This window comes from Stenotrophomonas maltophilia group sp. LNF247 (assembly GCF_054083135.1).
Map to the genome: position 1 here is coordinate 56,426 of NZ_JBSRQL010000004.1, position 56,966 is coordinate 113,391.

Consider the following 56,966-nt stretch of genomic DNA (forward strand, 5'->3'; position numbering starts at 1 on the left):
CGATTTTCTCCTGATGCAGGGCATCCCAGCCTTCATCCATGACACAGACGATGGCCGGAACCCGCGGATGCGTGCCATAGTGCCAGCGTGCCGGCAGGTTCTCCTTCTTCCAGCATTCGTAGTGCGCGTGGCGTCCGAGCAGGGCGCGTTCGGCTTCCGCTTCGCGGCCGGCGACCGGCGCAAAACCCACCGACTGGCCCTGGCTGATATTGCGTGCAATGGCCGGGTCGGCCATCGACTCGGTGGAGATCACCTGGCCGACCGGCACGCTGGCCATGCCATGGTCAGAGACCACGATCACGTTGGTGGTCGCGGCGAGGCCGCGCTGCTGCAGCCCATCGAGCACCTGGCCGACGATCTGGTCGGCGTGCACGATGGCGTCGGCATACTGCTTCGACTCGGGGCCGTAGTTGTGGCCGGCCTTGTCCACGTGTTCCATGTACAGCGTGGTGAGGCGCGGTGCATCAGCATCGGTCTGCGCCAGCCAGTCGAGCACGATGCCGGCCCGCTGTTCCAGCGGTTGCTTGCCGTCGTACACGCGCCACTTGCTGGGGCGCACGCCGCGGATTTCAGACTCACTGCCCGGCCACGCCGTGGTGGCCGAACGTACGCCAGCGTTCTCGGCACTGACCCAGATCGGTTCGCCACCCCACCAGCCGCTGGTGGTGACCGCGTCGCGGTTGCTCAGTTCGAAACGGCCCAGGGTTGCATCGTCCATGCTGTTGTTGACGATGCCGTGGTGGTCCGGACGCAGGCCGGTGACGATGGTGTAGTGGTTGGGGAAGGTCAGCGACGGATAGGACGGCGTCATCCAGCGTGCACGCACGCCGCCGTCGATCAGTCGCTGCAGGTTCGGGGTCAGGCCGCGGTCCAGCGCGTCGGCACGCAGGCCATCGATGGAGATCAGCAGCAGCTTGGGCGGCGCAGCCGCAGCGACGGGTGTGGGAACGGAGGCGGAAGGGGCGGGCGCGGTGGTGCAGGCGGCCAATGGCAGCAGCAGCGCCAGCGCGCAGGTCAGGCGTACGGAAGTCATCCGCGCATGATAGTGCGAGGTAATGACGCGCCCAAGACACGGCGCACTATTGCGCGCCGTGTCCGCGCATTTTTCCTTATCCCCGCGCCTGTCGGCGCGCCCCCTTCAACAAAAAGGGGGCTTTTCTCCAGACAGTTTACAGACGCTTCCATCCACGCATGGCGTGGATCTACCGCGTCGACCAAGGTCGACACCTACCCACCGCCGCGGGAATCTGTCGAAGGTGGGGCGGTGTGGGTTGGCAGGACCGTTGGCGCCATGGATGGCGCCATCGAGCCCCCATGGGTGAGGGCGCTTTGCTTGCGAAGCACTGCTTCGCAAGCGCCCGAACGCCCAGCCGCCAGCGGCTGGACCGGACCGCGGAGCGGGGTTTACGGCGTGTCCTGCCCACCCATACCGCCCCACCCAACGCGTAGAAAATCGGAGCTGTATTGGCTCTTGACCTTGCCGTTGCCTCTGCGGGTGCCGGGCGCAGCCCGGCCAGCCCTCTCAGGCGAACAGCGGGGCCTGGCGTTGTTCCAGCCGCAGCAGCGCCGCCTTGGTTTCCAGGCCGCCGCCGAAACCGGTCAGTGCGCCGTTGCTGCCGATCACGCGGTGGCAGGGCAGGATGATCGGCAGCGGGTTGCGCCCGTTGGCTGCACCGACCGCACGGGTCGCGCTGGGTTGGCCCAGGTGCTGCGCCAGCTGCAGGTAGCTCCAGGTCTGGCCGAACGGAATCAACGCCAGCGCCTGCCACACACGCAGCTGGAACGGCGTGCCGCGTGGTGCCAGCACAAGGTCGAAGCTGCTGCGTTCGCCGTGCAGGAACTGCAGCAGTTGCTCGCGCGCTTCCGGCAGCGCATCCGGTGCGTAGTGCCAGTCATCGCGCCCGCGTGCCGGATGGCGGTTCTCGGGGAAAAGCACATGTGACAGGCCACGTTCGTCACCGGCGATGGTCAACACGCCGATCGGGCTGTCGAAACGGTCGAACAACAGGGTCATGTCGGTTCTCCAACGAACGTGCCGGACAGGTTCCACAGGTGCAGCACCGCGTAGGCGCGCCACGGCCGCCACGGTTGCGAGCGCGCTTCGGTTGCACGTTCGCTCAGGCGCTGGCCCTGCGCGTGGCCGAGCACCTGCTGCAGTACAAGATCGCCGGCCGGGAACGCATCGGGCTGGCCGAGCCCGCGCAGGGCGATGTACTGCGCCGTCCACGGGCCGATGCCGGGCAGCGCAACGCAGCGCGCAACGAATTCCTCCAATGCCTGCCCGGGCGCGAAGTCGAGCTGGCCGCTGGCGCAGGCGGCCGCCAGCGCACGCACGGTGGCGGCGCGGCTGCGCGGCAGGCCGATCGATTCCAGGGGCGCTTCGGCCAGCACCTCGGGCGCCGGGAACTGGCGATCGAATTCCGATGGCATGCCCGGCAGGTGCGCGCCATAGGCGTCGACCAGGCGCCGCGCGAAGGTGGTGGCTGCGGCCACACTGACCTGCTGTCCGAGCACGGCGCGTACGCCCACCTCGAAGCCATCCCAGCCGCCGGGTACGCGCAGCCCGGGGCGTTCGGCGATACCGCGCGCCAGCAAGGGTTCTTCGCTCAGCGCGGCGTGCACCTGCTGCAGGTCCGCGTCCAGATCGAATACGCGGCGCACGCGGCGCACGATGTCCGGAATCAGACGCGGATCGACCGCGCCCAGCTGCAGGCGCAACTCCGGGCGCTTCGGGTCGGCGGTGACCCGCAGCAGGGTGGGGCGTTCGGGCGTGCCCAGCACACGCTGGTAGCTGTCTTCGCCGATCAGTTCGATGCCAGGCAGGCTGCGTTTGCGCAGGAAGGCCAGCATGCGCGGGAAGTCCAGCGGCGGGCGATACACCAGGCGCAGCACCAGGCCGCCGTCATCGGCGGCCAGCGGCTGGTGCTGGCGACGCAGCGCCGTCGGTGCCATGCCGCAACCCTGCAGGAAAGCGGTGTTGAAGCGGCGCAGGCTGTTGTAGCCGGCGGCCAGCGCAACGTCGGTCACCGGCAGCGTGGTCTCGGTCAGCAGTTGCTTGGCCAGCAGCAGGCGATGGGTGGCGTGGATCTGCGCCGGCGTCGCGCCCAGATGTTCAACGAACAGGCGCTGCAGCTGGCGCGCGCTCAGGCCGATCTTCTGCGCGAGGTCCGCGACGGGCTGCTCCTGAAGGAAGCCGCCATGGATCAGGGCGAGTGCGCGTTGCACGGTCTGCCCGGCCAATGCCTGCTGGGCCTGCGGTGCCAGTTCAGGACGGCAGCGCAGGCACGGGCGGTAGCCGGCAGCTGCGGCCGCAGCGGCGGTGGGGTAGTAGGTGATGTTGCGCGGCTTCGGTGCCGGTGCCGGGCACACCGGGCGGCAGTAGATGCCGGTACTGCGCACGGCGGTGAAGAACACGCCGTCGAAGCGCGCGTCGCGGGCCAGGCGGGCACGGTCGCAGGCGGCGGTGTCGAGGGCGAGGGCGGTATCCATGGCGCCAGTCTAGGCATGTGCGGCTGGAGATACTCGCCACATTCGGACATGGATGCTGAAGAGGGTTGGGCAGGGCTGCGCCCTGCACCCGCAGAGGCAACAGCAACAGCAGGCTTCCTGCGGGAGTGCGGGGTGGGGCCGGTGGCAGGGGGCGCTGCAAGTACGTCCCTGTAGCTCGGTCGCGCCATCCATGGCGCTCACGCCCCTGCCACCGGACCCACCCCGCCTTCGACAGTTTCCCGCGGCCTGCCGGAACGGCATCCCGCTCTGGGTGTCGACCTTGGTCGACACGGTAGATCCACGCCATGCGTGGATGGAGTGGTGCAAGACGCTGTAATGAAAAGGTTGGAGCCAGAGGGTCAGAAGGGGTTCAGTGCCACGCGCTGAACGGGTGCCCCGGACGGGTAGACTGTGGCTCCTGCTCACGTGAAGACTGGTTGCCCGATGTCCGCCAAACGCCGCTGGTTGCCCCTGTTGTGCCTGGCCCTGGCGGGCTGCAGCCAGCTGGAAAATCCGGGCAATGTGACTGCTGCCGACAAGGCGGCGCGGGCACCGGCCAGCGATGGCGAGAACATGGTGTCGATCAATGCGGCCGATGCACCGCCACCGCCAGCGCCGCCGCGCAGCCAGGCGGATCGGCCGTGGCCGCAGGCGCAGCTTGAGAATGGCCGTGCCTGGGTCAGCTGCAGCACGGAATATGCTGGCGATGCCGGCGACGGTGTCGAGCTGGAAGGCCTGCAGCGCGAGCAGATCACCCAGGCGCTGGCGCCGTGCGCCGAGCGCGGCCTGATGCGCGTGCGTTACGCCGGCAAGATCAATCCGGGCTTCGCCGAGATGATGTGGCGGTTGGCGGTGGTCGCCGACCAGCAGAAGATCCACAAGCGCATCCTCGATCTGGATTCCAGCGGCGGCCAGGTGGAATCGGCGATCGTTGCCGGTGACAGCATCGGTGAATCCGGCTGGACCATCTGGGTGCGCGAAGGCTCGATCTGCCACAGCGCCTGCGTGTTCGTGCTGGCCGCCGGTGACAACCGCCTGCTGTCGGGCAAGGTCGGCATCCACCGCATGATGCGGATCAGCTCCAAGGCCACCTCGCGCGCGGAACTCAACCGCGAGCTGCACGAGGTCTACGACAACGTGAAGGACTATCTGCAGCGCAATGGCGTGGCGGTTGGCGTGGCCGATCTGATGATGACCGTGCCCAACCGCAGCCTGCGCCTGCTGACTCCGGACGAGCTGCGCCAGTACGGCCTGGATGGGACCAATGCGGTGCAGGATGATCTGGAACGGATCAAGCAGATGCGTGCCTGCGGCGATGATTTCGTGCAGCGCAAGGACGCGTTCCTGGTCGCCTTCGACCAGCAATGCAAGCGCGAAGGCGCCGACATGGAGTCGATCAACAGCTGCGGCCAGGCGTTGAAACAGCGCTTCGGCTTTCCCGACGCGGTGTGCCCGGACGAAAGCCCGCTGTCGGAGATCGATGTGGCGACGCTGCCCCCGGCACCGCCGGAACCGCCGATGGCCGAGCAGGCAGCCGACGATGCAGGCAAGTCTGCGGCGCAGGCCGATGCGGCGGCGGTGGAAGGCAACGCCCACGCGCGCTGACGAACCGCTCACCGCGCTGGCGTAGACTGCGGTCCTTTCCTCGAGAACCGGCGGTGTCCATGAAGCGCGCGCTCCTGCTGCTGTCCCTGCTGCCCCTGACTGCGTTGGCGCAGGCACCTGCGCCGGCACCGGCACCCGCGCGCCCGGCCCCGGCATCGCCGGCGGCTGCGAAACCGGCCACCGCCGGCGCTCCGGCATTGACCGCCGCGCAGCAGGCCCAGGTGCAGAAGCAGGACGCCGAAATGGGCGCGGCTGCGTTGAAGGCGGCGCAGCTGGTCGATGCCAACCGCGCCGGCGAACTGTGGGATGGCGCTTCGGCCGTCGCCCGTCGTGCGGTGCCGAAGGCCGCCTTCGTCAGCCAGCTGACCACCGAGCGTGCGCGCCTGGGGGCGTTGGCCGGGCGTGGCCAGCCCACCATCACCCGGGTCAAGTACAGCGCCGGTGCTGCGGTGCCGGAAGGGCTGTACATCAACGTCAGCTTCCCGACCCGTTTCGCCAACAGCGCGCAGCCGGTGCGCGAGCTGGTCTCGTTCCGTTTCGACGAAGACCAGGTGTGGCGCCTGGCCGGTTACAGCCTGCGTGCGTCGGCACCCTGAGGAGATGAGCGATGGCAACTGAACTGGCAATGCTGGCCTGGTCGATCGTGCTCGGCTTCGTGTACATCTTCGCCACCTCCACCGTGGTCACCCGCGAGCGCGGGATGAAGTGGAATGCCTCGGCACGCGATGGCGATGCAAAGCCGCTCAGCCCGCTGGCCGGCCGCCTGCAGCGGGCCCAGGCCAACTTCCTGGAAACCTTCCCGTTCTTCGCCGCTGCCGCCATTGCAGTAGTCGTGGCCGGTCGCGGCAACGGCACCACGGCGCTGGCTGCGCAGGCCTACTTCTGGGCGCGTGTGGTCTATCTGCCCCTGTACGCGGCCGGCGTGCCCTACCTGCGCAGCCTGGTGTGGCTGGTGTCGCTGCTGTCGATCCTGGCGCTGGTGTTCGCGTTGTTGTGACCCGCGCCTGATCCAGATCAAGGCCGGTCAGGCGCGCGGCGCTATGCTGGCCCGGACTGAATCAACGGCAGGAGACGCGCATGCGCAGGATGGACGTGGTGGTGGTCGGCGCCGGACCGGCGGGCCTGTGCTTCGCTCGGGCGCTGGCCGGCAGTGGCCTGCAGGTCGGGCTGGTCGAAGTTCAACCGCGCCAGGCGCTGGCCGAGGCCGCCTTCGATGGCCGCGAGATCGCGTTGACCCATGCCTCGCGGCAGAGCATGGAGCAGCTGGGGCTGTGGCAGCGCCTGCCGCCGGCCGAAGTCGCTGAACTGCGAGATGCCAAGGTGATGAACGGCGGTTCGCCGTTCGCGCTGACCTTCGCCAGCAGCCAGGTCGACGGCCAGCCGCTGGGCTGGCTGGTGCCCAACCATCTGATCCGCCGCGCTGCATGGGATGCCGTGCAGGACCAGGATGGTCTGGACCTGTTCGACGGGCGCAAGGTGCAGCGCGTCCAGGCCGATGCGCAGGGCCACGTGGTCAGACTCGATGACGGCAGCCAACTGCACGCCCGCCTGCTGGTCGCGGCTGACAGCCGCTTCTCCGCCACCCGCCGCATGCTTGGCATCGGTGCGCAGATGCGCGACTTCGGCAAGTCGATGCTGGTGTGCCGCATGCAGGTCGAGCGCGACCATCACCACACGGCCTGGGAATGGTTCGGTTACGGCCGCACCATGGCGCTGCTGCCGCTCAACGAGGGCCAGGCATCGGCGGTGATCACGCTGCCGCCGCGGCAGATCGAAGAACTGCTGGCGATGGATGAGGTGGCCTTCGGCGATGCCATCAGTGCGTGCTTTGAACATCGCCTGGGCCGCATGCAGCCGGTGGCGACGCCGCAGGCGTACCCGCTGGTGGGTGTGTACGCGCACCGTTTCGTCGGCGAGCGTTCTGCGCTGATCGGCGATGCCGCAGTCGGCATGCATCCGGTCACCGCGCATGGCTTCAACCTGGGCCTGGCCAGCGCACAGCGGCTGGCGCAGGGCATCGTCGCGCAGCAGCGTCGCGGTGCCGACATTGCTGCCGCCGGCATGCTGACCAGCTACCAGCGGGGCCATCGGCTGGCGTCGCGGCCGCTGTACGAAGCCACCAATGCGATCGCCAGCCTGTACACCGACGACCGTCGCCCGGCGCGCCTGCTGCGTGCGGCTGGCCTGCGCCTGGCGCAGGGCGTGGCACCGTTCAGGCAGCTGATCGCCTCGCACCTGACCCAGCGCGTGGCCTGAACGGCTTCAGATCAGCCGGCAGCCAGCACTCGGATCTGGCTGCCGGAAAATTCGACCACCTGGCCCGCGCGGATCTTGCAGGCCTTGCGCAGCTCGATTTCGCCATCGACCCGCACCTGGCCTTCACTGATGACCATCTTGGCCTCGCCGCCGCTGGTGACCAGGTCGGCCAGCTTGAGCAGCTGCTTGAGTTCGACGTAGTCACCGTCGAGGTCGAATTCGAGAATCTGCATGGAGCGGGTTCCTGGGAAGAGGGCGCAGGCCAGCGGCCGGGCCGGGAAGCGGGCGCGTATTGTGCGCCAGCACGGGCTCGACGGCACGCGCACGGAAAGCTGTACGCCTCGTTCAGGATCAATGCGGTATCATCCCGCTCTGAGCGAGTGAAATCTCCTCCGACCGAGCAGCGCCAGGGCACGCGATAAGAAGGGCGCCCAAAGCGCGGACCATCCCTTTTTTATCGCACTGCCAGGAAGACGGCAGTGCCTTCGGAGTTCCCCATGTCCCAAGATTCCCAAGCGCCGCTGCAGTTCGCGCAGCTCGGCCTGTCCGAGCCCGTGATGCAGGCGGTCACCGCCATCGGCTACGAAACCCCGTCGCCGATCCAGGCCGCCACCATCCCGGCGATGCTGGAAGGCCGCGACGTGCTGGGCCAGGCCCAGACCGGTACCGGCAAGACCGCTGCGTTCGCACTGCCGGTACTGTCAAACATCGACCTGCAGCAGATCAAGCCGCAGGCCCTGATCCTGGCGCCGACCCGCGAACTGGCCATCCAGGTCGCCGAGGCATTCCAGTCCTACTCGTCGAAGATCCCGGGCTTCCGCGTGTTGCCGGTGTACGGCGGCCAGCCTTACGGGCAGCAGCTGTCGGCGCTGCGCCGTGGCGTGCATGTCGTGGTCGGTACCCCCGGTCGCGTGATCGACCACCTGGACCGCAGCACCCTGGACCTGTCCGAGCTGAAGACCCTGGTGCTGGACGAAGCCGATGAAATGCTGCGCATGGGCTTCATCGACGACGTCGAAGCGGTGCTGAAGAAGCTGCCGGAGCAGCGCCAGGTGGCCCTGTTCTCGGCCACCATGCCGCCGCAGATCCGCCGCATCGCGCAGACCTACCTGCAGGATCCGGTGGAAGTGACCATTGCGGCCAAGACCACCACCTCGGCCAACATCCGCCAGCGTTACTGGTGGGTGAGCGGCATGCACAAGCTGGATGCGCTGACCCGCATCCTGGAAGTCGAGCCGTTCGACGCGATGATCATCTTCGCGCGCACCAAGGCCGGCACCGAAGAACTGGCCAGCAAGCTGCAGGCCCGTGGCCTGGCCGCTGCCGCCATCAACGGCGACATGCAGCAGGCCCAGCGTGAGCGCACCATCGCCATGCTGAAGGAAGGCAAGCTGGACATCCTGGTTGCCACCGACGTGGCTGCGCGCGGCCTGGACGTGGAGCGCATCAGCCACGTGCTGAACTACGACATCCCGTACGACACCGAAAGCTACGTGCACCGCATCGGCCGTACCGGTCGTGCCGGCCGCAGCGGCGAGGCGATCCTGTTCGCGACCCCGCGCGAGAAGGGCATGCTGCGCCAGATCGAGCGCGCCACCCGCCAGCCGATCGAAGAGATGCAGCTGCCGAGCGTGGAAGCGGTCAACGACACCCGCATCAACAAGTTCACCTCGCGCATCAGCGAAACCCTGGGTGCCGGTGGCCTGGACTTCTACCGCCAGCTGCTGGAGCGCTTCGAGAACGAGCAGAACGTGCCGGCCATCGAGATCGCCGCCGCGCTGGCCAGGATGCTGCAGGGTGACACCCCGTTCCTGCTGCAGCCGCCGGTGCGTGCCCCGCGTGAAGAGCGCACCCCGCGCGAGCGTTTCGACCGTGGCGACCGTCCGGAGCGTGGCGATCGCTTCGACCGCAACGAGCGCGGTCCGCGCTTCGAGCGTGGCCCGCGTCGCGACGACGCCGAAGGTGGTTTCGAGCAGCGTCCGCGCCGTGAGGTTCCGCCGCGTGGTGCACCGGAGCAGGGCATGGAGACCTACCGCATTTCGGTGGGCCATCAGCATGGCGTGAAGCCGGCCAACATCGTCGGCGCCATTGCCAACGAAGCGGGCCTGGAAAGCCGCTTCATCGGCCGCATCGACATCCACGACGACTTCTCGCTGCTGGACCTGCCGGCACAGATGCCGCCGGACGTGCTGTCGCACCTGCAGAAGGTGTGGGTGTCCGGCCAGCAGCTGCAGATGCGTGCGCTGGCTCCGGGTGAAGAAACCAACCCGGCCCCGCGTCCGTTCAAGCCGCGCTTCGACAAGCGTGGCCCGGGCGGCCCGGGTGGCCCGCGTCGTGGTGGCCCGGGTGGTCCGGGTGGCCATGGTGGCGACCGCGGCGGTGACCGCGACAGCCGCCCGCCGCGTCGTGACGGCTTCAAGCCGCGCGGCCCGCGCAGCTTCTAAGCCGCACCCGCAGCCGTCCATAACAACGCCAGCCCCCGGGCTGGCGTACAGGAAAAGGGGACGGAGGGGATTAAGTCGTAAATGGCAGGCCATGCGCTTATGCCGAAAACGACTTAATCCCCTCCGTCCCCTTTTTCGCATGGCCCACACATTGCCGGTCATAGGCTGGGCCGGTTCCAAGGCAGGTTGTCACCGCAGCACATTCGGGGGGATCCGGGATGGGTAGAAGTGGCACGGACCAGCAGAGCCGGCGGGTGCCGATGACCCGTGGGCTGGGATTGCGCTTTGCGTTGTTGACGGGCATGGCGATCGGGCTGGTCGCGTTGTCCGCGTTGATCCAGGAACTGCAGGCGGCTTCGACGGCCTGGATCGCCGGGCAGGGTTACTGGTCACGCGGGCAGCAGGATGCCACTGCTGCGCTGAGCCGCTACCTGGCGCGCGGCCATGCCCAGGACCTGGAGGACGCGCGCCAGGCCCTGCGGATTCCGTTGGGAGATCTGCAGGCCCGGTTGGCGCTGGAACAGGCGGTACCGGACGAGGAGAAGGCCCGGCAGGGCTTCCTGCAGGGTGGCAACGCGCATGCCGATATCCCGCGTCTGGTGTTCTCGTTCCGCTATGCACGCGACATCGGCGCCTTCCGCGAAGCAACCGCGTTGTGGCGGCAGACCGACGATGACCTGTTGGCGGTGCAGCGGCTGGTCGCCGAGCTGCAGTCGGCGCACGCCGAAGGCACGCTGCCAGTGGCCGACCGCGACCGTTACCTGCAACAGCTGCGCGATCTGGACCGGCGGCTGCAGGTGCAGGCGCAGTCGTTTTCCCGAGCGTTGCTGCGCATGGCCACGATGGTGCGGATCGCCACGCTCGTGGTTGGTGGGCTGTCGGTGCTTGCGATCAGCCTGATGGCGGTGGCCCTCGCGCGCCGCGTCGGCAAGGACCTGACCGAACATGAAAGCCGCTTCCGCGCCGCCTTCTATCAGGCCAATGTCGGCATGCTCAAGCTCGACACCGAAGGCAAGGTGATCGAAGCCAACCAGGCGATGGCCGATATCCTCGACTACCGGCGCGACGTGCTGCTGCAGATGTCGTTGGGCGATCTGCTGATGGACGGCGAGCTTGTCATCGATGGGGTGGGCCGTATCGACTGGGACCGGCAGCTGCGGCCGAGCGAACTGCGCTTCCGCCGTCGCGATGGCAGCCTGGTCTGGGGCCGCTGGAGCGGCACCGGCGTGCGCAGCGCCGCCGGTGGCCTGTCGGTGTTCGCGATCATCGAGGACGTCAGCCAGAACCATGCACTGGCGCGCGAGATCGAGCACCACGCCAGCCATGACCCGCTGACCGGCCTGATCAACCGCCGCGAGATCGAACGGCTGCTGGAACGCGCGCTGTTGCAGGTGCGCAGCGAAGGCGGCACGCACGCGCTGTGCTATATCAACCTGGACCATTTCAAGCTGGTCAACGACAGCTTCGGCCACGCCGCTGGTGACCAGATGCTGCGCGCCTTCGCCGAGTACCTGGTGGCGGCGGTGCGTGATGGTGACTGGGTCGGCCGGCTGGGTGCGGACGAGTTCGCGGTGTTCCTCGCCCATGCCGGGCAGGACGAGGCCAAGCGCGTGCTGCAGCGGGTGATCCGCAACCTGGGCCAGGCCACGTTTCCGATCAGCGAGGGCAGCCCGCAGCTGAGCTGCAGCATCGGCGTGGTCGAGGTCAGTGCAGATGCGCCGGATGTGAACTGGTTGATGAGTGCCGCCGACAGCGCCTGCTATGCCGCCAAGCAGGCCGGGCGCAACCGCGTGCACTGCTTCAATGAGAACCGCATGGCGCTGGAGGAGCGGCGGCAGGAGGCCGAGCGCCTGCAGGGCGTCAGCCTGGCGATGGCCGAGAATCGCATGCTGCTGTATGCACAGCGCATCGCCCGCGTGGGGGATCCGTCCTACCTGCACTACGAGGTGCTGGTGCGCATGCGTGGCACCGATGGCAGCCTGCATCTGCCCGGCCAGTTCATGCCGGCGGTGGAGCGCTATGGCATGGCGGTGGCGCTGGACCGGCACGTGCTCGGGCTGCTGTTCCGCCACCTGCAGGTGTGCCCGGCGCACGTGCGCCAGCTGGGCCTGTGCAACGTCAACGTGTCCGCGCAGTCGATCGCCGAGCCGGGATTCCTCGCCTTCGTCTGCGACCTGCTCGAGCGCAACCGCGCGCTGGCCTCCAAGCTGTGCTTCGAGATCACCGAGACTGCGGCGATCAGCAACCTCAGCCAGGCCCGCGCCTTCATCGATGCGGTGAAGGCACGGGGGTGCCGGATGGCGCTGGATGACTTCGGCTCCGGCCTGTCTTCCTTCGGCTACCTGCGCCAGTTGCCGGCGGACATCCTGAAGATCGACGGCGCCTTCGTGCGCGACATGGATACCGACCCTGTCAGCCACGCCACGGTGCGCGCGATCAGCGAGCTCGGGCGCGAGCTGCAGATGGAAGTGGTGGCCGAGTGGGTGGAGACCGCCGAGGTTGCCGGTGCGCTGACCCGGCTTGGCGTACAGGGGCTGCAGGGCTATGCCATCGAACGGCCGCAGCCGCTGGAGCGGCTGACCCTGGTCGATCTGCGCCCGGTACGGCTGGTCGCGGTGAAGGGGCCGCCGGCGGCTGGCTGAACCGCGGGCGCCGACTTTGGTGTACACATGCGTGGCGTGCCCGGCTGCGATAATGCGCGTCAGGGGCGGCGCGCAGTGGGCGCGGACGTAAGCAGGAACAGGACGTGGCGTGGGCGGCAGGCAGTGGCGGTATGGAACAGGAGCGGTGCTGGCCGTCCTGATGGTGTGGTTGGCGTTGCCGTGGCCGCTTCAGGCTGCAGAGGCCGTGTCGGGCCATGATTATCTCCTGGTCGGCGGCGCTACCGACGAGCCGACGCCGCACCGCGCATGCACGCCGCAGATGCTGTCCGGCGCCCGCCAGCAGGTGCTGGTACCGGCTCCGCCGCAGGGCTGGTCAGGCCAACCGCAGGCGCTGGACGTGTTCAACGTCTTTGCCGGTGAAGTGCGCGTCCAGCATGGTGACCGCGAGATCTGCGGCAACATGCACGACGCGCGCACCCGCGATTCACGTTTCCGGGCTGGCATCGGCCTGGTGGCGGTACCGCCGGCCGGCAGCCATGAGCCGTTCTTGGTCTCCTGGCAGACACCGCTGAAGACACGTTGGGTACCGACCCTGCGGCTGGGCGCGCCCAGCCCGGTGCAGCAGAACGACACCGCCCGCCTGCTGGTGCGCGCGGCCTGCATCGCGGTGGCGATCGCGCTGGCGCTGTCGGCGTTGATGGCCTTCCTGACCACCCGGGACCGCAGTTTCCTGGTCTACATCGCCGGCACCACCGTGATGGTGCTGTGGCAGGCAATCCTCGGCGGGCTCAGCGGCTATCCGGAACCCTGGCTGCCGGTGGGCGAGCACGGCGCATGGTGGCTGCTGGCGCTGACCGCTGCGACCCAGGCACTGGTGCTGCCGGCGCTGTGGCGGCTGAACGGAGGCGATCGCGTGCTGCCTCGATCGCGCCCGGCCCAAGTGGCGGTGTTGTGGGCCCTGATGGCGCTGGCCGTGCTGGTGCCGTGGCTGCGCTGGGAGCATCTGGCCTGGGTCGCGAAGGGCTTGCAGGTGTCCTATCTGTCCGGATGTGGCCTGGCACTGATGGTCGGCGTCTGGGCACGCTGGCGCGGCGACCGTTGGGCGCAGGCGGGTCTGGCCGCGCTGGCACCGATGCTGATACTGATCATCGCCGATGCCTGTGGTGCGGCGTGGCTGCTGGAATACCGGGTGGAGGCGCTGCAGCTGGCGGTGACCTGGCTGTTGATGATGGCCGCGTATGCGTTGAACCAGCGGCTGGGCCGGCTGCGCCAGCAGCGTGATGAACTTCGCCAGCTGGCCGAGACCGACGGCCTGACCGGGCTTCCCAACCGTCGCGCCGGACTGCAGCAGCTGGCCCGCCATCTGGAACGGGTGGACCGTGAGCGCGGCCCGCTGGTGATCGGCTTCCTCGACATCGACCTGTTCAAGGACATCAACGACCGCCATGGTCACGCCGTGGGCGACCTGGTGCTGGTGGCGGTGGCGCGTGCCCTGCGCATGGCAGTGCGCAGCCAGGACGAAGTGGTACGGATGGGCGGCGAAGAGTTCCTGCTGCTGATGCCCGGCATGCCGCGCGTGGCGGCGTCGGCACGGCTGGACCGCCTGCGCCAGCGCATCACCGAGGCTGGCCAGGCCCTGCAGGTGCCGGGGCTGGAGGTGACCGCCAGCATCGGCCTGGCGCAGTGGCGACCGGGCGAGGACGATCTGGCCGGGCTGCTGCGGCGCGCCGACCATGCCATGTACGTGGCAAAGCGGGCGGGCCGCAACCGGGTGTTCGACGGCGAGGAGCTCGATCCGCCCGCCCTGGCATGAAGCGCAGCGGGCGGCGATGCCGGATAATGGGCCGATGACCACCCGACTCAACAAACATATCGCCGACACCGGCTTCTGCTCCCGCCGCGAGGCCGATCGCCTGATCGCCGCGCGCCGCGTTACCGTCAACGGCCATCCGGCCGGTACCGGCGCGGTGGTAGGCGAGGAAGACCAGGTGCTGGTCGACGGCCAGCCGCTGCGCGCCCGCGTGGCACGCAAGCCCGGCGCCCGCCGCCACGTCTACATCGCACTGAACAAGCCGGTAGGCGTCACCTGCACGACCGAAACTTCGGTCAAGGGCAACATCGTCGACTTCGTCGGCCACGAACAGCGCATCTTCCCGATCGGCCGCCTGGACAAGGACTCCGAAGGCCTGATCCTGATGACCAGCAATGGCGACATCGTCAACCAGATCCTGCGTGCCGAGAACGGCCACCAGAAGGAATACCTGGTGGCGGTGAACAAGCCGGTCACCGATGAGTTCCTGCGCGGCATGGCGCGCGGCGTGCGCATCCACGACCAGATGACGCTGCCGTGCAAGACCTCGCGCATCGCCAAGTTCGGTTTCCGCATCACCCTGCAGCAGGGCCTGAACCGGCAGATCCGCCTGATGGCTGCCGAGTTCGGCTATCGCGTGACCCAGCTGCGCCGCGTGCGCATCGACAACATCAAGATCGGCGCGCTGAAGCCGGGCCAGTGGCGCAACCTGACCGAGCAGGAGCTGCAGGGCCTGCTGCCGAAGCAGCTGGACTGGTAACGCGCGGTAGTGCCGGCCGCTGGCCGGCTACTCCAGGCATCGAATGCGCGCGGGATGCCGGCCAGCGGCCGGCACTACCCGTTGTGCGGATTACGCGCCGGCATCAGCTAGACTTTGCAGTGACCTGCCGGAAGTGACGCTGCATGATCAAGCCCGACAAGCCTGCCAACGAAGCCCTCCGGCTCGAGGCGCTGTACCGCTACCGGATCCTTGATTCGCAGCGCGAGAAGTCATTCGACGACCTGGTGGCGATCGCCAAGGCGGTCTGCGGTACCTCGATGGCGGCGGTGACCCTGATTGACGTCGAACGGCAATGGTTCAAGTCGATCCAGGGCGTCGACGCGGCGGAAAACCTGCGCAGCGAATCGATGTGTGGCCACGCCATCCTGCAGCCGCACGAAATCATGGTGGTCGAGGATGCGTTGCAGGACATCCGCTTCCACGACAACCCGGTGGTGACCGGCGACCCGCACATCCGCTTCTACGCCGGTGCGCCGCTGATCAGTTCCGATGGCCTGCCGCTGGGTACGCTGTGCGTGTTCGATGCACAGCCGCAGCACCTGCCAAGCGACAAGGCCGAGGCGCTGGCCGCGCTGTCGCGGCAGGTGATGCTGGTGATGGAGCTGCGCCGTTTCGCGCTCGACATCCAGAACCACATGCTGGAACGCGATGATTACGAGCGCCTGCTGTCGGAGTACCACGACGTGCTGCTGGCGCAGAACGCCGACCTGGCCGAGCAGAGCCGCACCGATGCGCTGACCGGCCTGCCGAACCGCCGCGCGATGGCGGCGGCGCTGGACGAGGCAGTGGCGGTGACCGGGGATCAGCCCGCTGTGGCCTGCGTCGCGCTGCTGGACATCGACCACTTCAAGCACATCAACGATTTCCAGGGCCACGCCACCGGCGACCGGGTGCTGGCCGAGCTGGGCACGCTGCTGCGCTCGCACTTCGCCGGCCGTGGCATGGCCGCGCGCTATGGCGGCGAGGAGTTCGTGGCGGTGATGCCGGCGACCGACCTGCAAACCGCCGAACTTCAGTGCGAGTTCCTGCGCCTGGCCGTTGCTGATCTGCCGCTGGGGTTCCCGGTCACGATCAGTATTGGAGTGGCCCAGCACCAGCCCGGTGAAAGCGTGGATGAGACGCTGGCACGTGCCGACAAGGCGCTGTACCGGGCCAAGGGCAAAGGTCGCAACCGGGTGGAACGGGCGGACTGAAACACGGCGGTTCGCGCGTTGAACGCATGCGACGCGTGGATGATTCGATGCCGCTCCAGTAGATCCACGCCATGCGTGGATGCTCTTCCCGTTTCACTTGGCGTCGCAGCTCCTGCGATCAGAACCGGCCAGCATGACGCCCTGTTTCCCCGGACGCCGCCCATGCTGCAGACCCTGGCCATCGCCCACTATCGTTCGCTGCACGGGCTCGTACTGCCGCTGCAGCAGTTGAATGTGGTGACCGGTGACAACGGCAGTGGCAAGTCCAGCCTGTACCGTGCCCTGCGCCTGCTGGCCGAGACCGCGCAGGGCGGCGTCGCGGCGGTGCTGGCCCGCGAAGGCGGGCTGGGCTCGGCGCTGTGGGCGGGTCCGGAAAAAATGGACCGTCGGGTTGCTGCCGGCGAAATCCCCCTGCAGGGCGGCCCACGCCAGGAATCGGTGGGATTGAAGTTGGGCTTCGCCACTGACGAATTCGGCTACGCCATCGATCTGGGCTACCCGCCGCCCAGTCGATCGGCCTTCGCGCTGGACCCGCAGATCAAGGCCGAGGCGATCTGGGCCGGCCCGTTCCTGCGCAGCGCCAACCTGCTGGTTGATCGCCGTGGGGCAATGGTTCGGCAACGCCATGCGCGCGGTTGGGATCTGGTGGATGACAGGTTGTCGCTGTTCGACAGCCTGTTCACCCAGGTCGGCGATCCGCAGCGCCTGCCGGAAACCATCGCCCTGCGCGAGTACATCCGTCGCTGGCGCTTCTACGACCATTTCCGCAGCGACGCCGATGCACCGGCGCGGCAGCCGGCGATGGCCACGCGCACGCCGGTGCTGCATCACGACGGCCGGGATCTGGCCGCGGCCTGGGTCACCATCCTCGAGATCGGTGACCCGGTGGCGTTGGCACGCAGCGTCGACGATGCGTTCCCCGGTGCCACGGTCGGCTTCGAAGAGCTGGACGGTCGACTGGCCCTGCGCTTCCACCAGCTGGGGTTGCTGCGGCCGTTGTCGATGGCCGAACTGTCCGACGGTACGCTGCGCTTCCTGCTGCTGGCTGCTGCGCTGCACACGCCGCGTCCACCGCCGCTGCTGGTGCTCAACGAGCCGGAGACCAGCCTGCATCCGGACCTGCTGCCGGCGCTGGCGCGGCTGATCATCGCAGCCAGTTCGCGCAGCCAGGTATGGGTGGTGTCACACGCCAGCCGCCTGATCGCGGCGCTGGAACAGGCGCCAGGGTGCCATTCGCTGCATCTGTACAAGGAACAGGGCCGCACGCTGTTGAGCGGGCAGGGCCTGCTGGATGCGCCGGCCTGGCATTGGCCGCAGCGTTGATACGGGCGTCCACGCCATGCGTGGATGCATTCAATCGGCGATGTTGCGCGCCTCGGCCGTGCCAAGAATCTCCGGATGCTGCACCGGCTTGCGGCGGTTCAGCAGCGGATGCAGGAACACCGCGCCGACGATGATCGCCACGCCCAGGTAGAACCACGGGGTGACCTCGTGCTGCTCGCGCAGCAGCACCACCGCCAGCACCACCGCATAGACCGGCTCCAGGTTGGTCACCAGTTGCACCGTGTAGGCGCTCAGGTGGCGCAGTGCGACCAGGGCCAGGGCAAACGGCAGCAGCGTGCAGAACCCGGCCAGCACCAGCAGCAGGATGCCGTCGTGCAGGTCCGGGACCACCCACAACGGGCTGGCCAGCGCAGGCAGCAGGTAGGGCATCAGCGGCGCCAGCAGGGTCAGGGTGAGGGTGCCCGCACCCAGCTCCAGCGCGGTGACCGTGAGCGGATCGGCGTGGCTGACCATGCGCTTGTTGAGCGAGCCGAACACCGCCACCAGGAGCGCTGAGATCGCGCCGATCAACACACCCAGGCGCATGCCATCGGGCACGCCACCGACCACCAGCGCAACACCCGGCAGCACCGCCAGGCCGAACGCCAGCTCACGCAGCTGGAACGGCCGCTTGGCCACCCACGGTTCGATGATCGAGGTGAACACCGGCGCCAGTGCGATGCAGGTGGCAGCCACCGAGGCATTGGCCAGCTTCACCGCGCCATAGAAGGTCAGCCAATGCAGGGCGACCAGCGCGCCAACGCCGGCGTAGCCGGCGACCAGCCGCAGGGGCAGGGTGCGCAACCCGCGCCAGACCCGTGGCAGCAGGGCCAGCATCGCCGTCACCAGCAGCATGCGCCACCACACCAGCGGCAGTGCGGGCAGGGTGATCAGCTTGCCGAGGATGGCGGTGATGCCCCACAGCAGGACACAGAAGTGGATCTGCCACAGCGCTTTGCGGGTGTCGGGTGTGCTCATCAGCCTATTGTGAGGCAATCGCGCGGCCGTCGGCGATGACTGTGGCATGCTCGCGGCATCGACCCAGAGAACCGAGCCATGGCAGCCGATTGCTCCCTTCTGCGCGGATGGGCCGCACTGACTGCCCTGATGGCGGCAGCCTCGCTGCTGTTGCAGTACCTGTTGCTGGTGCAGGGGCCGGGGGCGGCGGCCGGGATCGGCGTGGCGACGCTGCGTTTCTTCGGCTATTTCACCATTCTCAGCAACCTGGCTGTCTGCGTCGGATGTGGGTGGGTGGTCCTTGGCAGAGTGCTCAAGCCGGCGGTGGCGGCGAGCCTGGCGCTGTGCATCGGTGTGACCGCGTGCGTCTACGTGCTTGCATTGCAGGGGCTGTGGCAACCGACCGGGCTGCAATGGTGGGTCGATGCGGGCCTGCACTATGTCGTGCCTGCCCTGTTCCTGCTGGGGTGGCTGCTGCTGTTGCCGCACGGTGAGCTGCGCTGGCGCGCGCTGGGCGGCGTGCTGCTGGTACCGCTGGCCTACCTTGGCTGGGCGATGCTGGTCGCTGCAATGACCGGACAGGCGCCGTATCCATTCCTCGAACTGCAACGCCTGGGCCTGGCGGCCTTCCTGCTCAACGTGCTGCGCGTTGCGGGCGTGTTCGTGGTGGGCTGGACCCTGCTGTGGGGGCTGGACCGCTGGCGCCGTCGATGAGGCGCTGCAGGGCCATCGCTGCCGCCGGGTTGCGGGCCTTGCCGGCACCGATGCACAGCAGGTAGACCTCGCGCGGGGTTTCCGGGGCGTGCCCGGCCAGACAGGGCAGGTCGTCCACCGGCTCGCCGCGTGACCAGCGTCGCGCGCGTTCAGCCCAGCGCTGCTGCACGGGCGCAGGCAGGCCCTCTTTCAAGCGGGCCTGGCTGCGCTTGATCCGCGCGTAGACGAAGCCCGAACTGACGTCGCCGTGCAGCGGCGCCTCGTCGCTGTCCTCGATCACCAGTGCCACGCCGTGGCGGCGCGCGGCGGCGACCAGTGCGGGGCCATGTGCTGCGGCATTGCGGACCTCCAGCGCATGCTGCAGCGGCACCCCTTCCAGCTGCTTCGGCAGCTGCGCCATCAGCGCGTCCAGTGCATCGGCGTCGGCCGGGTGGCGTGGATCGAACTGCCACAACAACGGGCCAAGCCGGTCACCGAGCGCGATCGCTGCCTGCAGGAAGGGCGCGGCTGCCTCCACCGTGCTGGACAGGTCGCGGCGCTGCACCAGGTAGCGTGGTGCCTTCATCGCAAAGCGGAAGCCTTCCGGCGTCTGCGCGGCCCACTGCGCACACTGTGCGGCGGTGGGCGTGCGGTAGAAGGTGCCGTTGATTTCGATGCAGCGCAGGGCGCGGCTGGCATGGGCCAGCTCTTCACGCTGCGGCAGGCCCACGGGGTAGAAAACGCCGCCGCGCCATTCGGGAAACACCCAGCCACCGATGCCGCAGCGGATCTCCGCCTGCCGGGCGGTCGCGGTCACTGGCCGTGGTCCGTGCGCCACGGGTCGTAGCTGCCGAACCACCACAGATAGCCTTCCGGGTCGGCGCAGGCATAGCCACGGCCGCCGTAGTCCTGGTCGGCGATGTCGATGACGATGCGGGCACCGGCGGCCTTGGCCCGGGCGTAGTGCGCGTCGGCATCGGTGACGATCACGCAGGCACTCTGCGTCTGGCGGCCGCCGACCTCATCAGGCAACGCCGCATGCTCGCTCCACGCGCTCTGGTTGCTGGCCGAGCCCAGCATGATCATGCCGGTGCCGAAGGTCAGCTGCGCATGGAACACCGTGTCGCCGTCGGCGTAGACGGCCTGGGCATGGAAGCCGAAGGCGCGCTGCAGCCAGTCGATGGCAGCCTGCGCATCGCGGTAGCGCAGGCACGGAATGATGGTGGAGCCGTTGCTCGGTTGGCCGTTTCCGCCCATGACACCCCTCCTATGGCACAGGGCAGGGTGCGCCGCAGACCGTTACCATCCCGCGAAACCCCGGTGACGGCCTGCACATGGCCGCCACCCCTGTTCGGAGATCGTGCTGGATGAAACCCTGGATTGGAGGAGCCGTGCTGCTGGCGTGCACGACCATGGCGAGCGCTGCCACCCCGGCGCAGCTGCAGGAGCTGGATGCGACCGTCGAGCGCGTGCGCGCGCAGTTCGACGTGCCCGGTGTTGCGGTGGCGGTGGTCAAGGATGGCGAGGTGGTGCTGGAGCGCGGCTGGGGCGTGCGCGAGCAGGGCAAGCCGGAACCGGTGCAGGCCGATACGCTGTTTGCCATTGCGTCCAACACCAAGGCGTTCACCGCCACTTCGCTGAACCTGCTGGCCGAGGACGGCAAGCTGAAGATGGATGACAAGGTGATCGACCACCTGCCGTCGTTCCGCATGTCCGATCCGTTCGTGACCGGGCAGATGACGATCCGCGACCTGCTGTCGCACCGCAGCGGGCTGAGCCTGGGTGCCGGCGACCTGCTGTTCTGGCCGGCCACCTCCTACAGCAATGCCGAAGTAGTCGAACGGCTGGGCAGGGTGCCGCTGAAGGGCGGTTTCCGCGAGAGCTACGCGTACGACAACATCCTGTACGCGGTTGCCCAGCAGGTGATCGAGCATGTCTCGGGCATGAGTTACCAGCAGTTCCTGCAGACGCGCATCTTCGACAAGGTGGGCATGACCGGCACGCGCTACAACGCCGATCACCTGAAGCCGGGCGACAAGGCCGCGGTCGGCCACGCCAAGTACGATTTCAAGGACCTGCGCACCGTTGCGCCGCTGACCTGGTCGAACAATGCCGGCGCCGGCGGCATCTATTCCAGCGCGCACGACATGGCGCGCTGGATGCAGGTGCAGCTGGCCGAAGGCAAGCTGGCCGACGGCACGCCGTTGTTCAGCGAGAAGAGCCAGCAGCAGATGTGGCGGATGATCACGCCGCAGTCGATCCCGGCGCCGAGCGTGCCGGAGCTGGCACCTGCGCGGGCCAACTTCGCCGGCTATGGCGAAGGCTGGAGCCTGAGCGACTACCGTGGGCAGAAGCTGGTCTGGCATACCGGTGGCTGGCCGGGCATGGTTTCGCGGCTGACCCTGGTACCGGGCGAGAAACTGGGCGTGGTGGTGCTGACCAATCAGGAAGTGGGCGCGGCGTTCAATGCGATCACCCTGAGCGTGCTCGATGCCTACCTGGGCGGTGAAAAGCATGACTGGGTGGACGCCTATGCCAAGGCCGTGGCCAAGGGACAGGACAAGGCCGACGAGGCCTGGGCCAAGCACCAGAGCGCACGCGACAAGGGCAGCAGGCCATCGCTGGCGCTGGCCGGCTACACCGGCAGCTTCCGTGACCGCTGGTATGGCGACATGCAGATCAGCGCCGAAGGCAAGGGCCTGCGCCTGCGCTTTGCGAAGACCGCGCAGCTGAGCGGGCGCCTGGAGCACTGGCAGCACGACACCTTCATCGTGCGCTGGGACGACCGTTCGCTCAACGCCGACGCCTTCGTGAACTTCAGCCTGGACCCGGATGGCAAGGTGCGCGAGGTGCGCATGCAGCCGATTTCCGACCTGACCGATTTCAGTTTCGATTTCCAGGACCTGCTGTTCACCCCGGTGAAATGACGCCGCCGGGCGTGCCCCGGCGCTGACGTTTGACGAATCCGATGGGTAGTGCCGGCCGCTGGCCGGCCACTTCAGCTTCGCGGGAGGCGTCACAAGGTTGCCGGCCAGCGGCCGGCACGACCGCAGCCGCAGCGATCGTCGGCCGGCGTACACATGCGGCGTGGGATACTCCGTCGGCTAAGATGGCGAGGGAATGCGATGTTCCGTTGGTTTGAATCCCTGATTCCGGTGTTCCCGCCCGTGGATGGGCGCATGCCACCGCGCAAGGTGCTGCCGTTCTACCTGCACTACCTGCGCCCGGTGTGGCCGGTGCTGCTGGCCACGCTCATCGCCGGCCTGCTCCTGGCGCTGGTGGAAGTGGCCATGTTCGATTACCTGGGCCGCATCGTCGACATGGTCGCCGAGCAACCCGGTGCCGATTTCTTCAAGCGCCATGCCAATGAACTGGGCTGGATGCTGTTCATCACGGTCATCGCGCGGCCGATCCTGGTCGGCCTGCACAACCTGCTGGTCAACCAGGCCATCGTGCCCGGCCTGAGCAACCGCTCGCGCTGGCTGATGCACAACTACGTGGTTCGGCAGAGCCTGAGCTTCTTCCAGAACGACTTCGCCGGCAGCGTCGCCAACCGGGTGATGCAGACCGGTACCTCGCTGCGCGAGTCGGCGGTGCAGATGGTCGACTCGCTCTGGTACATCGTGGTCTATACCGGCACCGCGCTGTACCTGTTCGCGCAGGCCGACTGGCGGCTGATGGTGCCGCTGATCCTGTGGCTGCTGGCCTACGTGGTGATCATGGTCTACTTCGTGCCGCGCGCGAAGGAGCGGGCCTGGATCGCCTCGGAAGCACGTTCGAAGGCAATGGGCCGCATCGTCGATGGCTACACCAACATTCCCACGCTGAAACTGTTCGCCCATGGCGGGCGCGAGCAGGCCTACGTGGCCGAGTCGATCCAGGAGCTGGCAGTCAAGCACCGCGCGCAGACCCGGGTGACCACCGGCATGGACCTGACCATCGCCATCGTCAACGGTTTCCTGATTGCCGGTACCTGTGGCCTGGCCCTGTGGCTGTGGAATGGCGGCCACATCACTGTCGGCGCGATCACGCTCGCGACCGGCCTGGTGATCCGCATCCACAACATGTCCGGCTGGATCATGTGGACCATCAACGGCATCTTCGAGGACATCGGTACGGTACAGGATGGCATCACCACCATTGCCCAGCCGCTGACCGTGCAGGACCGCGAGGATGCGGTGCCGTTGCAGGTGACCCGCGGTGGCGTGCACTTCCAGGACATCCACTTCCACTACGGCAAGAAGGGCGGCGTGATCGCAGGCCTCGACCTGGTGGTGAAGCCGGGCGAGAAGATCGGCCTGGTGGGTCCTTCCGGTGCCGGCAAGTCGACCCTGGTCAACGTGCTGCTGCGCCTGTACGACCTGGAAAGCGGCCGCATCCTGATCGACGACCAGGACATTGCCTACGTCACTCAGGAAAGCCTGCGCCAGCAGATCGGCGTGGTCACCCAGGATACCTCGCTCCTGCATCGCTCGATCCGCGACAACCTGCTGTACGGCCGGCCGGACGCGACCGATGAGCAGTTGCGCGCTGCGGTGGCCAAAGCACGTGCCGAGGCCTTCATCGATACGCTGGTGGACGGGCAGGGGCGTCGTGGCTACGACGCGCATGTCGGCGAGCGCGGCGTGAAGCTGTCCGGCGGCCAGCGCCAACGCATCGCCATTGCCCGCGTGCTGCTGAAGGACGCACCGATCCTGGTGCTGGACGAAGCAACCTCGGCACTGGACTCGGAAGTGGAAGCGGCGATCCAGGACAGCCTGGATGAGCTGATGGGCGGCAAGACGGTGATCGCGATCGCGCACCGGCTGTCGACCATCGCGCGCATGGACCGGCTGGTGGTGATGGACCAGGGCCGCATCGTCGAGACCGGCAGCCATGCCGAACTGATTGCGGCCGGTGGGCTCTACGCACGGTTGTGGGCGCGGCAGACCGGGGGGTTCGTGGCGGCCGATCAATGAGTGTTTTCGGGGTCCGAGCCCTTCCCTTCGAAAAAGGCTCCGACCCCGGCGTGCTTCTGGGGACCTGCATGATCCGCTCCCTATGCTCCCTGCTGCTGGCGCTCGCGCTGGCCGGGAGCACTGCGACCGCGATGGCCGCACCCGTCGCCGACGAGCAACTGCAGCAGCTAATCCTGCTCAGCCGCCACAACCTTGCAGAAAAAAATGGCCCGGGTTTCCCCGGGCCGCTCCGCTTCACCTCACACCGGCTCGATCACTCGATCGGCTGGTCCAGCATCAGCTGGCGTGCGAAACGCACCGGCGGTGCGCCGTAGGACAGTACCTGGTCGTGGTACGCCTTCAGGTTGAACTTGTCGCCCAGCTTCTCCTGCACTGCCTTGCGGGTGTCGAAGTGTTCCTGCGCACCGACGAAGTAGGTCGGCAGCTGCGCCGAGGTCAGCTGCGCGCGCACCCACTTGCCGGCCGCTTCGCTTTCCTGCTGGAACGCGTCGTGGGTCATCAGGTGCATCGCCTTCTCGCGATCCCAGTTGTCCACGTGCACGCCCTGGTCGAGGATCGCGTTGGAGATCGTGCGCAGGTAGAACTTCAGCTGCACCAGGTGGAACAGCGGGTCGTTGTTGAGGTAACCCTGCTCCTGCATCATGCGCTCGGTGTAGACCGCCCAGCCTTCGGCGAACAGGCCCGAACGCAGCACCGCACGCAGGGTGGAAGGGAACTTGGCCGAATGCCAGCCCTCCAGGTAATGGCCCGGGGTGCCTTCGTGGATGCTCAGCAGGTGGATCATGCGCGAGTTGTACTCACGCAGGAACGAGTCGACCTGCTTGTCGTTCCAGTCGTCCGGAATCGGCGACACGGCGTAGAAGGTCTTCAGGTTCTTGTCCAGCGGACCCGGCGAATCGCAGTAGGCCACGGCCACGCCACGTTGGAATTCCGGCATCAGGATGATGTCCACCGGCGCATCGGGCAGCGTCATCAGGTCGTGCTCGCGCACGAATGCGGTGGACTGCTCCAGCGCGGCCTTGGCATCGTCGACGACCTTGTCGCGTGCCGGCTTGTCGGCGTAGGCCAGTTCCAGCGCAGCTTCGATCGCCTTCTGCTGCTGCTCGTCGGTCGGCTGGGCCGGCATCTCCGGCGCACCCGGCTTGTCCTTCAGCACGGTCTGCGCGATGCCGTACATGTCCTCGCGCACGCGCTTTAGTTCGGCACGTGCACGCTCACCGATCTCCTGGCGCGACAGCGACGAGCTCAGCGCGAACTTCAGCTTCTGGTCGTACTTTTCCGCACCGATGCGGAAATCGCCCTTTGCGTTCGGCACCAGGGTCTTGTCCAGCCAGGTCTGCTGCTCGTCCACGGCCTTCTTCAGGCCGTCGATGGCGGCCTGCAGGCGCTGCTGGTCGGCCTGCGGCAGTTCACCGATGTGCGGGGTGATGAAGGTATCGACGATGCTGAGGATGCCCTTGTTCTGCTTGGCCACCGTCTCGGCGTGGATCTTCGGCACGCGCGCCGGATCCAGGTTCTCGCGGGCCTGGGCGAAGATCGCCGGCAGCTTTTCCATGCGCGCGGTGGCCGACTTCAGGCGCTCCGGCAGTGGCGCGAACTCGCGCGCCATCAGGCCGTAGATCGCGCTGCCGGCGATGCCGTTGTACAGCTGCGGGTCCCACTTGCCGGACTGCAGCACTTCGGCGTTCCAGATTTCCGACTGCAGCTGGTTGCGCAGGATCGCCGCGTCCACCTGGTTCTCGCGGCCCAGCTTGGCCACCTCGATCTTGTCCAGCTCGCCCAGCAGCGCCTTGTAGGCGGCCACGGTCTTCTGCTGGCCGGCGGCACTGAGGTCGTCCAGCTCGCTGTCGTAGCGGTGGTCACCGATCTGGGTAGCGCTGACCGGCGACAGCTGCATCCAGGTGTCCAGGGCGCGCTTGGACAGGTCGGCGAAGGCGGCATCGACCGCCGCGTCACCGGCCTGCTGGCTGGTGGCCGGGGTGGAAGCGTTGGTCGGGGCGTCGGCCGGCTGGCAACCGGCCAGGGCGGCGACCAGGGCGAGGGCAAGAAGATGCGGGCGCATCGGCGTTCCTGTACGGGGTCAAACCCTGAGCATAGGGCCGCGTGGCTGCTTTGTCCCCGTGCCATAGGATTACCATGGGCGCAGACAAGGACCCTCCAAAGGAGCGCAGGACATGGAATACCAGGGAAGCTGCCATTGCGGCAGGATCGCATTCACCGTACAGGCCGGGGCGCCGATCAGCGACGTCATCGACTGCAACTGCTCGATGTGCCGCCGCCGTGGCAGCCTGCTGTGGTTCGCCCCGCGTGCGGCGTTCCAGCTGACCACCGATCCGGCTGACGTGGCCACCTACCACTTCAACAAGGCCCACATCGACCATCACCACTGCCGCGAATGTGGCGTCGCCCCCTACAGCGAAGCGGTCGATCCGCGTAGCGGCACACCGATGGTGGCGGTGAACGTGCGCTGCGTGCCGCAGGTCGATCTGGCTGGCCTTTCGGTGACCTCCTACGACGGAGCCGCACTGTGACGGGCGCGCGCGCCTGGACGCGCAGCCTGGCGATGCCGGTGCTGCTGCTGGCATTGGCGGGCTGCGCCAAGCAGGGCGACATGGCCGCGGATGCGGGCGCCCCGGCCGCCGAAGCGGCCGTCGCGTCGCCAGAAGGTGCGTTCCTCGCCTATGAACATGACGTGCAGGTGCAGCTGGAGGCGGCAAAGATCGCGCCGCGCATCCAGCAGATCGCCCAAGCCTGCCAGAGCGCGAAGTTCGGCGACTGCGCGGTATTGCAGGTCGACCAGCGCAGTGGCGAGCAACCCAGCGGTGAGGTCAAGGTGCGCATCGCGCCGAAGGGCGCCGAGCCGCTGATCGCGATGGCCGGTGAAGGCGGCAAGCTGCAGTCCCGCAATACGCGCGCCGAGGATCTCGCGCAGGCGGTGGCCGACACGGCATTGACCAAAGCGCGGCTTGAAAAGGAGCACGCCCGCCTGCTGTCCTACCAGGACCGCAAGGACCTGAAGATCGAAGATCTGATGGCGATCACCACGCGCCTGTCAGAGATCGAGGCGGGTGTCGAGCAGGCCAACAAGGACGCCGCGCAGCAGCGCCGGCGCATCGATACCCAGCTGGTGACGCTGCACTTCGAGACCACTTCGGGCCAACGCAGCCGAAGTGAGATCGGCGAGGCGCTGAGCGAGTCGGGCAGCATTCTCAGCACCAGCGTGGCGTTCCTGATTCGTGCTGTTGCCGCGCTGCTGCCGGTGGCGGTGCTGGCCCTGGTCGCAGCCTGGGGCGTGCGCGCATGGTGGCGTCGCCACCGTCGCAAGCTGCCGCCCAACCGCTGAGGTCGAGGCTGATGCCGGCAGCCCGCCGGCATCAGCCCTCGTCGGTTTCGTACTCGACGAACACATCCAGTTCCAGCGCCAGATCCTGCACGGCGTCGCGCACCTTCTGCGCGGTGCTTTCATTGCCCACTTCCACTTCCAGCTCGTGGATGCCCGGGCCGATGTCATCGGACAGCCCGGCCGAGCTGGAGTCGTCGTCGTCCATGTGCGGCATCAGGTCGTCGGTTTCCTCGACATGCTCGATGCCATCCAGGCCGAGCAGCAGGTCGCTGATGGCACGGGCGTCGTCTTCGGTTCCGGTAATGCGCAGTCGCAGCATGGCCATGGCGTAGGTACGTTGTGGAGTTGCCTGCAGCCTAGCCAGCATCGGGCAAAGAATGGGTGAGGGCGAAGTCAGGTGGGCGTGGCCGAGCGCCCGAGCAGGCTGTCCGGCAATGCCGGAATCGGTGTGCGTTCGTCCTGCGCCTGCTCCAGCAGCCAGTCGATGAACAGGCGTGCGGCCGGGCTGGGCGGTTGTCCTTCGGCATGCACTACGTGATACGCATAGCGCGCCTTCAGCGCCGGGCCGGGCAGGCGCACCACCTCGTAGCGCTGCAGGTAGGGCTGGGCGATGTGGGTGCGCGCCAGCACCGCGCCCATGCCATACACCGCTGCACGCATCGCGTCGGTGCTGTCGGCGAAGGTGTGCATGGGTGGCAGCGGCGACGGCGTGCGCACGCCGGCGTGGCGGAACCAGTCGCGCCAGCCCTGCGGCGACAGGTCGGTCAGCAGCGGCAGGTCGGCGATGCGCGCCGGATCGACCAGCGTTTCGACGCCGGCCAGTGCCGGTGAGGCGACCGGGAACAGGTAGTCATCCATCAGGTGCTGCGCACGCAGGCCGGGCCATTGGCCCAGGCCGTAGCGGATGCCCACTTCCGGGCCGTTGTCGTCATAGCGATCCAGCCCGCTGCCGGTATGCAGCTCGATGCGGATGTGCGGGTAGGCCTGGGTGAAGCGCGGCAGCCGTGGCAGCAGCCAGCAGTAGGACAGCGAGCGCAGCGTGGTGATGCGCAGCGGCACGCTGTCGGCATCCGGCTGCAGGTGATGGGCGACGGCCGCGACATCGGTGAAGGCGGCGCTGGCAGCGTCGGCCAGTTGCCGGCCCTCGGCAGTCAGGCGCACGCCGCGGGCGTGGCGTAGGAACAGCCGTACTTCCAGCACTTCTTCCAGGCGGCGGACGTGGTGGCTGACCGCGCTGGCGGTCAGGTGCAGCTCCTGCGCGGCCTGGGCGAAGTTCTGGTGGCGCGCCGCGACCGCGAACACGGCCAGTGCGGGTAGCAGGGAAGGGCGTAGCAGCATGTCGAGCCTCAAACCATATTTGTGGCTGGCAGCGATACTACGCGCTTGTGCCGCGGGCGTCTGCGCCTGATCCTGTCCGCCTTGGCGAAGAATTGACGATGTACGGAGGCAAGGCATGAATGCGGTCCCACAGGCGGCCGAGCGCGATTGGCGCACGCCGCTGGAATTGACCCTGCTGGGCGCCATCTGGGGCTGCTCGTTCCTGTTCATGCGGGTGGCGGTGCCGTCGTTCGGCCCGTTCGCGCTGGTCGAGGTGCGGCTGGTGCTGGGTGCGCTGGTGCTGCTGCCGTTCCTGTGGCGCGCCCGCGCGCAGTTCCCGCCGCGGCGCTGGCTGTGGCTGGCGCCGATCGGCCTGATCAATTCGGCGCTGCCGTTCGTGCTGTTTGCCTATGCCGCCGAGCAGGCGCCGGCTGCGATCGGTGCGATCTGCAATGCGATGACGGTGCTGTTCGCCGCGCTGATCGCGTTCCTGTTCTTCGGCGAGAAGATCGGCATGCGCCGTGCCGGGGCGCTGCTGGTCGGCTTCGCCGGCGTGGTGGTGCTGGCCACGGCCAAGGTTTCCGGCCTGAGTATCGGCACCGCAGTGCTGGCCGGTGCGGCGGCATCGCTGCTGTACGGCCTGGGCGTGAACCTGGTGAAGCGGCACATGACCGGGTTGCCGTCGGCCGCCGCTGCGGCGGCAACGCTGTCCTGCGCCTCGCTGTGGATGCTGCCGATGGCGGTCAGCCACTGGCCGCAGGCGGCGATTCCGGCCAAGGCCTGGGGCGCGGCGATCGCCCTCGGCGTGGCCTGCACTGGCTTGGCGTTCCTGATGTTCTATCGCCTGATCGGTCGTATCGGCCCGTCGCGGGCGTCGACGGTGACCTACCTGATTCCGTTGTTCGGTGCGGCGTTTGCGTGGTTGTTCCTGGGGGAGGCGGTGACGGTACAGATGCTGGTGGCGGGGGCGTTGATTCTGGGGAGCGTGGCGGTGAGTCAGAAGGGCTGAGGCGTTGGCGTTTTGCGCGTGGCGCGTGCTGAAGGTGCTTCATTGTTCATGGGCGTTACTTTTCTTTGTACGCAAAGAAAAGTAACCAAAAGAAACGTTCCGCCGGCCGCGAGCCGGTGCTGCGCACCGGTACCCTGCGCTCCTCGGCCCGTCGAGGGACGGCGCGGGAACTCGCTGCGCTCAAACACCCGCGCCTCTTCGCCCTCGCCGGACCTGCGGTGCTCGGCTCGCTCAAGGCGGACCCAAGATCAAAGGCAAAAGCGGTCGCTTCGCTCGCCGGGCCCGGCCCGGCACTACCAAACATCGTCGTGCAGCTGTGGCTCTTGACCTTGAGTCCGCCTTGAGCGAGCCGAGCATCGCAGGGGAATCAGGGGCGAAGAGGTGCCGATGTCTGAGCGCAGCGAGTTCGGCACCGTCCCCTGATTCACCGAGAAGCGCAGGGGACCGACGTGCGAAGCACGGCGGCTCGCGACCTGGCGGCGCGTTTCTTTTGGTTACTTTTCTTTTCGCGCGAAAAGAAAAGTGACGCCCATGAACAGTGAAGCACCTTCAGCACGCGCCACGTGCAGGAAGCCAGGCTCCTACCGCACCGGCACCGGAATATTGCACAGATCGATATGCCCGGCCGGGCGCTTGTAGAAATCATCCACGCGATTGCGCCGCGCCTCCACCGTATCGGCGAAGGTCTTCGAATCGGTGCGCAGCACCTGGATCGGCGTGCGCTCGGCCGCCGGCACGTCGCTGGCACGGCGGATCGACAGGATCGGCGTACGCAGCTTCGGGTCGGTGTAGAAGCCCATCGGCGCCGGTCCGCGCCGGGTCGCGCTGAGCAGTTCCATGCCCTTCAACACGCGACCGACCAGAGTGATGTTGCGGTCCAGCTGGCGCGGCGACTGACCGGTCACCACGTACAGTTCGGCGCCGATGCTGCTGTCTTCCTCGTTGCTGCGGCCGGCACCGAGCATGCCGTAGCAGTGCGCCAGCCAGGCCTTGCCGGCTTGCGGGTCCTGGCCGACCGGGAAGCCGTCGACGAAACCGGTCTGCGCGGCCCAGCCATCGCGATCCGGCAGCACGCTGACCTTCAGGCCGGCGCTGGCGCGTTCGAACTCGGCCGGCAGCTTGCGCGCGGCGCTGCCGAACGGCCTGGCCTTGGCCGCGTCATCGGCGTCGGCATCGCCGAACTGCACCACGAAGTTGTCCTGCGAGCGGTAGATGCTGGTGCCGTCCCAGAAGTGCTCGTGGGCGAAGGTCTGGATGTTGGCGACATGGCGGGGGGCGAACTGCGGCGCCAGTTCGATGATCACGCGCCCGGCTGGCAGGTCCATGTACAGCAGGTTGGCCGGGTCCGGGGTGCGCCAGTCGCTGGCCGCCGAGGCGTCGAGGATCTGCTGCGGGCTGCGGTAGGGCGTGGCTGCACTGGCCAGTGCGGGCAGCAGGCAGGCGAAGGCGAGGGCGGTCAGGGCAGGGCGACGACGGTGCGGCATGGGAACCCCGGAACATGAACGAGACTTCGATTCTGCGCGAGCCGCGCAGCCGCGCCAACCGGCAGAGTGACTAACGACACATTCGCTATACCGAACTTCGCACTACTGTGGACTTCAACGTAGTGGAGGGCCGGCCATGTCCGAGGACGATGTCCACCTGAAGAAGTTCCAGAAGGAGCTCAGCGCCGGAACGGTGTCGCTGGCCCTGCTGGCGGTGCTGGCCCGGGCCGGGGAGCCGTTGTACGGCTACCTCATTGCCAAAGAGCTGGAGCGGGTGGGCGAGGGCGTGCTGAGCGGCAAGCAGAGCGCGCTGTACCCGGTGTTGCGCAACCTGGAGGGCGCCGGGCTGCTGGAAAGCCATGTGGAGCCGTCCAGCAGCGGGCCGCCGCGACGCTACTACCGCATCAATGAACGTGGCCGCGAGGTGCTGGCGCAGTGGCGCCAGGCCTGGCAGGCCACCCGCGATTCCGTCGATTCCGTGTTGGAGGGGGTACCGCAATGAACGACCCGAGCCTGGCAGGCCGTGCCCTGCCCACCACCATTCCGCAGTACCTGGCGCAGCTGCGCGCGGCGCTGGAGGGCGCCGATCCGGCGATGGTGCAGGACGCGCTGTACGACGCCGAGGAATACCTGCGCTCGGAGCTGGCGGCGCAGCCCGGCCGCAGCGAGGCCGAGGTGATCGCCGACGTCGCCGGCAGCTACGGTGCGCCGGACGAGGTGGCCGAGATCTACCGCGAGACTGAGGTAACGGTGAACCGCGCGCTGCGTACGCCACGTGCGGATACCGCGCCGGTGCTGCGTGCGGCGGCCGAAGCCAGTGGCGTCGAGCCGGCCTCGCCGCCGCCTGTGCCGGTGCCGCGTTCGCTGCTGGCGCGCTTCTTCGGCGTGGTGGCCGATCCGCATGCTTACGGCGCGCTGTTCTACATGCTGCTGTCGCTGGCCACCGGCATCTTCTTCTTCACCTGGGTGGTGACCGGCCTGTCGCTCTCGCTCGGCCTGTTGATCCTGATCGTCGGCATTCCGCTGACCGTGCTGTTCTTCGGCTCGGTGCGTGGGCTGGCGCTGCTGGAAGGGCGGCTGGTGGAAGCGTTGCTGGGCGAGCGCATGCCGCGCCGTCCGCGCTACACCGACCGTAGCCGCACCTGGCTGCAGCGCATCGGCGACATGTTCACCGATGGGCGTACCTGGCTGACCCTGCTGTACTTCGTGCTGATGCTGCCGCTGGGCGTAGTCTACTTCACCATCGCGGTGACGCTGCTGTCGCTGTCACTGGGGTTGATCTGGGCGCCGGTGGCCGCGCTGTTCAGCGGTGACATTCCGGGTGTCTACGTCGATGGCGTGAACGTGCTGCCGATGGCCGCCTCGCCGCTGGTGGCGATCGCGGTTGCTGCGGCGGGCGCACTGCTGCTGGTGCTGACGATGCACCTGGCACGCGGCATCGGCAAGCTGCATGGGCTGATTGCCAAGAACCTGCTGGTGCGGTTGTAAGCGGGAGCCCAGGCTTCGGTAGGTGCCAACCTTGGTTGGCACGATCGATCGGATGCCGGGATCCATGGTAGAGCGCCAACCAAGGTTGGCATCTACCAGGGCCTGGTTACCCCGCCTTTCGCCGCAACGGGGTGACGTTGCTCTTCTTCTTCGTGGCCTTCGCCGCCGGTGCTTCGGCATGCGCGGCGAAGAAGTCGCGCACCTTCGGATACACCACCTCGCGCCAGCGACGGCCACTGAAGATGCCGTAGTGGCCCGCACCTTCGACGATGAAATGCTCGCGGCGGTCAGCAGCAATGCCGGTGCACAGCGCCTGCGCCGCCTCGGTCTGGCCGAGGCCGGCGATGTCGTCCAGCTCGCCTTCGATGCTCAGCAGCGCGGTATCGCGGATCGCCGACGGATCGACCTTCTCGCCGTTGACCACCCACTCGCCACGCGGCAGCAGGAAGTCCTGGAACACCACGCGGATGGTATCGAGGTAGTACTTGGCCGGCATGTCCAGCACCGCGTTGTACTCGTCGTAGAAGCGACGGTGCGCGTCGGCGTCTTCCAGGTCGCCCTTGACCAGGTCGGTGTAGAAATCCCAGTGCGAGCTGAAGTGGCGGCTCGGGTTCATCGACAGGAAGCCGGCGTGCTGCAGGAAGCCCGGATACACGCGGCGGCCGGCGCCGGGGTAACTGGCCGGCACGGTGTGGATGACGTTGTTCTCGAACCACGACAGCGGGTTCTGCGTGGCCAGGTTGTTCACTGCGGTCGGGCTGCAGCGCGCATCGATCGGGCCGCCCATCATCACCAGCGTGCGCGGCGTCGGCTCGCCACGGCTGGCCATCAGTGAAACCGCGGCCAGCACCGGCACGGTGGGCTGGCACACGCTGACCACGTGCAGGCGCTCGACACCCAGGTGGCGGATGAACTCCTGGATGTAGGCGATGTAGTCGTCCAGGCCGAACTCGCCTTCGCTGGCCGGTACCATGCGCGCGTCAACCCAGTCGGTGACGTACACGCGGTGGTCGCGCAGCAGCGTGCGCACGGTATCGCGCAGCAGCGTGGCATGGTGGCCGGACAGCGGTGCCACCACCAGCACGAACGGCTGGTTGAGCATGGTGTGCAGCTGGTCGGCTTCATTGCTGTGGCGCTTGAAGCGCAGCAGCTTGCAGAACGGCTTGCTTACTTCCTCGTGCACGACGATCGGCACGCGCTCGCCTTCGACCTCGATTTCGTTGATGCCCCACTCGGGCTTCTCGTAATCCTTGCCGATGCGATGGAACAACTCGTTGACCGCCGCCAGGCGATCGGCACCCGGCATCTGCGACCACCAGTGGCCCGGGTTGGCGAAGAACTTGGCGTTGGCCTGGGCCTGGTGCACCCAGGGGGCAAGCAGGTTGCGGGTCAGTTCGTGCAGTTGATAGAGCATGACGACCGAATATGTATGGTCATATGTTGCCGCGCAGCATATCCCATCCGGATGTCCCGCAGGTTAAGTTGCCTGAAAATAATGAATCCGGATTCACATCCGTTCCAGCGCGGCGGCATCGCCTGCCAGGGCGGGGCCGAGCCAGCAGTGCGACCCCACCGGCTGCAGGCCGTGCCGGGCCAGCGTGCGGCCGTACCAGCGCGCCGGGCGAGCGTGGAAGCCCTCGTGGTCGCCGTCGAATTCATCCTCGGCGGCGAAGGTCTCCAGGAAGGCCACGCCACCGGTCAGCTCGGCCACCCCGGCCAGGCCGGCGCGCAGTTCACGGTCGGGCACGTAGTGCATCACGTCCGAGCACACCAGCAGGTCGACCGGGGCGCAGGGCCGCAGCCAGGCGAAATCACCGAAGGCGGCCAGGTGCAGGTTGCGGGTCCTGCCGTAGCGGCGCACAGCGTACTCGCTGCTGTCGAAGCCGAGATATTCGACCTTCGGACGCAGCTTCAGCAGCGGCGCGCGCCAGGCGCCTTCACCGCAGCCGATATCCAGCACGCTGCGGATCGGCCGCTCCAGGTAGTACTCGGCGCTGGCCACGGCCAACGCAACCTTGCGCGCCAGGCGGGCGCTGCCGCCGATGTCGGCACGGCGGTACCAGCGTTGGAAGTAGGCGGCGTCGTAGGTCTTGTCCATGGGGCGGTGCGCGATCGGGGAAAACGGCGCCTATCGTACGGTGTTGCGGCGCGCCATGCGTCGATGTGTCGCGGCGGGCGTGCCTGCGGCGGCTTCGCCAGGGCATGCGAGAATGGCCGCCAACCTACGCCAGCCGCCGGAGCGAGCGCATGCAGAGCTACTACTGGGTCAAGACCTTCCACATCGTGTTCGTGGTGGCGTGGATGGCCACGGTGTTCTACCTGCCGCGCATCCTGGTGAACCTGGCCGAGACCGCGGGCCAGCCGGCGGTGAGCGAGCGCCTGCAGCTGATGGGCCTGCGCCTGTACCGCTTCGGCCACTCGATGTTCGGCCTGGCGTTCCTGCTCGGCCTGGTGCTGTGGCTGGGCTACAAGGTCATCCCCGATTTCCCGACCATGGTGGCTCCGGGAGCTGCCGGCTGGCTGCACGCCAAGCTGGGGCTGGTGGTGGTGCTGCTGGTGTACTTCGGCTGGATCGGCCGCCTGCTCAAGGGCGTGGCCAAGGGCCGGGCGCTGCCGTCGTCGCGCGCGCTGCGCTGGATCAACGAGATCCCGCTGCTGGCGTTCATTCCGATCGTGTGGCTGGTGCTGGCCAAGCCGTTCTGAACGGGGCGCGCTGCGCGCGCGGCGCATCGCACAGATGCATCCACGCATGGCGTGGATCTACTGGGTGCAGCTGTGGCTTTTGATGTCCAGGTCCGCCATGAGAGAGCCGAGCATCGCAGGTGAAACAGGGGCGAAGAGGCGCCGATGTCTGAGCGCAGCGAGTTCGGCGCCGTCCCCTGATTCACCGAGAAGCGCAGGGAACCGGTGCACAGGACCGGTTCGCGTTCGGCGGCGTGTTCTTTGGTTACTTTCTTGCACGAGCAAGAAATTAACAAGCCGATGAATCAGGCTGCCTCGTACGTGCCGTAACTGCGCAGGCGCGTGTAGCGCTGTTCCAGCAGCTGTTCGGTGGCCAGCTTGTCCAGCGCGTCCAGCTCGTTCAGCAGCACGGCCTTCAGGCGCTTGGCCATCTGGGTCGGGTTGCGGTGGGCGCCACCGGTCGGCTCGCGCACGACCTTGTCGACCAGGCCCAGGCTCTTCAGGCGCGGGGCAGTCAGGCCCAGTTGTTCGGCCGCTTCCTTGGCCTTGCCGGCGTCCTTCCACAGGATCGAGGCGCAGCCTTCCGGCGTGATGGTCGAGTACACCGCGTATTCCAGCATCACGGTGCGGTCGCCCACACCCAGTGCCAACGCACCGCCGGAGCCGCCTTCACCGATCACGGTGCAGATGATCGGCACCTTCAGCTCGGCCATCTCGATCAGGTTGCGCGCGATCGCTTCGGACTGGCCGCGCGACTCGGCGTCGATGCCCGGCCAGGCGCCGGCGGTGTCGATCAGGGTCAGCACCGGCAGGCCGAAGCGCTCTGCCATCTTCATCAGGCGCAGTGCCTTGCGGTAGCCCTCCGGCTTGGGCATGCCGAAGTTGCGCTTGATCTTTTCCTTGGTGTCGCGGCCCTTCTGGTGGCCGATCACCATTACCGCGCGGCCATTGATGCGGGCCAGGCCGCCCATGATCGCCTTGTCGTCAGCGAAGGCGCGGTCACCGGCCAGCTCCTGGAACTCATCGAACATGACGCGGATGTAGTCGGCGGTGTACGGACGCGATGGGTGCCGGGCCAGCTGCAGCACCTGCCACGAGGTCAGGTTGCGGAAGATCTGCGCGGTGCGCATGCGCAGCTTGTCCTGCAGCGCGTGCACTTCCGCCTCGACATTGACCGCCGGCCCGGCACTGGCGTTGCGCAGTTCCTGGATCTTGGCTTCCAGGTCGGCGATGGGTTGCTCGAAGTCGAGGTAGTTCGGATTCATCGGAAGCCGTCGTGTAAAGAAGGGGGCAATTCTAGCCGAATGCGTGCAAACCACCCGTACGCCTTCGTCTGGAAGGCGACGGTAGCGCAGCCGGGCAGGCGGCGCCAGTCAGCTCAGGGCACCACCAGGGCGCTGCGGCCCATCAACTGGCTGCGCTGGGAAACGAAGTCGTTGTAGGCCTCGTTGGCCTCCCGGCCCAGGCCGCTGCCCAGGGTGGCAGTGGCCGAGGTGAAGGCCATCTGCGCGTCGAAGTCCTGCTTGCGCAGGGCCTTCTGTTCATCGGCGGTGGTGGCCTTCAGCCAGCGCGCATAGACCTCGCGCAGCGGCGCGGCGTGCGCCTCGAAGGCGGGGTCAAGGGCCGGCAGGCTGGCCGGGGCCGGCTCCAGGCTGAATGCCGGCGCGACGTAGCCGGCCGGCTGTTGGCGCTTGAATGCACCGGGTTCGCCCATGCCTTCTTCGACGTAGGTGATGAAGTCCGGGGCCGTGAACACCTTGGCCACGATCTGGCCGCCGCTGGAATCGACATGGGCCACCACCTTTTCCTTCGGGAATGGCTCGCGCACGCCGTAGGTCCAGGTCTTGTCGATGAACAGGTCGTGGCGCTTCTCGAAGGGACCTTCGAAGCTGACCCCGCCCAGTTCGATCCCGTTGTTGCCGACGCCGAAATTCTTCAGCTTGCTCTCGTCGGTGACATAGACCTCGCGAGCAATCACGTACTCGCTCAGGGTCGGGTTGATCAGGCCGCCACGACCGTCGACGTAGACGATGAAGCGCACGTCGCCAAGCGCGTCTGTGTGCAGGCGATGTTCGCCAATGGCGAGCGAGATCGGGCGCGAGCCGTGCGCGGCCACTGGCACGTCCTGGCCGTCGATGCTCAGCGCCAGCGGCGCGTCGGTCGGGTTGTCGATCTGGAACTCGATCTTCGACGGCGAGCAGGCGGCCAGTGCCAGTGCGGCAACGAACGGAAACAGCAGGGTCTTCATGGGCGATCGTCCTTGATGGTTGGAACTGGAAAACAGGAACACGAAGGAGCCAGCCTCAGCTGGCCCACGGCGGGCTGTAGCGCACCTTCAGCGTGCGTACGGCCGGGTCGGCGCGCAGCGCCTCCATCAGCTTGGAATCGATGCGTACCGCGCTCTGCCCGGAGACATCGAGCATGCCGGCGACACCGCCGTGCGGGCCCTTCAGCAGCAGGTCCAGGCGCAGCGGCGTGCGCCCCGGGCGATGGCGGTCGAGCAGGGCATTGATGCGCTCCCAGACCGGGCGCTGCTGGCGCAGGTCCAGGCGCAGCGACAGCCGCGTGGCGTAGTTGGCGCAGACTTCGTCGAAGTCCCAGCACTGGCGGATGCGCAGCGCGTAGCCACCGTTGAACTCGTCCTCGCGCAGGCCGCCCTTGACCACCAGGATGCGGTCCTTGGTCATCAGGTGGCCGAACTCGGCCATTGCATCGGAGAACGCACTGCACTCGACGCGGCCGCGGCCATCCTCCAGCTGGATGAAGATCTGGCTTTCGCCCTTGCGGCGCACGCCGACCACCTGGCCTGCCAGCACGGTCTGCACCTCCGGGCGCCAGCGCTTCTCGCCGCCACCGCCGCCACCGCTGTTGGCGCTCCAGATTTTCTCCACCGAACCCAGGTCGTTGCCTACCAGATCGCGCACATCGTCGCGCCAGGGATCGAACGGGTGGCCGCTGAGGTAGAAGCCCAGCGTGTCGCGCTCGCCGTTGAGGCGCTGCAGCAACGGCCATTCTTCGGCTTCTGGCAGGTCCAGCTGGATCGAAACGGTGCTCGGGTCGGGCCCGCCAAACAGCGAGTTCTGTCCGGACGCACGCTCGCGTGCCATCTGATCAGTGGCCTTGATCACTTCCGGCAACTGCAGCATCAGCGAGGCACGGTTGCGGCCGAGCTCATCGAGCGCGCCGCAGTTGATCATCGCTTCCAGCGTGCGCCGGTTGAGCTTGGCCGAGCCGACGCGGGTGCAGAAGTCCAGCAGATCCTTGAACGGGCCGCCCTTCAGTCGTTCCTCGACCACCGCTTCGCAGGCGCCCTGGCCCACGCCCTTGATCGCGCCCAGGCCGTACTGGATCGTGTCCGGGGTGACCGCTTCGAACATGAAGGCCGACTGGTTCACCTTCGGCGGCAGCACGGTCAGGCCGAGGTTGCGCACCTCGTCGAGGAAGCCGACCACCTTGTCGGTGTTGTCCAGGTCCGAAGACAGCGTGGCCGCCATGAATTCGGCCGGATAATGGCGCTTCAGCCACGCGGTCTGGTAGCTGACCAGTGCGTATGCAGCGGCGTGTGACTTGTTGAAGCCATAGCCGGCGAACTTCTCCATCAGGTCGAAGATCTCGTCGGCCTTGGGGCCATCGACGCCGCCCTTGGCCGCACCTTCGCGGAAGATCTCACGGTGCTTGGCCATTTCCGCCGGCACCTTCTTGCCCATCGCGCGGCGCAGCAGGTCGGCGCCGCCCAGCGAGTAGCCGCCGACGATCTGCGCCATCTGCATCACCTGCTCCTGGTACACCATGATGCCGTAGGTGTCCTTCAGGATCGCTTCGGTGCGCGGATCGGGATAGATGATTTCTTCCTGGCCGTGCTTGCGCGCGTTGAACGAAGGAATCAGGTCCATAGGGCCAGGGCGGTACAGCGACACCAGCGCGATCAGGTCTTCGAAACGGTCGGGGCGCGCGTCCTTCAGCAGGCGGCGCATGCCCGAGGATTCGAACTGGAACACCGCGCCGGTGTTGCCGTTGGCGAAGATGTCCTTGTAGGTGGGCGCATCGTCGAGCGGGATCGCGGCAATGTCGACCGACGGAATGCCCGCGCGTTCGTGGCGCTTGTTGATCGCCTTCACCGCCCAGTCGATGATGGTCAGCGTACGCAGGCCGAGGAAGTCGAACTTCACCAGGCCCACTTCTTCCACGTCGTTCTTGTCGAACTGGGTGACCGGGTTCTTGCCGAGCCCATTTTCGTCGTGTTCCGCATACAGCGGGCAGAACTCGCTCAGCGGCTCGGGCCCGATCACCACGCCGCCGGCGTGCTTGCCGGCGTTGCGGGTCAGGTCTTCCAGCTGCAGCGCCAGGTCGATCAGGTCGCGGACATCGTCCTCTGTCTCGTAGCGCTGGATCAGTTCCGGCGACGCCATTTCCGAGCTCGGGCCTTCCTTGCCCTTGCCCAGCGCATCCTTCAGGTGGATGCCCAGGATGTTCGGGATCAACTTGGAAACGCCGTCGACCAGGCCGTACGGGAACCCGAGCACGCGGCCGGAGTCGCGCACCACCGCCTTGGCGGCCATGGTGCCGTAGGTGATGATCTGGCTGACGCGCTCGCGCCCATACTTGCGCGCGACGTAGTCGATCACCTCGTCGCGGCGGTCCATGCAGAAGTCGATGTCGAAGTCGGGCATCGACACGCGTTCCGGATTGAGGAAGCGCTCGAACAGCAGGTTGTACGGCAGCGGATCCAGGTCGGTGATCTTCAGCGCCCACGCCACCAGTGAACCGGCACCCGAGCCGCGGCCGGGGCCGATCGGAATGCCCTGGTTCTTGCCCCATTGGATGAAGTCGGCCACGATCAGGAAGTAGCCGGGGAAGCCCATCTTGATGATGGTGTTGAGCTCGAACTCCAGGCGTTCGAAGTACTCTTCCCGGGTCTTGCCCGGCGCCAGCGGATTCTTCTCCAGGCGCTCTTCCAGGCCCTCGCGCGACATCTTCTGGATCCAGGTATCCAGCGTTTCGTCGTCGGGCACCGGGTAGTTGGGCAGGAAGTAGGTGCCCAGCCGCATCTCGATGTTGCAGCGCTCGGCCAGCGCCAGCGTGTTGTCGATCGCGTCGGGGATGTCGGCGAACAGCGCGCACATCTCCTCGGCCGACTTCAGGTACTGCTGGTCGCTGTACTCGCGCGGACGCTTGGGATCGTCCAGCACGCGGCCGGTGGAAATGCACACGCGCGCCTCATGCGCGCTGAAATCGGAGGGCGACAGGAAGCGCACGTCATTGCTGGCCACCACCGGCAGGCCACGCTGGCCCGCAGCCATCAGCGCGAACTGGTTGAAGGTTTCCTCGCCCTCGCGGCCGGTGCGGGTCAGCTCCAGGTGCAGGCCATCGCCGAACACCCGTTGCCAGTCGGCCAGCTGCTGCTCGGCCAGCTCATGCTTGCCGTCCAGCGCCAGGCGTCCGGCCAGGCTCTGCCGGCCGGCCAGCGCGAACAGGTTGGCGTTGCCGGCCTTCAGCCAGTCCGGGTGGATGGCTACGCCGCCTTCGGGGCGATGGCCTTCCATCCAGGCGCGGGTCAGCAGCCGCGACAGGCTCAGGTAGCCTTCGCGATCACGGCACAGCAGGGTCATCCGCCACGGGTCCTGGCCTTCCTCGGCGATCAGCACGTCGGCACCGGCGATCGGCTTGATGCCCACGCCTTCGGCGGCCTTGTAGAACTTGACCAGGGCGAACAGGTTGTTGAGGTCGGTCACCGCCAGCGCCGGCAGGCCGAGCTCGACCGAGCGCGACAGCAGGTTGGCCTGCTTGGCCTTCTTCGGGTCCGCCTGGTCCGGCTTGGCCGGCACACGGATGGTGGAGTCCGCCAGCGAGAACTCGGTGTGGACGTGGAGATGTACGAAGCGGGAGTTGGACATGCCGGACCAGGTTGGAGCGCGCGGGCCCCGGGTGCTGACGGAGGTTCGTCGCCGGGGTCGGGAAGCGCTGGAATGCCCGGTCAGGGTAGCGAGGGCAGGGGGTTGCCACAAGGCTTGACAGGGGCACGGCGTGGCGCCGGATTCAGGCGTGCGGGAGGCCGCCTTCTTAGAGCCGAGCATGGGCTCGGCACTACAACTCCAGCTGGCTCAGGCGATGGCCGCCGCCTGCGTCAGGTCCAGACACTCACGCACCGGAGCGAAGCTGCGGCGGTGCTCCATGCAGGGGCCGTGCTCGCGCAGGGCGGCCAGGTGGGCCGGGGTGCCGTAGCCCTTGTGCTGTTCGAAGCCGTACTTCGGATGGCGGGCATGCACCTCCTGCATGTAGCGGTCGCGCGAGACCTTGGCCAGGATCGAGGCGGCCATGATCGCGCGGTCGATGCCATCGCCGCCGACCAGCGCCTGCGCCGGCAGTGCCAGGCCCTTGGGCACCACGTTGCCGTCGATGCGCGCGAAGCCGGCCACATGGGCGACCGCTGCAACGACGTCACGCATGCCCTGCAGGGTGGCCTGGTAGATGTTCAGGCGGTCGATGGTGTCCACGTCCACCAGCACCACATGCCAGGCCAGGGCGCGCTCGATGATGCGGTCATGCAGCTGCTCGCGGCGGGCCGCGGTCAGCTGCTTGGAGTCATCCAGGCCGTTGATCCGTGGTCGCGACGGGTCGAACACCACCGCTGCCACCGCGACCGGCCCGGCCAGTGGGCCACGGCCTGCCTCGTCGACGCCAGCGACCAGGCGCTCCGGCTCGACCACGGGCGCACCGTCGAACAGGGTCAGGCTGGCTGCGGCGGCGTGACGGCGGCTCATGCCTGTGCCTGGTCGCGCATCAGCAGTTCGCCAACGGCGTCGGCGGCACGCGCCGAGGCGTTGCGGCGCAGCCGCTCGTGCAGGCGCACGTAGGCATCCTGCAGATCGGTCACCCGCTGCGGGTGGTCGAACCACTGCTGGATGGCCGCGGCCAGCTTGTCCGGCGTGCAGTCGTGCTGCATCAGTTCCGGTGCCAGGTCCTGCCCGGCCAGGATGTTGGGCAGGGCGAAGCGGTCGACCTTGATCAGGCCGAGCGCCTTCACCAGTCGATAGGTCAGTTCGTTGACGCGGTAACCGACCACCATCGGCCGCTTCACCAGCATGGCCTCCAGGGTCGCGGTACCGGAGGCCAGCACCACCACGTCGGCGGCGATCATCGCGTTGCGCGCCTGGCCATCCAGCACATGCGAATAGGCCACCGGCAGCGCCGAGCGCGACAGCTGTTCCTCGATCAGTTCCCTGCAGGCCGGGTTGGCGGCAGGCACCACCACATGCAGGCCCGGAATGCGTTCGGAGACCTGCCAGGCGGCTTCGAAGAACGGTTCGCCCAGGCGCGAGATCTCGCCCAGGCGGCTGCCCGGCAACACTGCCAGCACCTTGGCCGAGGCCGGCAGTCCGAGCGCGGCGCGTGCTTCCTCGCGATTGCCCTGCAGCGGAATGTCATCGGCCATCGGGTGGCCGACGAAGCGCGCGTCGATGCCGTGCCTGGCATAGATCGGTGGCTCCATCGGGAACAGGCACAGCACCAGGTCGGCGCTGCTGCCGATCTTCTCGGCGCGCTTTTCGCGCCAGGCCCAGACCGAGGGACTGACGTAATGCACGGTGCTCACGCCACGCTGCTTCAGCCAACGCTCGATACCCAGGTTGAAGTCGGGGGCGTCGATGCCGATGAACACGTCCGGCTGCCAGTCAAGCGCACGCTGGCGGAACGCCGAACGCAGCTTGAGCAGGCGCGGCAGGTGGCGCAGCACTTCGGTCAGGCCCATCACCGCCAGCTCGCTGGCATCGTGCCAGGTCTGGCAGCCCGCGCTGCGCATGGCGTCGCCACCGATGCCGGCGAACTCGGCATTCGGGAAGCGCGCTTTCAGTTCGCGGACCAGGCCCGCACCGAGCAGATCGCCGGAGGCCTCGCCGGCCACCAGCGCGATCCGCAACGGGCGCTCGCTGAGCACCCGTTGCGCCGGGACGCTGCCGGTCATCGAGGCCAGCGGGATCACTGCGGCGCCGGCCGGCGCCTGGCCGGTCGTGCTGCTCATCGCAGCAGGGGCCTCTCGGCGTGCTCGATGAAGTCCAGCATCGCCTTTACGTCGTCGCTGTCACGCGCCTGCTCGGTCAGCTGCACCTTGGCCTCTGCCAGCGGCAGGCCCGCCACGTACAGCGTGCGGTAGGCACGCTTGATGGCCGAAATGCGGTCAGCGTCGAAGCCACGTCGCTTCAGGCCTTCGCTGTTGATGCCGCGCGGGCGTCCCAGCGAATCAGTACCGACCATGGTGAACGGCGGTACGTCACCATTGGTCAGCGCGCCCATGCCGAGGAAGGCATGCGCGCCGATCCGGCAGAACTGGTGGGCACCGGCGAAGCCGCTGATGATCACGTAGTCGCCCACGGTCACATGGCCGGCCAGGGTGGTGTTGTTGGAGAACACGCAGAAATTGCCGACATGGCAGTCGTGCGCCACGTGCGTGTAGGCCAGCATCCAGTTGTCGTTGCCGATGGTGGTGATGCCGCCGCCGCCGCCGGTGCCACGGTTCAGGGTGACGAACTCGCGGAACACGTTGCGGTCGCCGATCACCAGTTCGGTGCGCTCGCCGCCGAACTTCTTGTCCTGCGGCTCGCCACCGATCGCGGCATGGCCGACGAAGCGGTTGTCGCGGCCGATCCGGGTCGGGCCGTGGATGCTGCAATGGGGGCCCACCACCGTACCGGCACCGATTTCAACGTCGGGGCCGATCAGGGTGAAGGCGCCCACCTGGACATCGTCGGCCAGGCGTGCGGCCGGGTCGATGACGGCGGTGGGGTGGATCCGCGGTGCGTTGTCAGTCATTGCTGCCTCCAGTGGATCAGCCCTTGGCGCCGGCACACATGACCTCGGCCGACGCGACGACTTCACCGTTGACCTTGGCTTCGCCGTAGTACCAGCCCATGTTGCGGATCAGGCGCTTCATCTGCACGTCCAGCATCAGCACGTCGCCGGGGACGACCTGCTTGTTGAAGCGGGCGTTTTCCACCTTGACCATGTAGAACAGCTTGGACTGCGCATCGCGGCCAAGCGTGAGCTGGGTCATCACGCCGCCGGCCTGCGCCAGCGCTTCGATGATCAGTACGCCGGGCATGATCGGGCGGCCCGGGAAGTGGCCCTGGAAGAACGGCTCGTTGATGCTGACGTTCTTCTGCGCCAGGATCCGCTTGGCCTCGACGTCGAGTTCAAGCACCCGGTCCACCAGCAGGAACGGGTAGCGGTGTGGAAGCAGTTCCTGGATCTGGCAGACGTCGATCGGAAGCTGCAGCGAATCGTTCATTCTTTCTCCTTGCCAGCAGCCAGGACGCGGCGAGCCAATGCGTCCAGCTGCTTGAAACGCGCGGCGTTCTTGCGCCACGTACGGTTGTCGGTCAACGGGGTGCCGGATGAGTACTCGCCCGGCTCATGGATGGAATTGCGGACCACCGACTTGCCGGTGATCACGACCTTGTCGCAGATCTCCAGGTGGCCGACAACGCCGACGTGGCCGCCGAGCAGGCAATAGCGGCCGATCTTGGCGCTGCCGGCGATGCCGGTGCAACCGGCGATGGCCGAATGCGCACCGATCTGCACGTTGTGCGCGATCTGCACCAGGTTGTCCAGGCGTACGTCTTCGTCCAGCACGGTGTCTTCCAGCGCGCCACGGTCGACGCAGGTGTTGGCGCCGATTTCGCAATCGTCGCCGATGCGCACGCCGCCGAGCTGCGGCACCTTGATCCACTTGCCGGCGTCCATCGCCAGGCCAAAGCCGTCGGCGCCGAGCACGGCACCGGGATGCACGCGCACGCGCTTGCCCAGCCGGACCCGGGTGACCAGGGTGACCCGGGCGATCAGCTCACAGCCGGAATCCAGGCTGCAGTCCTCGCCGATCACGCTGCCGGCGCCGATGATGCAGTTCTCGCCGACCACGCTGCGCGCACCGACCGAGACGAACGGACCGATGTGCGCGCTGGCCGCAACCTGGGCACTGGGGTCGATCACCGCGCTGGGGTGGATGCCCGGCGGACGGGTCGGCGCGATGTCGAACAGCGCGGCGATCTTGGCGAAGGTGGTGTACGGGTCCTTGGCGACGAGCGCGGCGCCGGGAGCGGACTCGGCGTCTTCGGCACGCAGCACCACCAGCGAGGCTTGGCTGTCGGCCAGCTGGGCGCGGTAGCGCGGGTTGGCAAGGAAGGTCAGCTGGCCAGGACCGGCATGGGCGAGGGTGGCCACGCCATGGATGGCGGTGGCGGGGTCGCCATGGACCTGCAGGCCGAACTGCTCGGCGAGTTGCTGGGCGGTGTAGGTGGGAGTATTCACGGCGGGAGTTTAACGTGTGACGCCATTGCGGTCATGCGGGGTCAAAAGCGGCGCCTGCCTGATGTCCCGGGGTGATGGCGCAGGGGGCTGCCCAGGACACGCCGTAGACCCATCCCTGGGGGCTCGATGGCGCCTTGCTCGTGTGCGCTGTCCTGCGCACACGGCAAGACCGGGGTTGGGGGTCCTGCCCAACCCGCCCGAGGCATGCCCCGGGCCCATGGCGCCAACGGTCCTGGTCAGCCCCCTGCGCCATCACCAGATGATTTCACGCGAGCGCGGGAAGTAGCGGCGGCGAGCAAGTAAAACGAAAACGCCGGGCAATGCCCGGCGCTTCGCGCCCCGTCTGATGGAGAGCCCCCCTTTGTTGAGGGGGGCGCCAGCGGCGCGGGGGATAGGTGGAATGCGGGGGGCGTTCTGGCGAACCGCCTCACGGTTCGTCAGAACTGCCCACCGAACGTGAATTGCAGGCGTTCGATCTTGTCATCGTCTTCCTTCTTCAGCGGGAAGGCGTAGCTGATCGAGATCGGGCCGACCGGGGCGCGCCACAGCAGGGCCACACCGGTGGAAACGCGCAGCTCGTTGGCCTTGAAGTTGTCCACGCCGGTATACACGTTACCGAAGTCGACGAAGGCCGACACGCGCGCCGACGGGCTGTCGAACAGGCGCGGGAAGTAGGCCTCCACCGAGCCGACGGTCTTCAGCGAGCCACCCAGCGGCTGGCCTTCTGGGTAGCCGCGGGTAACTTCGCGCGGGCCGAGTGTGTTGTCCTCGAAGCCGCGTACCGAGTTGGTACCACCGGCGTAGAAGTTCTCGAAGAACGGCAGGCCGCTGGCGGTGACGGTGCGGGTGGTGCCATCCGGATTGGTCAGCGTACGGGTGTAGTCCTTGCCGTACGCATCACCGTAGCCGATTTCGGCGCGGGTGTTGATCACCAGCGACGGCATGATCGGCCAGTACTTGCTGATCTGGTAGTTCAGCTTGTAGTACTCGATGGTCGAACCCGGCAGCGTGGTTTCCAGGCCCACGCGCTGGTAGGTACCGCGGGTCGGCATGAAGTAGTCGTTGCGCGAGTCGCGCGCCCAGCCCAGCTCGGTGCGCCAGGCATGGAAGGTGCGCTTACCGACGGCGTTGATGTAGTCGATGATCGACTGCGGGGTCGAGCCTTCGTAGGTGGTGATCTGGTTGCTGTCGATGCCGAACATCAGCGAGACGGTGTCGGTCTCGGTCAGCGGCACGCCGAACACCACCTGCGCGGCACCGTTGGTGCTGTTGTACTGCGCGGTGTTGAAGTCGGAGTAATCCAGTTCGCGCCAGGACAGGTTGTAGCCCAGCGACACGCCGTCATCGGTGAAGTACGGGTTGGTGTAGCTGAAACCGTAGCGCTGCAGGTAGCTGCTGCGCGAGGCTTCGACCGACACGCGGTTGCCGCCGCCGAGGAAGTTGTTCTGCGACAGCTGCACCGACGTGGTCATGCCGTAGGACTGCGAGTAACCCAGGCCGAACACGAAGCTGCCCGAGGTGGTTTCCTTGACGTTGTAGACGACGTCGACCTGGTCGTTGCTGCCGCTGACGGCCGGGGTCTCGACGTCCACCGATTCGAAGTAGCCCAAGCGCTGCAGGCGGATCTTGGAACGATCGATCGCGGCCTGCGAGTACCAGCTGTTCTCGAACTGGCGCATTTCGCGACGCATCACTTCGTCGGACGTACGCGTGTTCCCGCGGAACAGGATGCGACGCACCGACACGCGCGGGCCGGGCACGACCTGCATGTTGATCGCCACGGTCTGCTCGGCGCGGTTGGTGGTCGGGATCGGGTTCACCTTGGCGAACGCGTAGCCGATGTTGGACAGCGAATTGGTGATGGTGTCCGAGCTGAACTCCAGCAGCGCACGCGAGAACGTATCGCCGGACTTCTGGATCACCATGCGCTCGACGTCCTCCTGCGGGAGGATGGTGTCGCCGCTGACCTTGATCTCGGAGATCTTGTACTGCGCACCTTCGGTCACGCCGGCGGTGAGGAACATGTCGCGCTTGTCGGGGCTGATCGACACCTGGGTCGAATCGATGCTGAAGTCGACATAGCCGCGGTCCAGGTACCAGGAATTGAGCTTTTCCAGGTCGCCGGACAGCTTTTCCTTGGAGTACTGGTCGTCACGGCGGTACCAGGACGCCCAGTTGTGCTCCTTGGACTCCCAGGTTTCCAGGATGTCCTTGCTCTCGAACTTTTCGGTGCCCACCAGGTTGACGTGGCGGATCTTGGCCGCCTTGCCTTCCTTGATGGCGATGGCGATGTCCACGCGGTTGCGGTCCAGTGGGCTCACCGTGGGGGTGATTTCGACGTTGTACTTGCCGCGGTCGTTGTACTGGCGGCGAAGTTCCTGGGTCACGCGGTCCAGGCTCAGCCGATCAAAGGTGCCGCCCTCGGTCAGGCCGATGTCGGACAGGCCCTTGAGCAGCTGCTCGGACTTGATGTCCTTGTTGCCGGTCACGGTCAGCTTGTTGATCGCCGGGCGTTCCTTGACGGTCACTACCAGGATGCTGCCCTGGCGGTCCAGCTGCACATCCTCGAAGAAGCCGGTCTTGTACAGGGCGCGGATCGTCTCGCCGACCTTGCTGTCGGTGACCGTCTCGCCACGTTCCACCGGCAGGTAGGTGAACACCGTGCCCGAGCTGATGCGCTGCAGGCCGTCGACGCGGATGTCGCTGACAGTGAAGGGCTCGGCTGCCTGGGCCAGGGCGGGGGCGCCGGTGACGGCGGCAAGGGCGAGGGCCAGCAGGCGGCGATTGGGGAGTCGCGTCATGTCACGTCCGGTAGGAAGGTCGATTTCATTGGTGCGGGATGCCGACGCTGTAGACGGCAACAACGTGGAAAAGTTCATCGCGGGACCAGGCCGAGGATGTCGTTGTAGAACGCCAACCCCATCAGCCCGGCCAGCAACGCCAGGCCGATGTACTGGCCGGCGGCGATGGCACGCTCGCTCAGCGGGCTGCCCTTGACCAACTCGATAAGGTAATACAGCAGGTGGCCGCCGTCCAAGATCGGGATCGGCAGCAGGTTGATGATGCACAGGCTGAGGGACAGCAGGGCAAGGAACTGCAGGAACCAGTCCAGGCCGCGCTTGGCCGAGACATTGGCCACCCGGGCGATGGTGACTGGCCCGGACACGTTCTGCAGCGAGGCCTTGCCGGTGACGATTCGGCCCATCATGCCCAGCGAATCTGCCGCCAGGCGGCCGGTTTCGCGCACAGCCACGGTGACCGCGTCGAGCGGGCCATAGCGAAGCAGGGTGTCGTAGGGAGGGCTGAACGAAGTCGGGAACTGCACGCCGATCTGCCAGGTCGGTTCACCCCTGGAATCCTTGCCCTGGCGCGGGGTGACTTCCAGCGCCAGGCGTTCACCGCCGCGCAGGACCTCGATCATGCCAGGGCCGCCGGCGCGGCCCAGCGTCTGGATCTCGCCGATGACCTGATCGGCACCATCGATGCGCTGGCCATCAATGGCCACGATCAGGTCCCCCGGCTGCAGCTGCCCGGCCACCACCGAATCCGGCGTCAGCGAGTCGACCAGCGCCGGCTGCAGCCACGACTGCCAGTACAGGCCGGCCAGGATCGGCACCCGCCGCTCATCGAAACCTGCCGGCAGCTGCGACAGCGGCAGAGTGCGCATGCGTACCTGGTCAGCCGTATCCAGCACCTCCAGCCTCACGTCGCGGCGGTCCATCGCGGCCGCGGTCAGCGCCATGCTGGCTTCACCGAGGGTAACGACCGGGCGCTCGTCCACGCGCAGCACGCGGTCACCACTGGCCAGCCCGGCATTGGCAGCGATGCCGCTGACACGGCCGATCGTCGGCGAATAATCCTGCTTGCCGATCACGAACATCGCCCACAGCAGCAGGATGCACAGCAGCAGGTTGGCGATCGGGCCGGCGGCAACGATGGCAATGCGCTGCCAGACGCTCTTGTGGTTGAAGGCCTGGCCGCGCTCGTGGGGGTGGACTTCAACCTCGCGTTCGTCGAGGAACTTCACGTAGCCGCCGAGCGGGATGGCGGCAATGGCGAACTCGGTGCCGTGCCTGTCCCGGCGCGACCACAGCGGCCGGCCGAAGCCGACCGAGAAGCGCAGGATCTTGACCCCGCACAGGCGCCCGACCCAGTAATGCCCGAACTCGTGGAACGTGACCAGCAGCCCGAGGCTGACAATCATCCACCAGACCGATCCGATGAAGTCAGTCATGCAGGCTCACAATGGCGGGCAGGGGCGGCGGCGTCATGCTGGGCGAGGCAGTCGTTCAGGCGGCGTCGATGGCGTTCAGGGTGAGCTGGCGTGCCCGCTGGTCGGCGCACAACAGGACCTCCAGTGTATCGGCTGGCTGGGTCGGCAGTGTTGAAAGAGCGTTAGCAACCAGCTTCGGGATGGTCAGGAAACCGATCCGGCCCTGAAGAAACGCTGAAACCGCCTCTTCATTGGCGGCGTTCAGCACCGCCGGTGCGGTGCCGCCGGCCTGCATGGCCTGCCAGGCCAGCGCCAGACAGGGGAACGCGTCCGTGTCCGGGGCCTCGAAATCCAGCCGGCCCTGGGCCAGCAGATCCAGCCCGGCCACGCCCGATTCGATGCGTTGCGGCCAGCCCAGGCCAACGGCGAGGGTGGTGCGCATGTCCGGCAGGCCCATCTGTGCCAGGGTCGAACCGTCAACGAACTCGACCAGCGAATGGACCAGGCTCTGCGGGTGCACCAGTACCTCGATGCGTTCGCCGGGTACGCCGAACAGGTGGTGGGCCTCGATGACTTCCAGGCCCTTGTTCATCAACGTCGCCGAATCGACCGAGATCTTCGGCCCCATCGACCATTTCGGGTGGGCAACGGCCTGGGCCGGGGTGACCTGGGCCAGTTCGTCGCGGCTGCGGCCACGGAATGGGCCGCCGGAGGCGGTCAGCAGGATCCGGCGCACGCCGGCGCCATCAACGCTGGCATCGCGTGAGCGCAGGCACTGGAAGATTGCGCTGTGTTCGCTGTCGATCGGGATGATCTCGGCGCCCGCGCGTTCAGCGGTGCGGGTCAGCAGCTCACCGGCCAGTACCAGTGATTCCTTGTTGGCCAGCAGGATGCGCTTGCCCGCGGCGGCTGCGGCCAGGGTGGAAGACAGCCCGGCCGCGCCAACGATCGCGGCGACCACGGTGTCGCAGGCGTCACTGGCGGCCAACTGGTCCAGCGCGGCATGGCCGGCATGCGCCTCGGTGGACAGCCCGGCATCGCGGAGGCCGTCGCGCAGTTCGGTGAACAGCGCTTCGTCGGCGATGACCGCGTGCGCTGGCCTGTGCTGGCGGCACAGTGCCAGCAGCGCCTGCACCTGGCGGCCGGCAGCGAGCACCGTGGCCTGGTAGCGGTGCGGGTGGCGGGCGATCACGTCCAGCGTGGAAGCACCGATCGAGCCGGTGGCGCCGAACACGGCGACCCGGCGCAGGTCTGCGACAGCATTCATGGTCAGAATCCGAAGATTTCCTTGCCGAGTGCGAACACCGGCACGGCAGCCAGGACACCGTCGACACGATCGAGCACGCCACCATGGCCCGGAATCAGGTTTCCGGAGTCCTTGGCACCGGCGTGGCGCTTGATCAGGCTTTCGAACAGGTCACCCAGCACCGAGGCGAACACGGCCACCACCGAGGTGATCAGCAGGCCTGGCAGGTGCCCGGCGTCGATGCCGGCCAGCCAGCCCAGGCCGAGGGCCACGGCGACACCGGCCAGCAGGCCGCCGAACAGGCCTTCCCAGGTCTTGTTGGGGCTGATCCGTGGGGCCAGCTTGTGCTTGCCGAAGTGACGACCGGCGAAATAGGCGCCCGAATCGGCCGCCCAGACCAGTGCCAGCGCAGCCAGCAGCCACAGGTGGCCCTGCCTGCCCGGCGGATCGCCGCCGGCATGGATCAGCACCAGCGCAGCCCAGGCCGGAACGATGGCCAGCGTACCGGCCAGCATCTTCACGATGCGCGAGGGTGCCGACGGCTGCGCACCGAAGTTGAAGAAGCGCAACCAGACCAGCGCGGCCAGCCACCAGGCCACGCCGGCCAGGGTGGTGATCTGGAACAGCACCAGCGTGCTGCCATCGGCCCAGACCAGCAGCACCATCAGCAGCAGGTTCAGTACCAGCAGCACGGTACGCGCCAGGGTGTCTTCGATGCCGGCCAGCTTCAGCCATTCCCACAGGCCGATCAGCAGCACCGCAGCGGCCGCCGCTGCCAGCCACTGGGTCGGCAGCAGCAGGATCGCGGCAATGGCGACCGGCGCCATGATCAGCGCGGCAAGGACTCGGATCTTGGTCATGGGCTGGAAGTCTCGGTGGCCAGTGCGGCGATCTGGGCGCTGGTCAGGCCGAAACGACGCTCACGTCTGCCATAGGCGTCCAGCGCCTGCTGCAGCTGCCCGGCATCGAAGTCCGGCCACAGGGCATCGGTGAACCACAGCTCGGTATAGGCCAGCTGCCACAGCAGGAAGTTGCTGATGCGGGTGTCGCCACCGGTGCGGATGAACAGGTCCGGCGGTGGCAGGTCGGCCAGGGCCACCTGGCTGCCCAGCAGCGATTCATCGATCTGCTCGGGCAGAAGGCGACCGGCCGCCACTTCGACGGCCAGGGCGCGCGCGGCGCGGGCGATGTCCTGGCGGCCGCCGTAGCTGGCGGCGATCGACAGGGTCAGGGTGGTGTTGTCGGCGGTGCGCTGCTCGGCCAGCTGCATGCGGCTGACCAGCCCTGCACCGAAGCGCTCGCGTTCGCCGATGAAGCGAACGCGCACGCCACGCCGATGCAGCTCGTCCACTTCACGGTCGAGCGCGCCGAGGAACAGCTTCATCAGGGCATCGACTTCTTCCTGCGGCCGGCCCCAATTCTCGCTGGAAAACGCGAACAGGGTCAGCGCCGGTATGCCCAGTTCAAGGCAGCGCTCGATGGTGCGGTTGACCGCGCGCGCGCCGGCCCGGTGGCCGATCACGCGCGGACGACGGCGCTGCTGTGCCCAGCGCCCATTGCCATCCATGATGATGGCGATGTGGCGGGGCAGGGCGGCCGGCAACGGAGGTGGGACTGAAGGCATCGACTTCAGACCGACAGCAGTTCTTTTTCCTTGTCGGCAACGACCTTGTCGACGTCCTTGATGTTGGTGTCGGTCAACTTCTGGATGTCGTCTTCACCGCGCTTCTTCTCGTCTTCGCTGATCGCCTTGTCCTTGACCAGCTTGGCGATTTCCTTGTTCGCGTCCTGGCGGATGTTGCGGATCGCGATCTTCGCGCCTTCGCCTTCCTTCTGCACCTGCTTGACCAGCTCCTTGCGGCGCTCTTCGGTCGGCGGCGGCATGTTGATGCGGATCGCGGTGCCCAGGGTGTTCGGAGTGAACTCGGCGTTGTAGAGACCCTTTTCGATCTCCTTGATCATGCCTTTGTCGAACGGGGTGACCAGCAGCGAGTGCGCGTCGGCGTTGGAGATCGACGCGACCTGGTTCAGCGGGGTGCTGGCATTGCCATAGGCGCTGACCGTCACGCGGTCCAGCAGGGCCGGGGTGGCGCGGCCGGTGCGGATCGAGGTGAGGGTGTGCTTCAGAGCGTCGATGCTCTTGGCCATGCGCGTCTGCGCGTTGTTCTTGATGTCGTTGAGCATCGCCGGGTCCTGGGTGTAACTGGAATCGGGCGATTATAGGCGAATACGGGACGCTGCCGGGCCTGAATCGGCCCGGAGCTCGCCTGGCGCTCAGGCTCAGGCCGGGTCGCGGCCCTGGACCAGGGTGCCGATGTTCGCGCCGCTGAGGATCTTCAGCAGCTCACCCGGCTGGCCCATGTCGAACACGCGCATCGGCAGGTCGCTGTCGCGGGCCAGCGCGAAGGCCGCCGTATCCATCACTTCCAGGCCGCGGCGGATGACTTCGTCGTAGCTCAGGCTGTCGAAGCGGACCGCGTCGCTGTGCTTGTTCGGGTCCTTGTCGTACACGCCATCGACCTTGGTGGCCTTCAGCAGCAGGTCGGCGCCGATCTCGATCGCGCGCAGCGCGGCGCCGGAGTCGGTGGTGAAGAACGGGCTGCCGACGCCAGCGGCGAAAATCACCAGGCGGCCCTTTTCCAGATGGCGGATGGCGCGGCGGCGGATGTAGTCCTCGCACACGTCGTTGATCTTGATCGCGCTCATCACGCGGGCCTTGGCGCCCAGTTTCTCGAGGGCGTCCTGCATGGCCAGGGCGTTGATGACCGTGGCCAGCATGCCCATCTGGTCGCCGGTGACCCGGTCCATGCCGCCAGCGGCCAGGCCGGCGCCGCGGAAGATGTTGCCGCCGCCGATCACCAGTGCCACTTCGGCACCGGCCTGCTGGGCTTCGATGACCTCACGGGCCAGGCGGTTGATGACCTTCGGGTCGATGCCGTAGTCCTCATCTCCCATCAGCGCCTCCCCGGACAGTTTCAGGAGGATGCGGCGATAGGCGAGCTTGGACATGGGGACCTCGGGTGCGTGGAAATCGCGGGGGATTCTACGCGCATGCGGCGTAGGGCCAAAGTGTTTTGTGCACTGCGGCGCGAAATCCTGCCATCCGCCCCGGTCATGCAGGGCGTCCCGTTCAGCCCAGCTCGGCGCCGGCGGTGGCTGATAGCTCGTCGTGGCCGAGCGCACCGGGGGAGCGGGCGATCACCCGGTTACGGCCCAGGTTCTTCGAGCGGTACAGCACGTCGTCGGCGGCGCGCAGCAGGTCCTGCACGTCGGCAAAGCGCTCGTAGCCGCCCTGGGTAGCCACGCCGGCGGAGAAGGTGACGAACAGCGGCCCTCCCTCCAGTTCGGCCATCGGCGTGGCGACGATGTTGGCCAGTACGCGCCGGATTACGTCAAGGGCCACGGACTCACTGGTATTGGGCAGCAGCGCGACGAATTCCTCGCCGCCGAAGCGGGCCACGGTATCGCTATGGCGCAGCTGGCCCTGCAGCTTGCCGGCAAAGGCGCGCAGCACCTCGTCGCCGGTCAGGTGGCCGTGGGCGTCGTTGATCTTCTTGAAGTCATCCAGGTCGATGAAGGCCACCGACAGCGGCCAGCCCTGACGCCCGGCGCGCAGGAACTCCTGCTCGAGCACCGCCTCCAGCTGGCGCCGGTTGAGCACGCCGGTCAGGGCGTCGCGGTGGGCCTGGTCAGCCAGGCGCTTGGCCCGCGCCTCGAATTCGTCGGCGCGGCGGCGTGCCTGCTCGGCATCCTGCAGCTCGCGCAGGTTGCGCAGGGTGGCCAGCTCCTGCGCGTGGTCGATCAGCTCGCGGACCCGCGAGGGCGAGTTCAGGCCGGCCTCGAACAGGCTGGCGATATCCGGCAGGGCCTCGCTGATGCGGGTCAGCACCTGGTCGAAACGGGCGCTGTCGAGTTCCAGCCGTTCATGCACCTGGTGCAGGGCGCGCTCGCGGGCGGCATCGGCGTCATCGTCCAGCCAGATGTCGGCAACGGCGCCGGACAGCTGCACGCAGGCCTGGAACGGCGAATCGGCGGCGTCGTCGTCCTCGCTGTGGCTGATGCTCTCAACCAGATAGCGTGGCAGGCCCCATTGCTCGGCCACCCAGGCGCCGACATCGGCGTGGCTGCAGCCGAGCGCGTCGCGTTCGCGGGCGACCAGGTCCGTGTTGTCACGGGCTTCGCGCAGCAGCGGCAGGTAACGCTCCGATTCGGCCTGGGCCAGGCACAGCACGCCCAGGTCCTGCAGCAGCCCGGCCAGCATCAGTTCCTCCAGCCGGCGCAGGCCGCGGGCCTGGCCCAGCTGGCTGGCGGCCAGTGCACTGAGAATGCTGCGCTTCCACGCGCGCTGGCGCAGGTCGTGGTCGGCGCCTGCGCCGCCGGTCAGGCCCTGGGTGACGGTGAAACCCAGGGCAAGGCTGATTGTGGCGTTAAGGCCGAGCATGGTCAGTGCCTGGCCAAGGTTCTCGATGCGGCGGCGGCTGGCGTACAGCGGCGAATTGGCGATGCGCAGCATGCGAGCGCTCAGCGCCATGTCGATGGCGATGATGTCGGCGGCGGTGGCGATATCCGCTTCCGGGTCCTGTGCCAGCTCGATGATGCGCAGGGCAATACCGGGTGGCGAGGGCAGGTTGCGGCAGAGCGCCAGGGCAGCTGTCAGCTCGGGAGGCATGTCGGGTCGTTCAATTCCATTAGGACAAGAATACCTAGGAATGCATCACAGTCTGCGATTTTCCTTCCTGCTACGCGACTGTGGATTCCCTGCGCCGAGTATCGGCTTGATTCGCGCGCAACGCAAAGAGCCCTGATATCGGGCTGTGACTGGCGTCAGTGCGCGCACCAACGGTGCCCACCCGCCGATGCAGTGGGTACAAAAAAAGAGCCGCGGTTTCCCGCGGCTCCTTCTGGTCGCTTCACAGCCGGAGGGCTGGAATCAGACCTGCATCGCCTTGGCAACTTCGGCGGCGTAGTCTTCCACCACCTTCTCGATGCCTTCGCCGACGATCAGCAGCTTGAACCCAGCCACATCGGCGCCAGCGGCCTTGACCACCTGCTCGACGGTGGTGTCGCCCAGCACGTAGGTCTGGCCGTACAGGGTCACGTCGCTGACGATCTTGTTGATCTTGCCGCTGATGATCTTTTCCAGGATCTCGGCCGGCTTGGCCTTGTCCTTCTCGGACATCTTGGCCAGCTCGATTTCCTTTTCCTTTTCGACGAAGTCGGCCGGAACGTCCGCAGCCTTGTTGTGCGGCGGCTTCAGCGCGGCCACGTGCATGGCCAGGCCGCGGGCCAGCTCGACGTCGCCGCCGATCAGGTCAACCAGCACGCCGACCTTGCCGTTGGTGTGGACGTAGGCGCCGATGTTGCCGGTGGTGTCGACCTTGACCATGCGGCGGATCTGGATGTTCTCACCCAGGGTCTGCACGGCGGTGGCGCGGGCTTCTTCAACGGTGCGGCCATCGGCCAGCGTGGCAGCCTTCACGGCTTCCACGTCGTTGGCGCCCGATGCCAGGGCGGCAGCGGCGACGGCGTTGACGAAGGTCTTGAAGTTGTCGTCGTTGGCGACGAAGTCGGTTTCCGAGTTGACTTCGACCAGCACGGCCTTGCCGCCATCCTGGGCCAGGCCCAGGCGGCCTTCGGCGGCCACGCGGTCAGCCTTCTTGTCGGCCTTGGCAGCGCCGGACTTGCGCATGGCTTCAGCAGCGGCGTTGATGTCGCCGTTGGCTTCGGTAAGCGCCTTCTTGCATTCCATCATGCCGGCGCCGGTGCGCTCGCG

The 56,966-nt window shown here is 67.3% G+C and carries 49 protein-coding genes (2 of these 49 running past the window's edge); 19 read left to right on the forward strand and 30 right to left on the reverse strand.

Annotation, left to right across the window (positions count from 1 at the left end):
* The 3 genes from ACTXG9_RS05555 to ACTXG9_RS05565 form a co-directional block, all read right to left on the reverse strand.
* Positions 1–1,033, reverse strand: partial view of an alkaline phosphatase family protein gene (locus ACTXG9_RS05555; protein WP_346483510.1) — the 5' portion only. It extends 218 nt beyond the left edge of the window; 1,033 of the gene's 1,251 nt are visible here — the first part of the coding sequence; it begins with the start codon at positions 1,031–1,033; the stop codon falls past the left edge of the window.
* A gap of 489 nt (positions 1,034–1,522) precedes the next feature.
* Positions 1,523–2,014 carry a methylated-DNA--[protein]-cysteine S-methyltransferase gene (locus ACTXG9_RS05560; RefSeq protein WP_021202265.1) on the reverse strand — a complete coding sequence of 164 codons (492 nt, stop codon included), beginning with the start codon at positions 2,012–2,014 and terminating at the stop codon, positions 1,523–1,525.
* Positions 2,011–3,489 carry a DNA-3-methyladenine glycosylase 2 gene (locus tag ACTXG9_RS05565; protein ID WP_111101992.1) on the reverse strand — a complete coding sequence of 493 codons (1,479 nt, stop codon included), beginning with the start codon at positions 3,487–3,489 and terminating at the stop codon, positions 2,011–2,013. The genes ACTXG9_RS05560 and ACTXG9_RS05565 overlap by 4 nt, the downstream gene beginning before the upstream one ends.
* Before the next feature lie 444 nt (positions 3,490–3,933).
* On the opposite strand from ACTXG9_RS05565, the gene ACTXG9_RS05570 reads away from it, so the two are divergent.
* The 4 genes from ACTXG9_RS05570 to ubiM all read left to right on the forward strand — a co-directional run bounded on the left by ACTXG9_RS05570 (position 3,934) and on the right by ubiM (position 7,350).
* Positions 3,934–5,094, forward strand: coding sequence for a COG3904 family protein (locus ACTXG9_RS05570; RefSeq protein WP_111098978.1), 1,161 nt, complete (start codon positions 3,934–3,936; stop codon positions 5,092–5,094).
* Positions 5,095–5,153: 59 nt separating this feature from the next.
* Complete coding sequence (locus tag ACTXG9_RS05575) at positions 5,154–5,690, forward strand: DUF4019 domain-containing protein (protein ID WP_111101993.1); 537 nt, start codon at positions 5,154–5,156, stop codon at positions 5,688–5,690.
* Between the two features lie 11 nt (positions 5,691–5,701).
* Complete coding sequence (locus ACTXG9_RS05580; protein ID WP_111101994.1) at positions 5,702–6,091, forward strand: MAPEG family protein; 390 nt, start codon at positions 5,702–5,704, stop codon at positions 6,089–6,091.
* 80 nt (positions 6,092–6,171) lie between these two features.
* Positions 6,172–7,350 (forward strand): 5-demethoxyubiquinol-8 5-hydroxylase UbiM, encoded by a 1,179-nt coding sequence (ubiM, locus tag ACTXG9_RS05585; protein ID WP_021203643.1) that lies wholly within the window; start codon positions 6,172–6,174, stop codon positions 7,348–7,350.
* An 11-nt stretch (positions 7,351–7,361) separates the two neighbouring features.
* Here ubiM and ACTXG9_RS05590 read toward each other — a convergent pair whose 3' ends face one another.
* Positions 7,362–7,583, reverse strand: coding sequence for an RNA-binding S4 domain-containing protein (locus ACTXG9_RS05590; RefSeq protein ID WP_019659156.1), 222 nt, complete (start codon positions 7,581–7,583; stop codon positions 7,362–7,364).
* Positions 7,584–7,847: 264 nt separating this feature from the next.
* On the opposite strand from ACTXG9_RS05590, the gene ACTXG9_RS05595 reads away from it, so the two are divergent.
* From ACTXG9_RS05595 to ACTXG9_RS05620, 6 genes are all read left to right on the forward strand, one after another.
* The gene (locus ACTXG9_RS05595) at positions 7,848–9,794 is read left to right on the forward strand and encodes a DEAD/DEAH box helicase (RefSeq protein ID WP_111101995.1); all 1,947 of its coding nucleotides are present in this window, start codon (positions 7,848–7,850) and stop codon (positions 9,792–9,794) included.
* Positions 9,795–10,012: 218 nt separating this feature from the next.
* Positions 10,013–12,436: a putative bifunctional diguanylate cyclase/phosphodiesterase gene (locus tag ACTXG9_RS05600; protein ID WP_111101996.1), complete on the forward strand. Its 2,424-nt coding sequence runs from the start codon at positions 10,013–10,015 to the stop codon at positions 12,434–12,436.
* A 109-nt stretch (positions 12,437–12,545) separates the two neighbouring features.
* Complete coding sequence (locus tag ACTXG9_RS05605) at positions 12,546–14,210, forward strand: sensor domain-containing diguanylate cyclase (protein WP_456115408.1); 1,665 nt, start codon at positions 12,546–12,548, stop codon at positions 14,208–14,210.
* A 34-nt stretch (positions 14,211–14,244) separates the two neighbouring features.
* A complete protein-coding gene (locus ACTXG9_RS05610; RefSeq protein ID WP_019659152.1) occupies positions 14,245–14,967 on the forward strand; it encodes a pseudouridine synthase in 723 nt (240 codons plus the stop codon).
* A gap of 143 nt (positions 14,968–15,110) precedes the next feature.
* Complete coding sequence (locus ACTXG9_RS05615) at positions 15,111–16,181, forward strand: sensor domain-containing diguanylate cyclase (protein ID WP_456115409.1); 1,071 nt, start codon at positions 15,111–15,113, stop codon at positions 16,179–16,181.
* Positions 16,182–16,343: 162 nt separating this feature from the next.
* Positions 16,344–17,504: an AAA family ATPase gene (locus tag ACTXG9_RS05620; RefSeq protein WP_227854131.1), complete on the forward strand. Its 1,161-nt coding sequence runs from the start codon at positions 16,344–16,346 to the stop codon at positions 17,502–17,504.
* 30 nt (positions 17,505–17,534) lie between these two features.
* Here ACTXG9_RS05620 and ACTXG9_RS05625 read toward each other — a convergent pair whose 3' ends face one another.
* A complete protein-coding gene (locus tag ACTXG9_RS05625) occupies positions 17,535–18,482 on the reverse strand; it encodes a DMT family transporter (protein ID WP_021203649.1) in 948 nt (315 codons plus the stop codon).
* A 78-nt stretch (positions 18,483–18,560) separates the two neighbouring features.
* On the opposite strand from ACTXG9_RS05625, the gene ACTXG9_RS05630 reads away from it, so the two are divergent.
* Positions 18,561–19,175, forward strand: a complete 615-nt coding sequence (locus ACTXG9_RS05630; RefSeq protein ID WP_026346926.1) for a Pr6Pr family membrane protein — start codon at positions 18,561–18,563, stop codon at positions 19,173–19,175.
* Here the strand turns inward: ACTXG9_RS05630 and ACTXG9_RS05635 are convergent.
* Both ACTXG9_RS05635 and ACTXG9_RS05640 read right to left on the reverse strand, forming a co-directional pair.
* The gene (locus ACTXG9_RS05635; protein WP_021203650.1) at positions 19,096–19,971 is read right to left on the reverse strand and encodes a DUF72 domain-containing protein; all 876 of its coding nucleotides are present in this window, start codon (positions 19,969–19,971) and stop codon (positions 19,096–19,098) included. The genes ACTXG9_RS05630 and ACTXG9_RS05635 overlap by 80 nt on opposite strands.
* Complete coding sequence (locus ACTXG9_RS05640; RefSeq protein ID WP_134729408.1) at positions 19,968–20,411, reverse strand: VOC family protein; 444 nt, start codon at positions 20,409–20,411, stop codon at positions 19,968–19,970. The genes ACTXG9_RS05635 and ACTXG9_RS05640 overlap by 4 nt, the downstream gene beginning before the upstream one ends.
* Before the next feature lie 110 nt (positions 20,412–20,521).
* Between ACTXG9_RS05640 and ACTXG9_RS05645 the strand changes: the two genes are divergently transcribed.
* On the forward strand, positions 20,522–22,081 hold the full coding sequence (locus ACTXG9_RS05645) for a serine hydrolase (RefSeq protein WP_456115410.1): 1,560 nt from the start codon (positions 20,522–20,524) through the stop codon (positions 22,079–22,081).
* A 198-nt stretch (positions 22,082–22,279) separates the two neighbouring features.
* Entirely contained in the window at positions 22,280–24,112 is a 1,833-nt protein-coding gene (gene smrA / locus ACTXG9_RS05650) for a multidrug efflux ABC transporter SmrA (RefSeq protein ID WP_019659144.1), read from the forward strand.
* 253 nt (positions 24,113–24,365) lie between these two features.
* Here the strand turns inward: smrA and ACTXG9_RS05655 are convergent, their stop codons facing one another.
* Complete coding sequence (locus tag ACTXG9_RS05655; protein WP_159359943.1) at positions 24,366–26,174, reverse strand: DUF885 domain-containing protein; 1,809 nt, start codon at positions 26,172–26,174, stop codon at positions 24,366–24,368.
* 112 nt (positions 26,175–26,286) lie between these two features.
* On the opposite strand from ACTXG9_RS05655, the gene ACTXG9_RS05660 reads away from it, so the two are divergent.
* Together ACTXG9_RS05660 and ACTXG9_RS05665 are read left to right on the forward strand one after the other, a co-directional pair.
* Entirely contained in the window at positions 26,287–26,643 is a 357-nt protein-coding gene (locus ACTXG9_RS05660; RefSeq protein WP_456115411.1) for a GFA family protein, read from the forward strand.
* Positions 26,644–26,675: 32 nt separating this feature from the next.
* Positions 26,676–27,455, forward strand: a complete 780-nt coding sequence (locus tag ACTXG9_RS05665) for a DUF4349 domain-containing protein (protein ID WP_111102009.1) — start codon at positions 26,676–26,678, stop codon at positions 27,453–27,455.
* A 31-nt stretch (positions 27,456–27,486) separates the two neighbouring features.
* Here the strand turns inward: ACTXG9_RS05665 and ACTXG9_RS05670 are convergent, their stop codons facing one another.
* Together ACTXG9_RS05670 and ACTXG9_RS05675 are read right to left on the reverse strand one after the other, a co-directional pair.
* Positions 27,487–27,780: a hypothetical protein gene (locus ACTXG9_RS05670; protein ID WP_021203661.1), complete on the reverse strand. Its 294-nt coding sequence runs from the start codon at positions 27,778–27,780 to the stop codon at positions 27,487–27,489.
* Positions 27,781–27,848: 68 nt separating this feature from the next.
* A complete protein-coding gene (locus tag ACTXG9_RS05675; protein ID WP_111098966.1) occupies positions 27,849–28,793 on the reverse strand; it encodes a LysR substrate-binding domain-containing protein in 945 nt (314 codons plus the stop codon).
* A gap of 115 nt (positions 28,794–28,908) precedes the next feature.
* Between ACTXG9_RS05675 and ACTXG9_RS05680 the strand changes: the two genes are divergently transcribed.
* Positions 28,909–29,781: a DMT family transporter gene (locus ACTXG9_RS05680; protein WP_058983404.1), complete on the forward strand. Its 873-nt coding sequence runs from the start codon at positions 28,909–28,911 to the stop codon at positions 29,779–29,781.
* Between the two features lie 581 nt (positions 29,782–30,362).
* On the opposite strand, the gene ACTXG9_RS05685 is transcribed toward ACTXG9_RS05680, so the two are convergent.
* Positions 30,363–31,265: a peptidylprolyl isomerase gene (locus ACTXG9_RS05685; protein WP_111102005.1), complete on the reverse strand. Its 903-nt coding sequence runs from the start codon at positions 31,263–31,265 to the stop codon at positions 30,363–30,365.
* A gap of 136 nt (positions 31,266–31,401) precedes the next feature.
* Here ACTXG9_RS05685 and ACTXG9_RS05690 point away from each other — a divergent pair, with 136 nt between their 5' ends.
* A complete protein-coding gene (locus ACTXG9_RS05690; RefSeq protein WP_004150914.1) occupies positions 31,402–31,767 on the forward strand; it encodes a PadR family transcriptional regulator in 366 nt (121 codons plus the stop codon).
* Positions 31,764–32,753, forward strand: a complete 990-nt coding sequence (locus ACTXG9_RS05695; RefSeq protein WP_456115412.1) for a sensor domain-containing protein — start codon at positions 31,764–31,766, stop codon at positions 32,751–32,753. The genes ACTXG9_RS05690 and ACTXG9_RS05695 overlap by 4 nt, the downstream gene beginning before the upstream one ends.
* Before the next feature lie 106 nt (positions 32,754–32,859).
* Here the strand turns inward: ACTXG9_RS05695 and ACTXG9_RS05700 are convergent, their stop codons facing one another.
* Both ACTXG9_RS05700 and ACTXG9_RS05705 read right to left on the reverse strand, forming a co-directional pair.
* Positions 32,860–34,167 (reverse strand): polyhydroxyalkanoate depolymerase, encoded by a 1,308-nt coding sequence (locus tag ACTXG9_RS05700; RefSeq protein WP_456115413.1) that lies wholly within the window; start codon positions 34,165–34,167, stop codon positions 32,860–32,862.
* Positions 34,168–34,260: 93 nt separating this feature from the next.
* On the reverse strand, positions 34,261–34,851 hold the full coding sequence (locus ACTXG9_RS05705) for a class I SAM-dependent DNA methyltransferase (RefSeq protein ID WP_134729426.1): 591 nt from the start codon (positions 34,849–34,851) through the stop codon (positions 34,261–34,263).
* Positions 34,852–35,000: 149 nt separating this feature from the next.
* Between ACTXG9_RS05705 and ACTXG9_RS05710 the strand changes: the two genes are divergently transcribed.
* Positions 35,001–35,456, forward strand: coding sequence for a CopD family protein (locus ACTXG9_RS05710; RefSeq protein WP_021203668.1), 456 nt, complete (start codon positions 35,001–35,003; stop codon positions 35,454–35,456).
* Positions 35,457–35,740: 284 nt separating this feature from the next.
* On the opposite strand, the gene ACTXG9_RS05715 is transcribed toward ACTXG9_RS05710, so the two are convergent.
* The 17 genes from ACTXG9_RS05715 to tsf all read right to left on the reverse strand — a co-directional run.
* Positions 35,741–36,700, reverse strand: a complete 960-nt coding sequence (locus tag ACTXG9_RS05715) for an acetyl-CoA carboxylase carboxyltransferase subunit alpha (protein WP_456115414.1) — start codon at positions 36,698–36,700, stop codon at positions 35,741–35,743.
* 113 nt (positions 36,701–36,813) lie between these two features.
* Positions 36,814–37,683, reverse strand: coding sequence for a hypothetical protein (locus tag ACTXG9_RS05720; protein ID WP_155029200.1), 870 nt, complete (start codon positions 37,681–37,683; stop codon positions 36,814–36,816).
* A gap of 55 nt (positions 37,684–37,738) precedes the next feature.
* The gene (dnaE, locus tag ACTXG9_RS05725) at positions 37,739–41,329 is read right to left on the reverse strand and encodes a DNA polymerase III subunit alpha (RefSeq protein WP_456115415.1); all 3,591 of its coding nucleotides are present in this window, start codon (positions 41,327–41,329) and stop codon (positions 37,739–37,741) included.
* Positions 41,330–41,536: 207 nt separating this feature from the next.
* Positions 41,537–42,196 (reverse strand): ribonuclease HII, encoded by a 660-nt coding sequence (locus tag ACTXG9_RS05730; protein ID WP_021203671.1) that lies wholly within the window; start codon positions 42,194–42,196, stop codon positions 41,537–41,539.
* Entirely contained in the window at positions 42,193–43,395 is a 1,203-nt protein-coding gene (gene lpxB, locus ACTXG9_RS05735) for a lipid-A-disaccharide synthase (RefSeq protein ID WP_227844006.1), read from the reverse strand. The genes ACTXG9_RS05730 and lpxB overlap by 4 nt, the downstream gene beginning before the upstream one ends.
* Positions 43,396–43,448: 53 nt before the next feature.
* A complete protein-coding gene (gene lpxA / locus ACTXG9_RS05740; protein ID WP_005415844.1) occupies positions 43,449–44,240 on the reverse strand; it encodes an acyl-ACP--UDP-N-acetylglucosamine O-acyltransferase in 792 nt (263 codons plus the stop codon).
* Positions 44,241–44,256: 16 nt separating this feature from the next.
* Positions 44,257–44,715, reverse strand: a complete 459-nt coding sequence (fabZ, locus tag ACTXG9_RS05745) for a 3-hydroxyacyl-ACP dehydratase FabZ (RefSeq protein ID WP_005415845.1) — start codon at positions 44,713–44,715, stop codon at positions 44,257–44,259.
* The gene (lpxD, locus tag ACTXG9_RS05750; RefSeq protein WP_021203673.1) at positions 44,712–45,734 is read right to left on the reverse strand and encodes a UDP-3-O-(3-hydroxymyristoyl)glucosamine N-acyltransferase; all 1,023 of its coding nucleotides are present in this window, start codon (positions 45,732–45,734) and stop codon (positions 44,712–44,714) included. Before lpxD ends, fabZ begins: the two co-directional genes overlap by 4 nt.
* Before the next feature lie 437 nt (positions 45,735–46,171).
* A complete protein-coding gene (gene bamA, locus ACTXG9_RS05755; RefSeq protein WP_019659128.1) occupies positions 46,172–48,535 on the reverse strand; it encodes an outer membrane protein assembly factor BamA in 2,364 nt (787 codons plus the stop codon).
* A gap of 74 nt (positions 48,536–48,609) precedes the next feature.
* Positions 48,610–49,968: an RIP metalloprotease RseP gene (rseP, locus tag ACTXG9_RS05760; protein WP_134734967.1), complete on the reverse strand. Its 1,359-nt coding sequence runs from the start codon at positions 49,966–49,968 to the stop codon at positions 48,610–48,612.
* A gap of 55 nt (positions 49,969–50,023) precedes the next feature.
* The gene (locus ACTXG9_RS05765) at positions 50,024–51,214 is read right to left on the reverse strand and encodes a 1-deoxy-D-xylulose-5-phosphate reductoisomerase (RefSeq protein WP_021204145.1); all 1,191 of its coding nucleotides are present in this window, start codon (positions 51,212–51,214) and stop codon (positions 50,024–50,026) included.
* 2 nt (positions 51,215–51,216) lie between these two features.
* Positions 51,217–52,053, reverse strand: coding sequence for a phosphatidate cytidylyltransferase (locus tag ACTXG9_RS05770; protein WP_019659125.1), 837 nt, complete (start codon positions 52,051–52,053; stop codon positions 51,217–51,219).
* On the reverse strand, positions 52,050–52,817 hold the full coding sequence (gene uppS, locus ACTXG9_RS05775) for a polyprenyl diphosphate synthase (RefSeq protein ID WP_019659124.1): 768 nt from the start codon (positions 52,815–52,817) through the stop codon (positions 52,050–52,052). The genes ACTXG9_RS05770 and uppS overlap by 4 nt, the downstream gene beginning before the upstream one ends.
* Positions 52,818–52,822: 5 nt before the next feature.
* Positions 52,823–53,377 (reverse strand): ribosome recycling factor, encoded by a 555-nt coding sequence (gene frr / locus ACTXG9_RS05780; RefSeq protein WP_019659123.1) that lies wholly within the window; start codon positions 53,375–53,377, stop codon positions 52,823–52,825.
* Between the two features lie 96 nt (positions 53,378–53,473).
* Positions 53,474–54,202 (reverse strand): UMP kinase, encoded by a 729-nt coding sequence (gene pyrH / locus ACTXG9_RS05785; protein WP_019659122.1) that lies wholly within the window; start codon positions 54,200–54,202, stop codon positions 53,474–53,476.
* Positions 54,203–54,323: 121 nt separating this feature from the next.
* A complete protein-coding gene (locus tag ACTXG9_RS05790) occupies positions 54,324–55,862 on the reverse strand; it encodes a sensor domain-containing diguanylate cyclase (protein WP_021204144.1) in 1,539 nt (512 codons plus the stop codon).
* Between the two features lie 261 nt (positions 55,863–56,123).
* Positions 56,124–56,966 carry the 3' portion of a translation elongation factor Ts gene (tsf, locus tag ACTXG9_RS05795; RefSeq protein ID WP_019659120.1) on the reverse strand. Its footprint extends 33 nt past the window's final position, so 843 of the gene's 876 nt are visible here — the last part of the coding sequence; its start codon lies off the right edge, out of view; it ends in the stop codon at positions 56,124–56,126.

Coding starts and splice junctions, on each gene's coding strand:
- uppS (WP_019659124.1), bottom strand. CDS start 52,817: ATGCCTTCAGTCCCACCTCCGTTGCCGGCCGCCCTGCCCCGCCACATC.
- ACTXG9_RS05670 (WP_021203661.1), bottom strand. CDS start 27,780: ATGGCCATGCTGCGACTGCGCATTACCGGAACCGAAGACGACGCCCGT.
- smrA (WP_019659144.1), top strand. CDS start 22,280: ATGTTCCGTTGGTTTGAATCCCTGATTCCGGTGTTCCCGCCCGTGGAT.
- ACTXG9_RS05790 (WP_021204144.1), bottom strand. CDS start 55,862: ATGCCTCCCGAGCTGACAGCTGCCCTGGCGCTCTGCCGCAACCTGCCC.
- ACTXG9_RS05710 (WP_021203668.1), top strand. CDS start 35,001: ATGCAGAGCTACTACTGGGTCAAGACCTTCCACATCGTGTTCGTGGTG.
- ACTXG9_RS05665 (WP_111102009.1), top strand. CDS start 26,676: ATGCCGGTGCTGCTGCTGGCATTGGCGGGCTGCGCCAAGCAGGGCGAC.
- ubiM (WP_021203643.1), top strand. CDS start 6,172: ATGCGCAGGATGGACGTGGTGGTGGTCGGCGCCGGACCGGCGGGCCTG.
- ACTXG9_RS05620 (WP_227854131.1), top strand. CDS start 16,344: ATGCTGCAGACCCTGGCCATCGCCCACTATCGTTCGCTGCACGGGCTC.
- fabZ (WP_005415845.1), bottom strand. CDS start 44,715: ATGAACGATTCGCTGCAGCTTCCGATCGACGTCTGCCAGATCCAGGAA.
- ACTXG9_RS05565 (WP_111101992.1), bottom strand. CDS start 3,489: ATGGATACCGCCCTCGCCCTCGACACCGCCGCCTGCGACCGTGCCCGC.
- ACTXG9_RS05600 (WP_111101996.1), top strand. CDS start 10,013: ATGGGTAGAAGTGGCACGGACCAGCAGAGCCGGCGGGTGCCGATGACC.
- frr (WP_019659123.1), bottom strand. CDS start 53,377: ATGCTCAACGACATCAAGAACAACGCGCAGACGCGCATGGCCAAGAGC.
- lpxA (WP_005415844.1), bottom strand. CDS start 44,240: ATGACTGACAACGCACCGCGGATCCACCCCACCGCCGTCATCGACCCG.
- ACTXG9_RS05640 (WP_134729408.1), bottom strand. CDS start 20,411: ATGGGCGGAAACGGCCAACCGAGCAACGGCTCCACCATCATTCCGTGC.
- ACTXG9_RS05695 (WP_456115412.1), top strand. CDS start 31,764: ATGAACGACCCGAGCCTGGCAGGCCGTGCCCTGCCCACCACCATTCCG.
- ACTXG9_RS05700 (WP_456115413.1), bottom strand. CDS start 34,167: ATGCTCTATCAACTGCACGAACTGACCCGCAACCTGCTTGCCCCCTGG.
- ACTXG9_RS05615 (WP_456115409.1), top strand. CDS start 15,111: ATGATCAAGCCCGACAAGCCTGCCAACGAAGCCCTCCGGCTCGAGGCG.
- ACTXG9_RS05730 (WP_021203671.1), bottom strand. CDS start 42,196: ATGAGCCGCCGTCACGCCGCCGCAGCCAGCCTGACCCTGTTCGACGGT.
- ACTXG9_RS05660 (WP_456115411.1), top strand. CDS start 26,287: ATGGAATACCAGGGAAGCTGCCATTGCGGCAGGATCGCATTCACCGTA.
- bamA (WP_019659128.1), bottom strand. CDS start 48,535: ATGACGCGACTCCCCAATCGCCGCCTGCTGGCCCTCGCCCTTGCCGCC.
- ACTXG9_RS05765 (WP_021204145.1), bottom strand. CDS start 51,214: ATGAATGCTGTCGCAGACCTGCGCCGGGTCGCCGTGTTCGGCGCCACC.
- ACTXG9_RS05570 (WP_111098978.1), top strand. CDS start 3,934: ATGTCCGCCAAACGCCGCTGGTTGCCCCTGTTGTGCCTGGCCCTGGCG.
- ACTXG9_RS05560 (WP_021202265.1), bottom strand. CDS start 2,014: ATGACCCTGTTGTTCGACCGTTTCGACAGCCCGATCGGCGTGTTGACC.
- dnaE (WP_456115415.1), bottom strand. CDS start 41,329: ATGTCCAACTCCCGCTTCGTACATCTCCACGTCCACACCGAGTTCTCG.
- ACTXG9_RS05595 (WP_111101995.1), top strand. CDS start 7,848: ATGTCCCAAGATTCCCAAGCGCCGCTGCAGTTCGCGCAGCTCGGCCTG.
- ACTXG9_RS05625 (WP_021203649.1), bottom strand. CDS start 18,482: ATGAGCACACCCGACACCCGCAAAGCGCTGTGGCAGATCCACTTCTGT.
- rseP (WP_134734967.1), bottom strand. CDS start 49,968: ATGACTGACTTCATCGGATCGGTCTGGTGGATGATTGTCAGCCTCGGG.
- ACTXG9_RS05770 (WP_019659125.1), bottom strand. CDS start 52,053: ATGACCAAGATCCGAGTCCTTGCCGCGCTGATCATGGCGCCGGTCGCC.
- ACTXG9_RS05630 (WP_026346926.1), top strand. CDS start 18,561: ATGGCAGCCGATTGCTCCCTTCTGCGCGGATGGGCCGCACTGACTGCC.
- ACTXG9_RS05715 (WP_456115414.1), bottom strand. CDS start 36,700: ATGAATCCGAACTACCTCGACTTCGAGCAACCCATCGCCGACCTGGAA.
- ACTXG9_RS05720 (WP_155029200.1), bottom strand. CDS start 37,683: ATGAAGACCCTGCTGTTTCCGTTCGTTGCCGCACTGGCACTGGCCGCC.
- ACTXG9_RS05575 (WP_111101993.1), top strand. CDS start 5,154: ATGAAGCGCGCGCTCCTGCTGCTGTCCCTGCTGCCCCTGACTGCGTTG.
- ACTXG9_RS05610 (WP_019659152.1), top strand. CDS start 14,245: ATGACCACCCGACTCAACAAACATATCGCCGACACCGGCTTCTGCTCC.
- ACTXG9_RS05680 (WP_058983404.1), top strand. CDS start 28,909: ATGAATGCGGTCCCACAGGCGGCCGAGCGCGATTGGCGCACGCCGCTG.
- ACTXG9_RS05590 (WP_019659156.1), bottom strand. CDS start 7,583: ATGCAGATTCTCGAATTCGACCTCGACGGTGACTACGTCGAACTCAAG.
- ACTXG9_RS05580 (WP_111101994.1), top strand. CDS start 5,702: ATGGCAACTGAACTGGCAATGCTGGCCTGGTCGATCGTGCTCGGCTTC.
- ACTXG9_RS05675 (WP_111098966.1), bottom strand. CDS start 28,793: ATGCTGCTACGCCCTTCCCTGCTACCCGCACTGGCCGTGTTCGCGGTC.
- ACTXG9_RS05685 (WP_111102005.1), bottom strand. CDS start 31,265: ATGCCGCACCGTCGTCGCCCTGCCCTGACCGCCCTCGCCTTCGCCTGC.
- ACTXG9_RS05690 (WP_004150914.1), top strand. CDS start 31,402: ATGTCCGAGGACGATGTCCACCTGAAGAAGTTCCAGAAGGAGCTCAGC.
- lpxB (WP_227844006.1), bottom strand. CDS start 43,395: ATGACCGGCAGCGTCCCGGCGCAACGGGTGCTCAGCGAGCGCCCGTTG.
- ACTXG9_RS05645 (WP_456115410.1), top strand. CDS start 20,522: ATGAAACCCTGGATTGGAGGAGCCGTGCTGCTGGCGTGCACGACCATG.
- ACTXG9_RS05655 (WP_159359943.1), bottom strand. CDS start 26,174: ATGCGCCCGCATCTTCTTGCCCTCGCCCTGGTCGCCGCCCTGGCCGGT.
- ACTXG9_RS05705 (WP_134729426.1), bottom strand. CDS start 34,851: ATGGACAAGACCTACGACGCCGCCTACTTCCAACGCTGGTACCGCCGT.
- pyrH (WP_019659122.1), bottom strand. CDS start 54,202: ATGTCCAAGCTCGCCTATCGCCGCATCCTCCTGAAACTGTCCGGGGAG.